Origin of the sequence: Microvirga zambiensis WSM3693, from assembly GCF_016735695.1 — a bacterium.
GTDB lineage: Bacteria > Pseudomonadota > Alphaproteobacteria > Rhizobiales > Beijerinckiaceae > Microvirga > Microvirga zambiensis.
This window is the reverse complement of record NZ_JAERQD010000007.1, coordinates 56,073-110,247: the sequence shown is the minus strand read 5'-3', so window position 1 is coordinate 110,247 and position 54,175 is coordinate 56,073. Positions and strand designations below refer to the sequence as shown.

Annotated in this window: 62 protein-coding genes, 4 tRNA genes and 1 pseudogene (2 of these 67 only partly in view); 57 read left to right on the top strand and 10 right to left on the bottom strand. The window is 63.5% G+C overall.

Translation table 11 applies throughout. The annotated features are described in order from the left end of the window. The 4 genes from JKL46_RS07980 to JKL46_RS07965 form a co-directional block, all read right to left on the bottom strand. Nucleotides 1-34 carry the start of a TrmH family RNA methyltransferase gene (locus JKL46_RS07980; protein ID WP_201831610.1) on the bottom strand. Its footprint begins 764 nt before the window's first position, so the window shows 34 of its 798 coding nt (coding positions 1-34); its start codon is at nt 32-34; the stop codon falls past the left edge of the window. Nucleotides 35-136: 102 nt separating this feature from the next. Continuing rightward, a complete protein-coding gene (locus JKL46_RS07975; RefSeq protein ID WP_201831608.1) occupies nt 137-313 on the bottom strand; it encodes a hypothetical protein in 177 nt (58 codons plus the stop codon). 218 nt (nt 314-531) lie between these two features. Further along, complete coding sequence (locus JKL46_RS07970) at nt 532-825, bottom strand: hypothetical protein (RefSeq protein WP_201831606.1); 294 nt, start codon at nt 823-825, stop codon at nt 532-534. Between the two features lie 522 nt (nt 826-1,347). After that, a tRNA-Thr gene (locus tag JKL46_RS07965) sits at nt 1,348-1,422 on the bottom strand. A gap of 139 nt (nt 1,423-1,561) precedes the next feature. On the opposite strand from JKL46_RS07965, the gene JKL46_RS07960 reads away from it, so the two are divergent. Beyond that, nucleotides 1,562-1,870: a hypothetical protein gene (locus tag JKL46_RS07960; RefSeq protein WP_201831604.1), complete on the top strand. Its 309-nt coding sequence runs from the start codon at nt 1,562-1,564 to the stop codon at nt 1,868-1,870. Nucleotides 1,871-1,949: 79 nt separating this feature from the next. On the opposite strand, the gene JKL46_RS07955 is transcribed toward JKL46_RS07960, so the two are convergent. Both JKL46_RS07955 and JKL46_RS07950 read right to left on the bottom strand, forming a co-directional pair. Continuing rightward, on the bottom strand, nt 1,950-3,668 hold the full coding sequence (locus JKL46_RS07955) for an MFS transporter (RefSeq protein WP_201831603.1): 1,719 nt from the start codon (nt 3,666-3,668) through the stop codon (nt 1,950-1,952). 235 nt (nt 3,669-3,903) lie between these two features. Continuing rightward, a complete protein-coding gene (locus JKL46_RS07950; protein WP_201831602.1) occupies nt 3,904-4,725 on the bottom strand; it encodes a TrmH family RNA methyltransferase in 822 nt (273 codons plus the stop codon). A 192-nt stretch (nt 4,726-4,917) separates the two neighbouring features. Here JKL46_RS07950 and JKL46_RS07945 point away from each other — a divergent pair. The 14 genes from JKL46_RS07945 (at nt 4,918) to rpoC (ending at nt 20,855) form a co-directional block, all read left to right on the top strand. Next, nucleotides 4,918-5,002: transfer RNA gene (locus tag JKL46_RS07945), tRNA-Tyr, on the top strand. Nucleotides 5,003-5,019: 17 nt separating this feature from the next. Then, nucleotides 5,020-5,093 (top strand) — tRNA-Gly (locus JKL46_RS07940). Nucleotides 5,094-5,325: 232 nt separating this feature from the next. Further along, nucleotides 5,326-6,516 (top strand): elongation factor Tu, encoded by a 1,191-nt coding sequence (gene tuf, locus JKL46_RS07935; RefSeq protein WP_201831601.1) that lies wholly within the window; start codon nt 5,326-5,328, stop codon nt 6,514-6,516. A 41-nt stretch (nt 6,517-6,557) separates the two neighbouring features. Next, nucleotides 6,558-6,634, top strand: a tRNA-Trp gene (locus tag JKL46_RS07930). Between the two features lie 161 nt (nt 6,635-6,795). Then, nucleotides 6,796-6,996: a preprotein translocase subunit SecE gene (gene secE / locus JKL46_RS07925; protein WP_201831600.1), complete on the top strand. Its 201-nt coding sequence runs from the start codon at nt 6,796-6,798 to the stop codon at nt 6,994-6,996. A gap of 12 nt (nt 6,997-7,008) precedes the next feature. Continuing rightward, nucleotides 7,009-7,542, top strand: a complete 534-nt coding sequence (gene nusG, locus JKL46_RS07920; protein WP_099511376.1) for a transcription termination/antitermination protein NusG — start codon at nt 7,009-7,011, stop codon at nt 7,540-7,542. A gap of 174 nt (nt 7,543-7,716) precedes the next feature. After that, nucleotides 7,717-8,145: a 50S ribosomal protein L11 gene (gene rplK, locus JKL46_RS07915; RefSeq protein ID WP_152718393.1), complete on the top strand. Its 429-nt coding sequence runs from the start codon at nt 7,717-7,719 to the stop codon at nt 8,143-8,145. Between the two features lie 10 nt (nt 8,146-8,155). Continuing rightward, nucleotides 8,156-8,857: a 50S ribosomal protein L1 gene (gene rplA / locus JKL46_RS07910; RefSeq protein ID WP_201831797.1), complete on the top strand. Its 702-nt coding sequence runs from the start codon at nt 8,156-8,158 to the stop codon at nt 8,855-8,857. A gap of 183 nt (nt 8,858-9,040) precedes the next feature. Beyond that, the gene (locus JKL46_RS07905; RefSeq protein WP_201831599.1) at nt 9,041-9,463 is read left to right on the top strand and encodes a YciI family protein; all 423 of its coding nucleotides are present in this window, start codon (nt 9,041-9,043) and stop codon (nt 9,461-9,463) included. Nucleotides 9,464-9,518: 55 nt separating this feature from the next. Then, the gene (locus tag JKL46_RS07900; protein WP_201831598.1) at nt 9,519-10,781 is read left to right on the top strand and encodes an RNA polymerase sigma factor; all 1,263 of its coding nucleotides are present in this window, start codon (nt 9,519-9,521) and stop codon (nt 10,779-10,781) included. Between the two features lie 460 nt (nt 10,782-11,241). Next, complete coding sequence (gene rplJ / locus JKL46_RS07895; protein WP_201831595.1) at nt 11,242-11,760, top strand: 50S ribosomal protein L10; 519 nt, start codon at nt 11,242-11,244, stop codon at nt 11,758-11,760. Nucleotides 11,761-11,812: 52 nt separating this feature from the next. Continuing rightward, nucleotides 11,813-12,190, top strand: coding sequence for a 50S ribosomal protein L7/L12 (rplL, locus tag JKL46_RS07890; RefSeq protein WP_099511382.1), 378 nt, complete (start codon nt 11,813-11,815; stop codon nt 12,188-12,190). A 248-nt stretch (nt 12,191-12,438) separates the two neighbouring features. After that, the gene (gene rpoB, locus JKL46_RS07885; protein ID WP_201831593.1) at nt 12,439-16,569 is read left to right on the top strand and encodes a DNA-directed RNA polymerase subunit beta; all 4,131 of its coding nucleotides are present in this window, start codon (nt 12,439-12,441) and stop codon (nt 16,567-16,569) included. A 110-nt stretch (nt 16,570-16,679) separates the two neighbouring features. Then, nucleotides 16,680-20,855 carry a DNA-directed RNA polymerase subunit beta' gene (rpoC, locus tag JKL46_RS07880; RefSeq protein WP_201831591.1) on the top strand — a complete coding sequence of 1,392 codons (4,176 nt, stop codon included), beginning with the start codon at nt 16,680-16,682 and terminating at the stop codon, nt 20,853-20,855. A gap of 51 nt (nt 20,856-20,906) precedes the next feature. Here the strand turns inward: rpoC and JKL46_RS07875 are convergent, their stop codons facing one another. After that, the gene (locus JKL46_RS07875; protein ID WP_201831589.1) at nt 20,907-22,559 is read right to left on the bottom strand and encodes a glycosyltransferase; all 1,653 of its coding nucleotides are present in this window, start codon (nt 22,557-22,559) and stop codon (nt 20,907-20,909) included. A 448-nt stretch (nt 22,560-23,007) separates the two neighbouring features. Here JKL46_RS07875 and rpsL point away from each other — a divergent pair, with 448 nt between their 5' ends. The 27 genes and pseudogenes from rpsL to JKL46_RS07740 all read left to right on the top strand — a co-directional run bounded on the left by rpsL (nt 23,008) and on the right by JKL46_RS07740 (nt 39,058). Beyond that, complete coding sequence (gene rpsL, locus JKL46_RS07870) at nt 23,008-23,379, top strand: 30S ribosomal protein S12 (protein ID WP_009764294.1); 372 nt, start codon at nt 23,008-23,010, stop codon at nt 23,377-23,379. 27 nt (nt 23,380-23,406) lie between these two features. After that, nucleotides 23,407-23,877, top strand: a complete 471-nt coding sequence (gene rpsG, locus JKL46_RS07865; protein ID WP_009764295.1) for a 30S ribosomal protein S7 — start codon at nt 23,407-23,409, stop codon at nt 23,875-23,877. Nucleotides 23,878-23,896: 19 nt separating this feature from the next. Then, entirely contained in the window at nt 23,897-25,972 is a 2,076-nt protein-coding gene (gene fusA / locus JKL46_RS07860; RefSeq protein WP_201831587.1) for an elongation factor G, read from the top strand. 44 nt (nt 25,973-26,016) lie between these two features. Continuing rightward, nucleotides 26,017-27,207, top strand: a pseudogene (gene tuf / locus JKL46_RS07855) (elongation factor Tu). 68 nt (nt 27,208-27,275) lie between these two features. Next, on the top strand, nt 27,276-27,584 hold the full coding sequence (rpsJ, locus tag JKL46_RS07850) for a 30S ribosomal protein S10 (RefSeq protein WP_009764298.1): 309 nt from the start codon (nt 27,276-27,278) through the stop codon (nt 27,582-27,584). 47 nt (nt 27,585-27,631) lie between these two features. Then, entirely contained in the window at nt 27,632-28,360 is a 729-nt protein-coding gene (rplC, locus tag JKL46_RS07845) for a 50S ribosomal protein L3 (protein ID WP_201831584.1), read from the top strand. Then, the gene (gene rplD, locus JKL46_RS07840; protein ID WP_201831582.1) at nt 28,360-28,980 is read left to right on the top strand and encodes a 50S ribosomal protein L4; all 621 of its coding nucleotides are present in this window, start codon (nt 28,360-28,362) and stop codon (nt 28,978-28,980) included. The genes rplC and rplD overlap by 1 nt, the downstream gene beginning before the upstream one ends. After that, nucleotides 28,977-29,273 (top strand): 50S ribosomal protein L23, encoded by a 297-nt coding sequence (locus JKL46_RS07835; protein WP_099511389.1) that lies wholly within the window; start codon nt 28,977-28,979, stop codon nt 29,271-29,273. Before rplD ends, JKL46_RS07835 begins: the two co-directional genes overlap by 4 nt. 20 nt (nt 29,274-29,293) lie before the next feature. Then, nucleotides 29,294-30,130: a 50S ribosomal protein L2 gene (gene rplB, locus JKL46_RS07830; protein ID WP_201831580.1), complete on the top strand. Its 837-nt coding sequence runs from the start codon at nt 29,294-29,296 to the stop codon at nt 30,128-30,130. Between the two features lie 15 nt (nt 30,131-30,145). Then, nucleotides 30,146-30,424 (top strand): 30S ribosomal protein S19, encoded by a 279-nt coding sequence (gene rpsS, locus JKL46_RS07825; RefSeq protein WP_099511391.1) that lies wholly within the window; start codon nt 30,146-30,148, stop codon nt 30,422-30,424. Nucleotide 30,425: 1 nt separating this feature from the next. Beyond that, nucleotides 30,426-30,806, top strand: a complete 381-nt coding sequence (gene rplV, locus JKL46_RS07820; protein ID WP_201831578.1) for a 50S ribosomal protein L22 — start codon at nt 30,426-30,428, stop codon at nt 30,804-30,806. Between the two features lie 11 nt (nt 30,807-30,817). Then, entirely contained in the window at nt 30,818-31,522 is a 705-nt protein-coding gene (rpsC, locus tag JKL46_RS07815) for a 30S ribosomal protein S3 (protein WP_009764305.1), read from the top strand. 24 nt (nt 31,523-31,546) lie between these two features. Next, complete coding sequence (gene rplP, locus JKL46_RS07810; protein WP_099511394.1) at nt 31,547-31,960, top strand: 50S ribosomal protein L16; 414 nt, start codon at nt 31,547-31,549, stop codon at nt 31,958-31,960. Nucleotides 31,961-31,970: 10 nt separating this feature from the next. After that, the gene (gene rpmC, locus JKL46_RS07805; protein ID WP_201831571.1) at nt 31,971-32,183 is read left to right on the top strand and encodes a 50S ribosomal protein L29; all 213 of its coding nucleotides are present in this window, start codon (nt 31,971-31,973) and stop codon (nt 32,181-32,183) included. A 12-nt stretch (nt 32,184-32,195) separates the two neighbouring features. After that, nucleotides 32,196-32,435, top strand: a complete 240-nt coding sequence (gene rpsQ / locus JKL46_RS07800; RefSeq protein WP_099511396.1) for a 30S ribosomal protein S17 — start codon at nt 32,196-32,198, stop codon at nt 32,433-32,435. A gap of 165 nt (nt 32,436-32,600) precedes the next feature. Next, nucleotides 32,601-32,969 (top strand): 50S ribosomal protein L14, encoded by a 369-nt coding sequence (gene rplN, locus JKL46_RS07795; protein WP_009764309.1) that lies wholly within the window; start codon nt 32,601-32,603, stop codon nt 32,967-32,969. After that, nucleotides 32,969-33,286, top strand: a complete 318-nt coding sequence (rplX, locus tag JKL46_RS07790) for a 50S ribosomal protein L24 (protein WP_201831570.1) — start codon at nt 32,969-32,971, stop codon at nt 33,284-33,286. The genes rplN and rplX overlap by 1 nt, the downstream gene beginning before the upstream one ends. Then, the gene (gene rplE, locus JKL46_RS07785; protein WP_201831569.1) at nt 33,279-33,845 is read left to right on the top strand and encodes a 50S ribosomal protein L5; all 567 of its coding nucleotides are present in this window, start codon (nt 33,279-33,281) and stop codon (nt 33,843-33,845) included. Before rplX ends, rplE begins: the two co-directional genes overlap by 8 nt. A gap of 39 nt (nt 33,846-33,884) precedes the next feature. After that, a complete protein-coding gene (gene rpsN, locus JKL46_RS07780; protein WP_036358373.1) occupies nt 33,885-34,190 on the top strand; it encodes a 30S ribosomal protein S14 in 306 nt (101 codons plus the stop codon). A gap of 15 nt (nt 34,191-34,205) precedes the next feature. Further along, nucleotides 34,206-34,601, top strand: coding sequence for a 30S ribosomal protein S8 (rpsH, locus tag JKL46_RS07775; protein WP_201831568.1), 396 nt, complete (start codon nt 34,206-34,208; stop codon nt 34,599-34,601). A gap of 36 nt (nt 34,602-34,637) precedes the next feature. Further along, nucleotides 34,638-35,171: a 50S ribosomal protein L6 gene (gene rplF / locus JKL46_RS07770; protein ID WP_201831567.1), complete on the top strand. Its 534-nt coding sequence runs from the start codon at nt 34,638-34,640 to the stop codon at nt 35,169-35,171. Between the two features lie 12 nt (nt 35,172-35,183). Beyond that, on the top strand, nt 35,184-35,546 hold the full coding sequence (rplR, locus tag JKL46_RS07765; protein ID WP_201831566.1) for a 50S ribosomal protein L18: 363 nt from the start codon (nt 35,184-35,186) through the stop codon (nt 35,544-35,546). Between the two features lie 63 nt (nt 35,547-35,609). Then, the gene (gene rpsE, locus JKL46_RS07760) at nt 35,610-36,179 is read left to right on the top strand and encodes a 30S ribosomal protein S5 (RefSeq protein ID WP_201831564.1); all 570 of its coding nucleotides are present in this window, start codon (nt 35,610-35,612) and stop codon (nt 36,177-36,179) included. Nucleotides 36,180-36,193: 14 nt separating this feature from the next. Beyond that, on the top strand, nt 36,194-36,403 hold the full coding sequence (gene rpmD / locus JKL46_RS07755) for a 50S ribosomal protein L30 (protein WP_201831557.1): 210 nt from the start codon (nt 36,194-36,196) through the stop codon (nt 36,401-36,403). Between the two features lie 10 nt (nt 36,404-36,413). Beyond that, nucleotides 36,414-36,887, top strand: coding sequence for a 50S ribosomal protein L15 (rplO, locus tag JKL46_RS07750; protein WP_201831555.1), 474 nt, complete (start codon nt 36,414-36,416; stop codon nt 36,885-36,887). A gap of 105 nt (nt 36,888-36,992) precedes the next feature. Further along, a complete protein-coding gene (gene secY / locus JKL46_RS07745) occupies nt 36,993-38,330 on the top strand; it encodes a preprotein translocase subunit SecY (RefSeq protein ID WP_201831553.1) in 1,338 nt (445 codons plus the stop codon). A 146-nt stretch (nt 38,331-38,476) separates the two neighbouring features. Then, nucleotides 38,477-39,058: an adenylate kinase gene (locus JKL46_RS07740; RefSeq protein WP_201831551.1), complete on the top strand. Its 582-nt coding sequence runs from the start codon at nt 38,477-38,479 to the stop codon at nt 39,056-39,058. Between the two features lie 43 nt (nt 39,059-39,101). Here JKL46_RS07740 and JKL46_RS07735 read toward each other — a convergent pair whose 3' ends face one another. Then, entirely contained in the window at nt 39,102-39,440 is a 339-nt protein-coding gene (locus JKL46_RS07735; protein ID WP_201831549.1) for a DUF6968 family protein, read from the bottom strand. A gap of 293 nt (nt 39,441-39,733) precedes the next feature. Here JKL46_RS07735 and rpsM point away from each other — a divergent pair, with 293 nt between their 5' ends. The 12 genes from rpsM (at nt 39,734) to ftsH (ending at nt 50,455) form a co-directional block, all read left to right on the top strand. After that, entirely contained in the window at nt 39,734-40,102 is a 369-nt protein-coding gene (gene rpsM / locus JKL46_RS07730; RefSeq protein WP_009764322.1) for a 30S ribosomal protein S13, read from the top strand. A 78-nt stretch (nt 40,103-40,180) separates the two neighbouring features. Continuing rightward, a complete protein-coding gene (gene rpsK, locus JKL46_RS07725) occupies nt 40,181-40,570 on the top strand; it encodes a 30S ribosomal protein S11 (protein WP_009764323.1) in 390 nt (129 codons plus the stop codon). Between the two features lie 89 nt (nt 40,571-40,659). Further along, nucleotides 40,660-41,682, top strand: coding sequence for a DNA-directed RNA polymerase subunit alpha (locus JKL46_RS07720; protein WP_425493241.1), 1,023 nt, complete (start codon nt 40,660-40,662; stop codon nt 41,680-41,682). Between the two features lie 125 nt (nt 41,683-41,807). Continuing rightward, nucleotides 41,808-42,230 (top strand): 50S ribosomal protein L17, encoded by a 423-nt coding sequence (gene rplQ / locus JKL46_RS07715; RefSeq protein WP_201831545.1) that lies wholly within the window; start codon nt 41,808-41,810, stop codon nt 42,228-42,230. A 128-nt stretch (nt 42,231-42,358) separates the two neighbouring features. Then, the gene (locus tag JKL46_RS07710; protein WP_201831543.1) at nt 42,359-43,765 is read left to right on the top strand and encodes a Do family serine endopeptidase; all 1,407 of its coding nucleotides are present in this window, start codon (nt 42,359-42,361) and stop codon (nt 43,763-43,765) included. A gap of 62 nt (nt 43,766-43,827) precedes the next feature. Further along, nucleotides 43,828-45,150, top strand: a complete 1,323-nt coding sequence (locus JKL46_RS07705; protein ID WP_201831537.1) for a replication-associated recombination protein A — start codon at nt 43,828-43,830, stop codon at nt 45,148-45,150. 4 nt (nt 45,151-45,154) lie between these two features. Next, on the top strand, nt 45,155-45,541 hold the full coding sequence (crcB, locus tag JKL46_RS07700) for a fluoride efflux transporter CrcB (protein WP_201831536.1): 387 nt from the start codon (nt 45,155-45,157) through the stop codon (nt 45,539-45,541). A gap of 43 nt (nt 45,542-45,584) precedes the next feature. Further along, on the top strand, nt 45,585-46,886 hold the full coding sequence (locus JKL46_RS07695) for an RluA family pseudouridine synthase (RefSeq protein WP_201831534.1): 1,302 nt from the start codon (nt 45,585-45,587) through the stop codon (nt 46,884-46,886). Between the two features lie 92 nt (nt 46,887-46,978). Next, complete coding sequence (locus tag JKL46_RS07690; RefSeq protein WP_201831532.1) at nt 46,979-47,440, top strand: hypothetical protein; 462 nt, start codon at nt 46,979-46,981, stop codon at nt 47,438-47,440. 123 nt (nt 47,441-47,563) lie between these two features. After that, nucleotides 47,564-48,154 (top strand): GNAT family N-acetyltransferase, encoded by a 591-nt coding sequence (locus JKL46_RS07685; protein ID WP_201831530.1) that lies wholly within the window; start codon nt 47,564-47,566, stop codon nt 48,152-48,154. A gap of 80 nt (nt 48,155-48,234) precedes the next feature. Further along, complete coding sequence (locus JKL46_RS07680; protein WP_201831528.1) at nt 48,235-48,510, top strand: GNAT family N-acetyltransferase; 276 nt, start codon at nt 48,235-48,237, stop codon at nt 48,508-48,510. Nucleotides 48,511-48,730: 220 nt separating this feature from the next. Continuing rightward, complete coding sequence (ftsH, locus tag JKL46_RS07675) at nt 48,731-50,455, top strand: ATP-dependent zinc metalloprotease FtsH (RefSeq protein WP_343074030.1); 1,725 nt, start codon at nt 48,731-48,733, stop codon at nt 50,453-50,455. Here the strand turns inward: ftsH and JKL46_RS07670 are convergent. Continuing rightward, complete coding sequence (locus JKL46_RS07670) at nt 50,452-52,002, bottom strand: sensor histidine kinase (RefSeq protein ID WP_201831523.1); 1,551 nt, start codon at nt 52,000-52,002, stop codon at nt 50,452-50,454. The two genes, ftsH and JKL46_RS07670, sit on opposite strands and share 4 nt — an antisense overlap. A gap of 169 nt (nt 52,003-52,171) precedes the next feature. Here JKL46_RS07670 and JKL46_RS36250 point away from each other — a divergent pair, with 169 nt between their 5' ends. Genes JKL46_RS36250 through JKL46_RS07660 form a run of 3 tightly spaced genes read left to right on the top strand, consistent with a single transcriptional unit; the run spans nt 52,172 to nt 53,814 of the window. Next, complete coding sequence (locus JKL46_RS36250) at nt 52,172-52,297, top strand: hypothetical protein (protein ID WP_281399850.1); 126 nt, start codon at nt 52,172-52,174, stop codon at nt 52,295-52,297. 24 nt (nt 52,298-52,321) lie between these two features. Continuing rightward, nucleotides 52,322-53,014: an HAD-IA family hydrolase gene (locus JKL46_RS07665; RefSeq protein ID WP_201831521.1), complete on the top strand. Its 693-nt coding sequence runs from the start codon at nt 52,322-52,324 to the stop codon at nt 53,012-53,014. 17 nt (nt 53,015-53,031) lie between these two features. Further along, nucleotides 53,032-53,814: an ATP12 family chaperone protein gene (locus tag JKL46_RS07660; RefSeq protein WP_246529201.1), complete on the top strand. Its 783-nt coding sequence runs from the start codon at nt 53,032-53,034 to the stop codon at nt 53,812-53,814. Between the two features lie 53 nt (nt 53,815-53,867). On the opposite strand, the gene JKL46_RS07655 is transcribed toward JKL46_RS07660, so the two are convergent. After that, nucleotides 53,868-54,175, bottom strand: the 3' portion of a protein-coding gene (locus JKL46_RS07655) for a hypothetical protein (protein WP_201831519.1). The gene runs 70 nt beyond the window's last position; the window shows 308 of its 378 coding nt (coding positions 71-378); the start codon falls outside the window, past its right edge — the gene reads right to left on this strand; it ends in the stop codon at nt 53,868-53,870.

Genomic DNA, 54,175 nt, shown 5'->3' with positions numbered 1-54,175 from the left:
GCGGATCGTCGGGATCTGAAACGGCAATTGGCATCGCTTACCTTCGATGTTCCGGTATCGGCTATCAATAGCCTGTCTAATGCCGGCGGGTAGCTTTGCCTATGCGGAGCGCGTGACGGGACGGCAATTACCGGCGTCAGGTTTTTCGCCACCACGCCATCAGGCGTGAGTGCCTTAGCCTCTCCGGCAAGGGATCCGGCTTGATCGTGGCCAACCCGGCGATTTCCCGCGAGAGTCGCTGTGTCATGATCCCTGCGACGATGGCGGAAGCCAAGGCGGCGGAGCCCATGACGTTCAGCAGCACGATGTCCATATGCGCCTCCCTGACCCCCGATTAGGAGCCTACGCTCGATCCCAGGGAAGGCGTCTTGGGCAGGTGGGCTACCCCGGCGGATGGCACCTTTGGTGGGGGAGGGAGGCTCCAAAGGGAAAAGGCGATGCCGCCAAAAGAAAAGCCTCAGCCGAAGGGATCCCCGGCTAAGGCTTAGCGCGCGTTCGAAGGAAACGAACCGGTCGATTAGACGGTCGAGATCAGCCGCCTTCGCCTGGAAACGAGGCGCGATACAGCGAGCGCAGTTCCTCTGCCGCTTCCTGCAGAGGGAGCCTCAGTTCCTGAGCACGGGATAGAATGTCCTGCTTCACGAAGTCCTTGAGATCGTCCTCGGCGCCGCTGCCTTCCAGCCGCTCCAACTCGATCGCCGTCCTCTTGTCCATGCATTCCAGGGCGTTGAGAAGGTAATGCAGCTTCGATTCGATGTCTGAACCAGGTCCCGCCGGGAAAGTATCCGCGACAAGGTCTGTCTGGGACTTGAGCTTATATTCCATGCCATTCCCCTGTTGTTAGAAACTTGCATGGCCAGCCTGGGCCGTGGGAGAGGCATGAGGGCATGATGACGTAATGTTCGCAATCCTGAAATCCGCGATTAATACTTCATGAGTATTCGCCAAGCTTAGGCCCAGCTTGGCTATTCCTCCGAGTTAAACGTAGTCTTATTGCATTATCACTTGTTAATCGGCGAGCTCCCCGGCAGTCGCTGCTAAGGTTAACCGGAGATTAGCTTTATAGGGGCAGGCTCGGGGCTGGATTTCAGAGGAGCCCGCCATGCCGCATCTCAAGACCTTCCTCGGACTCGTCATCGCCGCGAGCGTGCTTGCGCCCTTCGTGACCCTTTCGGCCTACGCGGCGACGATCATGGCAGCGGCGATCGTCGCTCCGTAGATTTCCCGGCGAGGTTCTAAAGCCGATTCGGGCAGGACGGCCGCAGCACGAAAGCAGGTCGGTCGTTAAGGGTGCCGTAGCTCCCCGAATGCATGCCGCATCGGGCGAAATCCGCACGCCGAGAGAAGTGGTGCCGGTGGAGAGGATCGAACTCCCGACCTTCGGTTTACAAAACCGCTGCACTACCGCTGTGCTACACCGGCTGACGCCACGGGTGGTCAGGTAGCAGTCCACGAAGCGGGACGCAAGTTCCGTACAAATGGAAATATTAAGTGTTCCAGCACACCGAAACCAAGCTCCGAATCTGGGATTGTCACGACAGTCCGATTAGGAGTTTGCGTGATGAAGGTCTCAGAGGCTTCCGTTAAGAAAAAGAATTCGCTGCTTGGTGGTGGCTTGAAGGTTCTTGGCGTGCTGGCGGTTGCCGCGAGTTTTGCTTTGGCTTCCGAGAGTGCATACGCCGCCCATCCCGGCCATGAGGTTGCGGCGAAGCAGGTCAAGGGACCGACCTCCGTTGTCGCGAAGGATGTGGAAACCACCTCCTCGATCGAGACGAATTCCGCCGGTGATCCCTCTTGCAGCATCGCTCGAAAGCGCCTTTTCGTGGAAGGCGAGGGTTGGATCGTTCGTCGGGTCGCAACCTGCTACTGAACAGCGGTCTGAGCAAGTCAGAAACGAAAAGCCCCGCCGTGAGGCGGGGCTTTCCTTGTTGGATTTGAACCCGGAAGGCTTAGCGCTTCGCGCCGACGCCTTCGAAGGTCAGGATATCGCGGTCCTTGGTCTCCGGCACGAAGAGGAGGCCGACCACGAAGGTCACCAGGGCGATCACGATCGGGTACCAAAGGCCGTAATAGATGTCGCCGGTGGCCGCCACCATCGCAAAGGCGGTGGGAGGCAGAAGGCCGCCGAACCAGCCGTTGGCGATGTGGTAGGGCAGGGACATCGCGGTGTAGCGGATACGGGTGGGGAAGAACTCCACCAGAGCCGCCGCGATCGGGCCGTAGACCATCGTCACGTAGATCACGAAGATCGTCAGGATGCCGATGGCCTTAAGCGCCTGGGCGTTGCCGAGGGCGTCGAAGAAGCCGCCGACTTTCAGGATGCTCGGATCGCCCGCCTTCGGATAGCCCGCTTCCGCCGCAGCGTTCGTGAACGCCGTGATGTTGGCCGGGATGGCGTCGGCAATCGGAACTTCCTTGCCGTTGAAGGTCACCTTCGGGGCGGTGCCGGCGGGGGCCGGGACGAACTCGTACTTGACCGCCGAGCGGGCGAGAGCCACGCGGGCAACGTCGCACTTCGCCGTGAAGGTGCGGATGCCGACCGGGTCGAACACCGAGCCGCACGCGGCGGGATCGGCCACGACCTGAACCTTGCCGGTCTCGAGCGCCTGGGCCAGTTTCGGGCTCACCACGCCCGTGAGAGCGCCGAAGAGCGGGAAGTAGGTGATCGCCGCGATCAGGCAGCCGCCGAGAATCACCGGCTTGCGGCCGATCTTGTCGGACAGGGCGCCGAAGAAGACGAAGCCGCCGGTGCCGATGATCAGGGACCAGGCGATCAGGACGTTCGAGGTGAGCAGGTCGACCTTCAGGATGCTCTGGAGGAAGAACAGGGCATAGAACTGGCCCGTGTACCACACCACGGCCTGGCCGATCGCAAGACCGATCAGGGCGATGAGCACCATCTTCAGGTTGCTCCACTGGCCGAATGCTTCCTTCAGCGGAGCCTTCGACTGCGTGCCTTCTTCCTTCATCTTCTTGAAGGCGGGCGATTCCTGCATCTGGAGACGAATCCAGACCGAGATGCCGAGCAGCACCACCGAGAGCAGGAACGGAATGCGCCAGCCGGCGATCGGCCAGCCTTCGCCGGTCTGGAAGCCCTGTTCGCCCATCCAGGTGCGAAGCACGAGGATGACGACGAGGGAGAGCAGCAGGCCGACAGTCGCCGTGATCTGGATGAAGCTGGTATAGAACCCTCGACGGCCCACAGGCGCGTGCTCGGCCACGTAAACCGCAGCGCCGCCGTATTCGCCGCCGAGCGCGAGGCCCTGGAGCATGCGAAGGGCGATCAGGACGACGGGTGCGACCCAGCCGATCTGATTGTAGCTGGGCAGCAGGCCGACCAGGAAGGTCGAGAAGCCCATGATCAGAATCGTGACCAGGAAGGTGTATTTCCGGCCGACGAGATCGCCGATGCGGCCGAAGAAGATGGCGCCGAAGGGGCGCACCAGGAAGCCGGCTGCGAAGGCCAGGAGCGCGAAGACGTTACGGGTCGTCACGTCGAACGCAGAGAAGAACTGCGCGCCGATGATCGTGGCCAGAGAGCCGTAGAGATAGAAATCGTACCATTCGAAGACGGTACCGAGCGAAGAGGCCAGAATGACCTTCTTCTCCTCCCGCGTCATCGGCCGCGCTGCGGCAGCCGAATGCGGCGTAGTTGCTGCTGTTGCCATAGAGTTCCCTTCCATTCATGCCCGGTGATCCGGGTTCTGAGCCCGAGAGCCGGCATGACCGGCTTTGGGCTGAGGCATCGTGACTGCGCAGAGCAGTCAAGAATTCCATCGAACGGGAGGCTAACTCCGGCCTTTCTTTCCACAATTCACAATTGGTATTTGCGACTTCAGTCTAAGAAGGGGTAGAAAGGCGATAAAAGATCAGCAAAAACAATGGTTTGAAGCTATACTTGAATTACTTGGCGGCGGTCCTGGCCGCGCCCTTAACCACAGCATAAAGACTGATGGCGGCGGCGTTGGAAACGTTCAGGCTCTTGATGGCTCCGGGCATGTCCAGCCGACCGATCACGTCGCAGCATTCGCGGGTCCTCTGACGCAGGCCCTTGCCCTCCGAACCAAGCACCAAGACGACCGGGAGAGTAATCGGCACCTCGTCCAGATTCGCTTCGCCGGTGGAGTCGAGGCCGATTCGCTGGAAGCCCCTGTCGCCCAGAGCCGTGAGCGTGTCGCCGAGGTTGCGCACGATCATGAAAGGCACGTGTTCGAGACCGCCGGAGGCGGACTTTGCCAGGACGCCGGTCGCCGCCGGGCTGTGCCGGGCTGTCGTGATGATGGCCTCCACGTCGAAGGCCGCAGCCGTGCGGACGATGGCGCCCACGTTATGCGGATCCGTGATCTGGTCGAGGGCCAGGACGATGCGCGTGCCGCTCAGGGTTTCGACGGAGGGCGAACGAAGGGGATCGGCCTCGGCATAGAGCCCCTGGTGCACTGCATCGGGTTCGAGAAGGCGGTTGATCTCGTCCGGGCGGACGATCTCAGGTTCGATAGGCAGGGAACCCAGCTCTTCGCTCAGCCGCCGGGCGGAGTTCTCAGTCGCCAGGATTCTGCGGATCGTTCTTTTTCCGTTGCGTAAGGCTTCGACGACCGGGTGCCAGCCGTACAGGATCGTGGTGTCGATCTCGAAGTTCGGGCGCCGGGCGTGAGGATCGCGGCGGCCGGATTTCCCGTGCGGACGCTGGAATTTCGGCTTGCGGGGCGGGAAGGGGCGATCGCTCATATTGTCTGGATCCCGGTTGGAAACGAAAGGGGCCATAGCACAGTGCGGGCCCGTTCACGACCTATCGTTTTCGTGACGCTTTGAGGTTGACACCGCTGATCCACCTCACCATAAGAGCGCCACGGAACGCCGGCCCCACGGCGGGCGCTCCGCAGAACGGCCTCGGCGTTTTGCGTTCGGGTTGGGTTCTAAGGGGGAATGTCCCGAGCGGCAAAGGGGGCGGACTGTAAATCCGCTGGCTATGCCTTCGTAGGTTCGAGTCCTACTTCCCCCACCACCCAATCAGATGGGCATGCGGGTGTAGCTCAATGGTAGAGCAGCAGCCTTCCAAGCTGAATACGAGGGTTCGATTCCCTTCACCCGCTCCACTATCTGCGATGCTTCCAGCTTAGCTTGTAATTTCGGCTCTGAATCCTTTTATACAGGCCGAAACGATCCGGTGATGAGGTGTTCGTCGAACCGGTTCCCGGCAGGGCTGGGGGACAGGTTGTGGCGTATTCCGTTCTGCAATGTCGAAATTGGCTCTTGCACAAAGAGCCTAACCGCAATATCGGACGCCCCTGGGTTTTTTGTTCCTGGCCTCTGTGAAGGTAGAGATCGATGGCGAAGGAAAAGTTTGAGCGGAATAAGCCGCACTGCAACATTGGGACGATTGGTCACGTGGACCATGGCAAGACGTCTCTGACGGCGGCGATCACGAAGGTTCTGGCGGAGTCTGGCGGGGCGACGTTCACGGCGTACGACCAGATCGACAAGGCGCCGGAAGAGAAGGCGCGCGGCATCACGATCTCGACGGCGCACGTCGAGTACGAGACGACGAACCGCCACTACGCGCACGTCGACTGCCCCGGGCACGCCGATTATGTGAAGAACATGATCACGGGTGCGGCGCAGATGGACGGCGCGATCCTGGTGGTGTCGTCGGCCGACGGCCCGATGCCGCAGACGCGCGAGCACATCCTTCTGGCGCGCCAGGTCGGCGTTCCGGCGCTGGTGGTGTTCATGAACAAGGTCGACATGGTCGACGACGCCGAGCTGCTCGACCTGGTCGAGCTCGAGGTGCGCGAGCTTCTGTCGAAGTACGATTTCCCCGGCGACGACATTCCGATCGTGAAGGGCTCGGCCCTGTGCGCGCTGGAAGACCGTTCGCCGGAGATCGGCCGCGAGCGCGTGCTCGAGCTGATGGCCGAGGTCGACCGCTACATCCCGCAGCCGGAGCGTCCGGTTGACCAGCCGTTCCTGATGCCGATCGAGGACGTGTTCTCGATCTCGGGCCGCGGCACGGTGGTGACGGGTCGCGTCGAGCGCGGCATCGTGAAGGTCGGCGAGGAAGTGGAGATCGTGGGTCTTCGCGACACGCAGAAGACGACGGTGACGGGCGTCGAGATGTTCCGCAAGCTGCTCGACCAGGGCCAGGCGGGCGACAACGTGGGCGTTCTGCTGCGCGGCACGAAGCGCGAGGACGTGGAGCGCGGCCAGGTGCTGTGCAAGCCGGGCTCGATCAAGCCGCACACGAAGTTCAAGGCCGAGGCGTACATCCTGACGAAGGAAGAGGGCGGCCGTCATACGCCGTTCTTCGGCAACTACCGTCCGCAGTTCTACTTCCGCACGACGGACGTGACTGGCGTGGTGAAGCTGCCCGAGGGCACCGAGATGGTGATGCCGGGCGACAACATCACGATGGAAGTCGAGCTGATCGCGCCGATCGCCATGGAGGAGAAGCTGCGCTTCGCCATCCGTGAAGGCGGCCGCACCGTCGGCGCCGGCGTCGTCGCCGCGGTCATCGACTGATCGATCCAGGTGGCGGTTTTCCGCCACCTGTTGACCGCCGGAGGAGTGTAGCTCAATCGGCTAGAGCACCGGTCTCCAAAACCGGGGGTTGGGGGTTCGAGTCCCTCCACTCCTGCCAGCGGTCGACAAAGCGGGCGTTTTGCGTTAGAGAGCGCCCCGCAGATGGTTTATCAGGTGGCGCGAGGCTTGAAAAAGAAGCCTCGCGCCCCTTCAATTTGGGCTCAAGCGTGCCCTAGAGGACGTTCGTAGCCGCTGTCGCGGTGGCGCGGGCGCAGGAAAATGGCGAAGACGAACCCGTTCGATTTCATACAGCAGGTCCGCTCGGAAGCCGCGAAGGTGACTTGGCCGACGCGCAAGGAGACCATGATCACGACCGCCATGGTGTTCGTGATGGTCGTGGTGGCGAGCCTCTTCTTCCTGGTCGTTGACCAAGTCATCGGCTGGGGCGTCCGTTCGGTCTTCCTCGGGCTTGGCGGTTAAGGGGCGGATGCAATGACGAAGCGTTGGTACATCGTCCACGCCTACTCGAATTTCGAGAACAAGGTCGCCCAGTCGATCAAGGACCAGGCGGCGCAGCGCGGCCTCGAGGACAAGTTCGACGAGGTCATGGTGCCGACCGAGAAGGTCGTCGAGGTGCGCCGCGGCCGCAAGGTCGATACCGAGCGCAAGTTCTTCCCGGGCTACGTCCTGGTGAAGTGCGACCTGACCGACGAGGTTTACCACCTCATCAAGAATACGCCGAAGGTGACGGGCTTCCTCGGCGCCGACAAGTCCAAGCCGGTTCCGATCCCGGATCGTGAGGCCGAGCGGATCAAGGGGCAGGTGGCCGAGGGTGTCGATCACCCCAAGCCCTCCGTCAGCTTCGAGGTCGGCGAGCAGGTCCGCGTTTCCGACGGTCCCTTCGCCTCGTTCAACGGCGTCGTCGAGGAAGTCGACCACGCCCGGGCCCGCCTCAAGGTGGCGGTCTCCATCTTCGGCCGCGCCACGCCGGTCGAACTCGAATACGCTCAGGTCGAGAAGGTCTGATCGTTCAGGGAAGTGGCACCTGAATGGTGACGCTTTCCAGGTTCTCCGGAAGGAGAGCCTTCATCCGCGGGAGGTCTGCCCGGTCGCCAGCCGGGACCATCGGGCCGCACCGCGATCTGCAACTGCCATGCCGCTCGGTTGGCGCCGGGCGTATGGTCCATTGGGAGCAGTCCTATGGCAAAGAAAATCTCGGGCTACGTTAAGCTTCAAGTGCCCGCAGGCGCAGCCAACCCGTCGCCGCCGATCGGTCCGGCGCTCGGTCAGCGCGGCCTGAACATCATGGAATTCTGCAAGGCCTTCAACGCGAAGACCTCGCAGATGGAGAAGGGCACCCCGATCCCGGTGATCATCACCGCGTATCAGGATCGTTCCTTCACCTTCGAGATGAAGCAGCCCCCGGTCTCGTACTGGCTCAAGAAGGCCGCGAAGATCGACAAGGGTTCGCAGACCCCCGGCAAGGGCGGCAATGTCGGCCGCGTGACCCGCGACCAGATTCGCGAGATCGCCGAGAAGAAGATGGTCGATCTCAACTGCGATACCGTTGAATCCGCCATGGCCATGATCGAGGGCTCCGCGCGCTCGATGGGCATGGAAGTGGCGTAAGGAGGGCATGATGGCTGTTAAAGAAGGTAAGCGCATCCGCTCCGCCCGCGAGGGCATCGAGATCACCAAGCTCTACCCGATCCAGGACGCGGTGAAGCTGATCAAGGAACGCGCCAAGGCGAAGTTCGACGAGACCATCGAAGTCTCGATGAACCTCGGCGTCGATCCCCGTCACGCCGACCAGATGGTCCGCGGCGTCTGCAACCTGCCGAACGGCTCCGGCCGTACGGTGCGCGTTGCCGTGTTCGCCCGCGGCGCCAAGGCCGATGAGGCCAAGGCGGCCGGTGCCGACATCGTCGGCGCCGAGGAGCTCTTCGAGACCGTCAACGGCGGCACGATCGATTTCGACCGCTGCATCGCCACCCCGGACATGATGCCGCTCGTCGGCCGTCTCGGTAAGGTTCTCGGCCCCCGCGGCCTGATGCCGAACCCGAAGGTCGGAACCGTCACCATGGACGTGAAGGGCGCCGTCGAGGCGGCCAAGGGCGGCGCGGTCGAGTTCCGCGTCGAGAAGGCCGGCATCGTCCACGCCGGCATCGGCAAGGCCTCCTTCGACGAGGGCAAGCTGGTGGAGAACATCAAGGCGTTCGCCGATGCGGTCGCCAAGGCGAAGCCCACGGGCGCCAAGGGCACCTACATCCAGCGTGTCGCGATCTCGTCGACGATGGGCCCGGGCGTGAAGGTCGATCCCTCATCGGTGATCGGCGGCTGATCAAGCCCGTTACCGCAAAATTTGGGAAAGCCCGGCCTCAGTGCCGGGCTTTTTCTTTTCCGAGTCCCATTCCGTCCCATCTTGATGCAAAAAAGTTTCGGCCGGATGTCGATCCGGCCAATGCCCGTTCGTCGTAGGGACAGGAGAGCCCCTCCGGCCTCCAAGGATAAGGGAGATGAGACGATGCGTGTGATGGTGTTCGTGAAGGCGACCGAGGACAGCGAAGCGGGAGTCATGCCCACGACCGAGCTTTTCGAGGCGATGGGCCGGTTCAATGAAGAGCTCATCAAGGCCGGAGTTCTTCTCTCCGGCGACGGGCTCAAGCCCTCGTCGCAGGGCAAGCGGGTCGCCTTCGACGGCCCGAGCCGCACCGTCATCGACGGGCCCTTTGCCGAGACGCGCGAGCTCGTCGCCGGCTACTGGGTCTGGGAGGTCAAGGACATCGCCGAGGCGGTCGAGTGGGTGAAGCGCTGCCCGAACCCGATGTTCGGTCCGAGCGAGATCGAGATCCGACCGTTCTACGAGATGGCCGATTTCGGCGACGTGGTGACCCCGGAAATCGCCGAACAGTTCGACCGGCTGCGTGAAAAGACACCCGCTCGGTGAAGCTCGGCCGCTGCCCCGGCGGTGCTCGGTATCCGGCCTGCCTGTCCCGAGAGCCATGACTGCGACTGACACCCATCGAACGATCGAGGCGATCTTCCGGATCGAGCGGGCCAGGCTCATCGCGCGCCTGGTCCGGATGGTGCGCGACGTCGGTCTGGCCGAAGAGCTGGCGCAGGACGCCTTCCTCACGGCCTTGTCCGAATGGCCGAGAACCGGAGTTCCGGCGAATCCCGGCGCCTGGCTGACCGCCACGGCCAAGCGCCGGGCCATCGACCTCCTGCGGCGCGACCGTATGCTCGCCCGCAAGCACGCCGAGATCGGCCGTGATCTCTCCGAGGAGGACGATGCCGGCATCGCGGCGATCGAGGCTGCCATGGACGACGATGTCGGCGACGAACTGCTCGGCCTGATCTTCACCGCCTGCCACCCCATCCTGTCCCCCGACGCGCGGGTGGCCCTGACCCTGCGCCTGATCGGCGGGCTGACGACGGACGAGATCGCCCGCGCCTATCTCACGAGCGAGGCGACCATCGCTCAGCGCATCGTCCGGGCCAAGAAAACCCTCGGCAAGGCCGGCCTGTCCTTCGAGGTGCCGCGCGGGCGGGAGCGGCAGGAGCGCCTCTCCTCGGTGCTGGAGGCGGTCTACCTCATCTTCAACGAGGGCTATGCGGCGACCTCCGGCGCGAATCTGACCCGTCCGGCGCTGTGTGCCGAAGCCCAGCGCCTGGGCCGTATCCTCGCCGGTCTCGCCCCCGACGAGCCGGAGGTCTTCGGCCTCCTCTCCCTCATGGAGATCCAGGCATCCCGCTTGGCAGCCCGCATCGGCCCGGACGGCATGCCGATCCCCCTGACCGAGCAGAACCGGGCCCGGTGGGACCGGCTCCTGATCCGCCGCGGCCTATCCGCCCTGGAGCGGGCCGAGGCCCTCGGCGGCGCCGATGGGCCCTATGCCCTGCAGGCCGCGCTCGCCGCCTGCCACGCCAGGGCGAACCGGGTGGAGGCCACCGATTGGCGCCGGATCGCCGGGCTTTACGATGCCCTGCGCAGGGTCATGCCCTCGCCGGTGGTCGATCTCAACCGGGCCGTGGCCCACTGCATGGCGTTCGGCCCGGATGCCGGCCTTGCACTCCTTGAAGAACTGGAGCGCAATGACGATCTAAGGAACTACGCTCTCCTGCCCGCAGCGCGGGGTGATTTCCTCCTGCGGGCCGGGTGTTCTGCTGAAGCCAAGCTTCAGTTCGAGCGGGCCGCGGCGCTCAGCCGCAATGAGCAGGAGAGGGCGTTTCTGCTCGGGCGAGCAAAGGCGTGCTCCGTTTGAAATGACACTTTGTTGCGTAAATAACCGGATCTAAGCCGGCAAATGCCTCTTGGCAAATGCTTCAGAAAGGCTTAATAGAACGCGTTGAGTTTCCAACATATGCCGAGGCTCCGTTTTTGCGCGGGCTTCTGGCTGCAAATCCGTCCCGGAGACGGGGCGGTGACAAGCCGGCGAGCCAAAGGGCAACCTTTGGCGCGTTCCGGCTATGTCCTGTCCGAGACTGCAGGTGCTGGCTAGCCAGTTTAATTCGAAAGGGCCTGCATAGACGGGGAAGCCGAGTTTAACACCTGTTCAACGCAGGTGAAAAGGATCGGTTCGAACCATCTCACCCGGTGCGCCGCCAGGCGTCATTTGGGGGACAGGGCTTGCGAGAGCGTCGTTCAGGATGCTCCGGATGCAAGTCCGGGCCTTGAGCGGCAAATGCAACCGGCGGATATATCCGCCAACCGGAGAGAGCCCAGTGGAAAGAGCAGCAAAGCGCGAGCTCGTCTCGACTCTCAACGACGTGTTTAACACCACGAGCGTTGTCGTCGTCGCCCACTATGCTGGTCTCACGGTCGCCGACATGCAGAAGCTGCGTTCGCAGATGAAGCAGGCCGGCGCCACCGTGAAGGTCGCAAAAAACAGCCTCGCCAAAATCGCTCTCGAAGGCAAGGACGTCGCGTCCATCTCGGGCCTTATGAAAGGTCCGACCCTGATCGCTTATTCGAGCGATCCGGTCGCGGCTCCCAAGGTCGCCGTTGATTTCGCCAAGGGTAACGACAAGCTCGTGATCCTCGGCGGCGCAATGGGAACGACCGCCCTGAACGTGGACGGAGTGAAGGCGCTTGCCACCCTTCCGTCCCTCGACGAACTGCGCGGCAAGCTGGTCGGCCTCATCCAGGCCCCGGCTACCAAGATCGCTCAGCTCAGCACTGCGCCGGCGGCGAAGCTCGCCCGCGTATTCGGGGCCTATGCCAAGACAGGCGAAGCGGCGTGAGGCCGTAACCTCAACCATCAAACCGTTCGAACTGAACTTAAGGAACTAAGAAATGGCTGATCTTGCCAAGCTCGTTGACGATCTTTCGTCGCTGACCGTTCTCGAGGCCGCCGAGCTCTCGAAGATGCTCGAAGAGAAGTGGGGCGTTTCCGCCGCTGCGGCTGTTGCCGTCGCTGCTGCTCCCGGTGCTGGTGGCGCTGCCGCCGCTGTTGAAGAGCAGACCGAGTTCACGGTCGTCCTGGCTGGCGCCGGCGACAAGAAGATCGAGGTCATCAAGGAAGTCCGTGCCATCACGGGCCTGGGCCTGAAGGAAGCTAAGGACCTCGTCGAGGGCGCGCCGAAGCCTGTCAAGGAAGGCGTCTCCAAGGACGAAGCCGAGAAGATCAAGGCGACCCTCGAGAAGGTCGGCGCCAAGGTCGAGCTTAAGTAATTTTGCGGCCCTCAAGGGCTGCAGGGTTACCCCCGAGAAATCGGGGCTCAAACAACACGCGGTCCCAGGCGTTTTTGCCTGGGGCCGTTGTGTCGTCAAAGAGGTCAAGCTTCTTGGCGGCACTTCAGAGGGTCCGAAAACGGACCTGAATTCTTGCGGTTAGCGGGCGGATTGAGCCGCCGGGCGGCTAATCGAGGAGCCTGTCCTTCGGGGTTCTCGATTAGCCGTGTATGAGGAACGAGGTCCAGATGGCCAACACACTGATCGGCCGGAAGCGCATTCGCAAGTTCTTCGGAAAAATCAAGGAAGTGGCGGAGATGCCGAACCTCATCGAGGTTCAGAAGGCATCCTACGACCAGTTCCTGATGGTCGAAGAGCCAAAGGGTGGCCGGCCGGAAGAGGGCTTGCAAGCCGTCTTCAAATCGGTTTTTCCGATTTCGGACTTTTCGAATACTGCCCTGCTCGAATTCGTGAAGTACACGTTCGAGCCGCCGAAATACGACGTGGACGAGTGCCGCCAGCGCGGCATGACCTTTGCTGCGCCGCTTAAGGTGACGCTGCGCCTGATCGTGTTCGATGTGGACCCGGATACCGGCGCCCGCTCGGTCAAGGACATCAAGGAGCAGGACGTCTACATGGGCGACATGCCGCTCATGACGGACAACGGCACCTTCATCGTGAACGGCACCGAGCGCGTGATCGTCTCGCAGATGCACCGCTCGCCGGGCGTGTTCTTCGACCACGACAAGGGCAAGACGCACTCGTCGGGCAAGCTGCTGTTCGCCGCCCGCATCATCCCGTATCGCGGTTCCTGGCTCGACATCGAGTTCGACGCCAAGGACATCGTCTATGCGCGTATCGACCGTAAGCGCAAGCTGCCGGTCACGTCGCTGCTCTATGCCCTGGGCCTGGACGGCGAGGAGATGCTCGACACCTTCTACAACCACATCAGCTACACCCGGGACGGCGACGCCTGGTCCGTGCCGTTCGATGCCGAGCGCATGAAGGGCTTCAAGGCCTCCGCCGACCTGATCGACGCCAAGAGCGGCGAGGTCGTGCTAGAGGCCGGCAAGAAGCTGACCGCGCGCACCGCCCGCCAGCTTGCCGAGAAGGGCCTCAAGAACCTTCGCGCGACGGACGAGGACCTCTACGGCCAGTACATCGCGGAAGACCTCGTGAATCCCAAGACCGGCGAGATCTATGCCGAGGCGGGCGACGAGATCACCGAGAAGCTGCTGAAGGGCCTGGAAGACGCCGGCTTCACCGCGATCCCGGTGCTGGACATCGACCACGTCACGGTCGGCCCCTACATCCGCAACACGCTCGCCGTCGACAAGGCTTCCTCCCGTGAGGACGCGCTGTTCGACATCTACCGCGTCATGCGTCCGGGCGAGCCGCCGATCCTCGAGACGGCGGAAGCGATGTTCAACTCGCTGTTCTTCGATGCCGAGCGCTACGACCTCTCGGCCGTCGGCCGCGTGAAGATGAACATGCGCCTCGACCTCGATGCCGAGGACACCGTGCGTACGCTTCGCCGTGAGGACATCCTCGCGGTGACGAAGGCGCTCGTGGACCTGCGCGACGGCAAGGGCGAGATCGACGACATCGACCATCTCGGCAACCGCCGCGTGCGTTCGGTCGGCGAGCTCATGGAGAACCAGTACCGTCTCGGTCTGCTCCGCATGGAGCGCGCGATCAAGGAGCGCATGTCGTCGGTCGATATCGACACCGTCATGCCGCAGGACCTGATCAACGCGAAGCCTGCCGCTGCCGCCGTGCGCGAGTTCTTCGGCTCGTCGCAGCTGTCGCAGTTCATGGATCAGACCAACCCGCTCTCCGAGGTCACGCACAAGCGTCGTCTCTCGGCGCTTGGCCCTGGAGGTCTGACCCGCGAGCGCGCCGGCTTCGAGGTGCGCGACGTGCACCCGACGCATTACGGCCGCATCTGCCCGATCGAGACGCCGGAAGGCCCGAATATCGGTCTGATCAACTCGCTGGCCACCTTCGCCCGCGTCAACAAGTACGGCTTCATCGAGACGCCGTTCCGCCGCGTGCGCGACAGCCGCGTGACGGACGAGGTGATCTACCTCTCCGCCATGGAAGAGGCGAAGTACAACATCGCCCAGGCCAACTCGCCGCTGGACACGAAGGGCACCCTGACGGAAGAGCTCGTGATCTGCCGCCGCGCCGGTGAAAACATCGTCGTGGCTCCCGATCGCGTCGACCTGATGGAAGTGTCGCCGAAGCAGCTCGTGTCGGTCGCTGCCGCGCTCATCCCGTTCCTCGAGAACGACGACGCGAACCGCGCTCTCATGGGCTCGAACATGCAGCGCCAGGCCGTGCCTCTGGTCCAGGCGGACGCTCCGTTCGTCGGCACCGGCATGGAAGCGGTCGTTGCCCGTGATTCGGGCGCTGCGATCGCGGCCCGCCGCACCGGCGTCGTCGACCAGGTGGACGCGACCCGTATCGTTATCCGCGCGACGGAGAACACGGATCCGACCCGCCCCGGCGTCGACATCTACCGCCTGCAGAAGTTCCAGCGCTCCAACCAGTCGACCTGCATCACGCAGAAGCCGCTGGTCCGCGCCGGCGACATCGTGCGCAAGGGCGACATCATCGCCGACGGTCCGTCGACGGAATACGGTGAGCTCGCGCTCGGCCGGAACGTGCTCGTCGCGTTCATGCCGTGGAACGGCTACAACTTCGAAGACTCGATCCTGCTCTCCGAGCGGATCGTGAAGGAAGACGTCTTCACCTCGATCCATATCGAGGAGTTCGAGGTGATGGCCCGCGATACGAAGCTGGGTCCTGAGGAAATCACGCGCGACATTCCGAACGTTTCGGAAGAGGCGCTGAAGAACCTCGACGAAGCCGGCATCGTCTACATCGGCGCCGAGGTCCATGCGGGCGATATTCTCGTCGGCAAAATCACGCCGAAGGGCGAGAGCCCGATGACGCCGGAAGAGAAGCTTCTGCGCGCCATCTTCGGCGAGAAGGCCTCCGACGTCCGCGACACCTCGCTGCGCGTGCCCCCGGGCGTGACCGGCACCATCGTCGAAGTCCGTGTCTTCAACCGTCACGGCGTCGACAAGGACGAGCGCGCCCAGGCCATCGAGCGCGAGGAGATCGAGCGTCTCGCGAAGGACCGGGACGACGAGCAGGCGATCCTCGACCGCAACACCTATGCGCGTCTGGCCGAGATCCTCTCCGGCAAGAGCGCCGTTGCGGGCCCGAAGGGCTACAAGAAGGACACCAAGGTCACCCGCGAGCTCCTCAACGAGTATCCGCGGTCGCAATGGTGGCAGTTCGCGGTCGAAGACGATGCTCTGATGACCGAGATCGAGGCCATGCAGAAGCAGTACGACGAGTCGAAGAAGCGCCTCGAGCAGCGCTTCCTCGACAAGGTCGAGAAGCTGCAGCGCGGCGACGAGCTTCCTCCCGGCGTCATGAAGATGGTCAAGGTCTTCGTGGCCGTGAAGCGCAAGATCCAGCCGGGCGACAAGATGGCCGGCCGTCACGGCAACAAGGGTGTCGTGTCGCGCATCGTGCCGATCGAGGACATGCCGTTCCTCGAGGACGGCACCCATGCCGATATCGTGCTCAACCCGCTCGGCGTGCCGAGCCGCATGAATGTCGGTCAGATCCTCGAGACGCATCTGGGTTGGGCTGCTGCCGGTCTCGGCAAGCAGGTCGCCCAGGCGGTCGATGCCTACATGAAGTCGGGCCAGTCGAAGGCGCTGCGCGAGCAGCTCGTCTCGATCTACGGCAATCTGCCGGAGATCGAGCAGGCTTCCGACGAAGAGCTCGCCGAGCTCGGCAACAAGCTGCGTCGCGGCGTTCCGTTCGCAACCCCCGTCTTCGACGGCGCCAAGGAAGCCGACATCGAGGCCATGCTCGAAAAGGCTGGCCTGAACCCCTCGGGGCAGGTCACGCTCTATGACGGCAAGACCGGCGAGGCGTTCGACCGCAAGGTGACTGTGGGCTACATCTACATGCTGAAGCTCCACCACCTCGTGGACGACAAGATCCACGCCCGCTCCATCGGCCCCTACAGCCTCGTCACCCAGCAGCCGCTGGGCGGCAAGGCCCAGTTCGGCGGCCAGCGCTTCGGCGAAATGGAGGTCTGGGCTCTGGAGGCTTACGGCGCCGCCTACACCCTGCAGGAAATGCTCACCGTCAAGTCGGACGACGTGGCCGGCCGTACGAAGGTCTACGAGGCCATCGTTCGCGGCGACGACACCTTCGAGTCGGGCATTCCGGAGAGCTTCAACGTTCTCGTGAAGGAAATGCGCTCGCTCGGCCTGAACGTGGAGCTGACCAATTCCAAGAAGGCGGCCAACGAGCAGGGGCAGCTGCCCCCGTCCGAGGCCGCGGAGTAAGCGCGACGGCGCTTCATACCTGACGTTCGGCCGCGGCTTAAGGAGCCGCGGCCCCATGCAATTGCCGGTGAGGGTGCTTACCTAAGCGTCCTCCAGCCCAGGAGACGGCGATGAATCAAGAGGTCATGAATCTCTTCAACCAGACGGCCCAGCCGCAGAGCTTCGATCAGATCAAGATCTCGATCGCGAGCCCTGAGAAGATTCTGTCCTGGTCCTACGGCGAGATCAAGAAGCCGGAGACCATCAACTACCGTACGTTCAAGCCCGAGCGCGACGGCTTGTTCTGCGCGCGCATCTTCGGTCCCATCAAGGACTACGAGTGCCTGTGCGGCAAGTACAAGCGCATGAAGTACAAGGGCGTCATCTGCGAGAAGTGCGGCGTCGAGGTGACGCTGGCCCGCGTCCGTCGCGACCGCATGGGCCACATCGAGCTCGCCGCGCCCGTCGCTCACATCTGGTTCCTGAAGTCCCTGCCGAGCCGCATCGGTCTGCTGCTCGACATGACCCTGAAGGATCTGGAGCGCATCCTCTATTTCGAATCCTACATCGTCGTCGATGCGGGCCTGACGCCCCTCAAGGACCGTCAGCTCCTCACCGAGGAGGAGTACATCCGCGCTCAGGACGAGTACGGTGAAGACTCCTTCACGGCCATGATCGGCGCGGAAGCGATCCGCCGGATCCTGCAGGAGCTCGATCTCGAGAAGACCGCGCAGGACATCCGCGAGGAGATCGCGGTCACCACGTCCGAGCTGAAGCCCAAGAAGCTCATGAAGCGCCTCAAGATCATCGAGGCCTTCGTCCAGTCGGGCAACAAGCCCGAGTGGATGATCATGACCGTCGTGCCGGTGATCCCGCCGGACCTTCGTCCGCTCGTCCCGCTCGACGGCGGCCGCTTCGCGACGTCCGACCTGAACGATCTCTACCGCCGCGTCATCAACCGCAACAACCGCCTGAAGCGGCTCATGGAGCTGCGCGCTCCGGACATCATCGTCCGGAACGAGAAGCGCATGCTGCAGGAGGCGGTCGACGCCCTGTTCGACAACGGCCGCCGCGGCCGCGTCATCACGGGTGCCAACAAGCGTCCGCTGAAGTCGCTCGCCGACATGCTGAAGGGCAAGCAGGGCCGCTTCCGTCAGAACCTTCTCGGCAAGCGCGTCGACTATTCGGGCCGTTCGGTCATCGTGGTCGGTCCGGAGCTCAAGCTGCACCAGTGCGGCCTGCCGAAGAAGATGGCGCTCGAGCTGTTCAAGCCGTTCATCTACGCCAAGCTCGACGCGCGCGGTCTCTCCGCCACCGTCAAGCAGGCGAAGAAGCTCGTCGAGAAGGAAAAGCCGGAAGTCTGGGATATCCTGGACGAGGTCATCCGCGAGCATCCGGTTCTCCTGAACCGCGCTCCGACGCTGCACCGCCTCGGCATCCAGGCCTTCGAGCCCACCCTGATCGAGGGCAAGGCGATCCAGCTGCACCCGCTCGTCTGCGCCGCGTTCAACGCGGACTTCGACGGCGACCAGATGGCCGTTCACGTGCCGCTCTCGCTCGAGGCGCAGCTCGAAGCCCGCGTGCTGATGATGTCGACCAACAACATCCTGCACCCGGCCAACGGTCAGCCGATCATCGTGCCGTCGCAGGACATCGTTCTCGGCCTGTACTATCTCTCCATCGTCTCCGACGGTCAGCCCGGCCAGGGCAAGGCCTTCGCCGACATGGGCGAGATCGAGCATGCCCTGAACGAGAAGGTCATCACGCTCCACACCAAGATCCGCTACCGCTGGGAAGGCCTCGACGAGGACGGCAAGCCGGTCTCGAAGATCGTCGACACCACGGCCGGCCGCGTGATGCTCTCGCGTCTCCTGCCGAAGCACCCGATGCTTCCCTTCGAAGTCGTGAACAAGCTCATGACCAAGAAGGAGATCTCCAACATGATCGATGCCGTCTACCGGCATTGCGGTCAGAAGGAGTCGGTGATCTTCTGCGATCGCATCATGGGCCTCGGCTTCTACAATGCGTTCCGTGCCGGCATCTCGTTCGGCAAGGACGACATGGTGATCCCGGAGAACAAGTGGGAGATCGTCGAGGAGACCCGCGCGCTCGCGAAGGACTACGAGCAGCAGTACCAGGACGGCCTCATCACCCAGGGCGAGAAGTACAACAAGGTTGTCGACGCCTGGGCGAAATGCTCCGACCGCCTCGCGGCCGAGATGATGAACCGCATCTCCACGGTTCAGAAGGACGATCAGGGCCGCGACAAGCCGGTCAACTCGATCTACATGATGTCCCACTCGGGCGCTCGTGGTTCGCCGGCCCAGATGAAGCAGCTCGCGGCTATGCGCGGCCTCATGGCGAAGCCCTCGGGCGAGATCATCGAGACGCCGATCATCTCGAACTTCAAGGAAGGCCTCGACGTTCTCGAGTACTTCAACTCGACCCACGGCGCCCGTAAGGGCCTGGCCGATACCGCGCTCAAGACGGCGAACTCGGGCTACCTGACCCGCCGTCTCGTCGACGTGGCGCAGGACGCGGTCATCCGTGAGCCGGATTGCGGCACCGAGAAGGGCATCAAGATGCGCGCCATCATCGATGCCGGCCAGGTGGTCGCATCGCTGGCCTCGCGCATCCTCGGCCGCTCGACGGCCGAAGATCTGGTCGCTCAGGACGGCACGGTCATCGTTCCGATGGGCACGATGATCGAGGAGCAGCATCTCGAGGCCATCGGCGCTGCCGGTATCCAGGAGGTGAAGATCCGCTCCGTGCTCGTCTGCGAGTCGAAGAACGGCGTCTGCGCCACCTGCTACGGCCGCGACCTGGCCCGGGGCACCCCGGTCAACCACGGCGAGGCTGTCGGCGTCATCGCGGCGCAGTCCATCGGCGAGCCGGGCACGCAGCTCACCATGCGTACCTTCCACATCGGCGGCGCCGCTCAGATCGCGGATTCGTCCTTCATCGAGTCGAGCTTCGAAGGCAAGATCGGCTTCCGCAACAAGAACATTGCGCGCAACTCCGACGGCGACCTCGTCGTCATGGGCCGCAACGTGGCGGTTGTGATCATCGGCAACGACGGCACCGAGCGGGCGGTTCACCGCCTGCAATACGGTTCCCGTCTGAAGGTGGACGAGGGCGACACGATCAAGCGCGGTCAGCGTATCGCCGAGTGGGATCCCTATTCCCGTCCGATCCTCACGGAGATCGACGGAACGGTGGGATATGAGGATCTCGTCGACGGTGGATCGATGATCGAGTCGATGGACGAGTCGACCGGCATCGCCAAGCGCGTGGTCATCGACTGGCGCGGGTCTCCGCGTACGGCGGACTTACGTCCGGCGGTGGTCATCCAGGGCTCCGGCGGCAAGGTCGCCAAGGTCGCCCGCGGCGGTGATGCCCGTTACCTGCTGCCCGTGGATGCAATCCTCGCGTCCGATCCGGGCTCGAAGGTCAAGGCCGGCGATATCCTCGCCCGCGTCTCGACCGAGAGCGCCAAGACCCGCGACATCACGGGCGGTCTGCCGCGCGTGGCGGAGCTGTTCGAGGCCCGTCGTCCGAAGGACGCGGCCATCATCGCGGAGAAGTCCGGCACGATCCAGTTCGGCCGCGACTACAAGAGCAAGCGTCGCCTGACGCTGAACCCGCACGATGGTTCGGAGCCGGTGGAGTACCTGATCCCGAAGGGCAAGCACATCCACCTGCAGGACGGCGACGTGGTCGAGGTCGGCGACTTCATCGTCGACGGCAACCCGGCACCGCACGACATCCTTGCGATCAAGGGCGTCGAGGAGCTGGCAGCCTACCTCGTGAACGAGATCCAGGAGGTCTACCGCCTCCAGGGCGTGCTCATCAACGACAAGCACATCGAGGTGATCGTTCGCCAGATGCTGCAGAAGGTCGAGATCACCGAGGGCGGCGATTCCGAGCTGCTCTCCGGCGAGCAGGTGGATCGTCTCGAGTTCGAGGAGATCAACGAGCGTCTCGTGGCCGAGAAGAAGAAGCCCGCCGAAGGCGTGCCGGTTCTGCTCGGTATCACCAAGGCCTCGCTGCAGACCCGCTCCTTCATCTCGGCGGCGTCCTTCCAGGAGACCACCCGCGTCCTCACCGAGGCGGCGGTCAACGGCAAGGTCGATACGCTCGAGGGCCTGAAGGAGAATGTGATCGTCGGCAGCCTGATCCCTGCCGGTACCGGTGCTCTGACGTCTCAGATCAAGGCCGTGGCGACCCATCGCGACGAGCTGATCCTGCAGCAGAAGCGCTCCGAGTCCCAGGCTCAGGTCAGCGAGCTGCCGCCCGCAGCCGAATAAGCTGTAGGGCATTGCAAGAAGCAAAAAAGGCCGCCTCCGGGCGGCCTTTTTTCATGCCGGCCTGAGGATTTTGACGAGGCCGAGCTTGGCCAGAAGCATCAGGCCATGGATGAGAGCCGCGGGCGGTAGGACTTGGTTCACGGTGAGAATATCCCTGGCACTCGCGCCTTTAGCGCCGACCCCCTTCCACAGATTGAGCAGGAGCTCGACCGAAAGATCGGGTGTCGCACTCACAAGTGCGATCTTCAGGGCGAGCCGCTCCAAGACCTCCGTTTCGCCCAAACCGGCTGCCGGCTCGATTCTATGATGAGCCGAGAAGCTCGCGGTCGGAAAACCGGCAAAAAGTTCGAACGGATCGGGGCGGGCAGGCCAGAAGGCAGCTTTTTCGGGAGAGGAGAGGGTGGTCGTCTCACCTTTCGTCCTCATGAGGGCGAGTTCGGCCCAAAGCTCCTCGTACGCCTTGACGATAACCTTCCAGTCGAACAGCTCCCTCGCTCGGGCGGCACCGCTGGCACCCATGCGCCTGCGGAGCTCGGGATCCCCCGCCAGACGTTCGAACGCGACAGCAGTGGCATCGACATCGACGACGACGGCCGTCGAGGCCTGACCGATATAGGAATCGTAAGAATCCACCTCGAGGGAATGTCGGATCGCCATGCGCTGTCCGACCCCGGACGGGGGGATCATGGTGGGAACGGCAAAGCCGTCGATGCCGTCTCGGACCGTGTCCTTGTAGCCGTCCCAATGGGTCACCACCACCGGCAGCCCGGCGGCCATGGCCTCGATCGGGGTCAGGCCAAAGGTTTCCTGGATATTGTCGGAGAGGGAGCAGAACACATCGGCCGCAGCCCATGCCTTGGTTCGCACCTCCGGCTCGCGCCCGTCCAGGACGATGGACCGGACGGAAGGGCAGAGCTTGGCACGGGCATCGGCGAAGGCCTGGACGATCTGGTCGTTGGCGGCCCAGCCGCATTCGATCAGAACCACCCGGTGCCGGGCGGCGAGCCGTTCGAGCGCGAGATACATGGGAGCCGGATTGGCTTTGGCGTGAAAGGATAGCCTGCCCAGAAACAGGACCGCGAAGTCGCCCTGAGAGATTCCGAGCGCGCCGCGCGCCGTGTCCCGATAACCTGGCTTCTGGGCCTGCGACTCACAATCCACTCCCAAGGGAATCACGGGCAGCTGCGGCCTGACGAAGCGGCTCGCCCCAAGCCGCCGAGTGAGATATTCCTCCTGGCGCGAGAACAGGGTCTCGATCACTTCGCGGGATGCCCTGGAGGTGCAGATGATCGCGTCCCAGGGCTGAACCGGAGCCGTCAGCAGGTCGCTGAGACCGTCCATCGCCCGGGCGGAGGAGAGAGTGTGATTCACACCGCACAGGCTCCAGGCGCGGGAGCCGTGAAGCTCGCGCTGCCAGGCCTGAACCGCATTGATGGGGCTCGGTGTGAAAAGACAACCTATCCTCTTCAACCCTCCCGCTTTCGCCGCGACGATATAGTCCAGTGGCCTATCCTGTTGCAAATCCTTGACAAATCGGCGGAATTCCTCGCCGATCTTCGCGTTCTTCACATATCCCGTAAGGGCAGAACCGGAGGCATGGCGGGCGAAGGCGGAGAGGAAGCCGTAACCGGCAAAATGGCGCCCCATTGGTTTCCCATGGGTCACCTGATAGGCTTCTGTCTCGAAGTGGATAGCTGCGGTCACGGAATATGGCCCTGATGTCCTGTTATTCCATAACCATGCTTGGGGCCTTAGGGAACCCGTGCGAGGCCGGGAGCGGCAGAGGTTTTGCCGATCCGGCCGGGGCAGTCCGGGATCCTTACCGAAAAGTGTTGACTTTCGGCGACTCGGACGATAGAGAGACCGGACTTTCCGGCTGGCCGTAGGTTTTCGCGAGTTGAAGCGCCTAGCTTCGACCGATGCTGCCTAAACGCTGCCGAACTCAACCTTGACTGACAAATGTCAGATTTAGGGCACGACCGCGGTAATAATCGTGGTCCTCTGCAATCGCACCGCGCCAGGGGCTTACCCAAGTCAATGGCGTGGCTTCGTTTTGTGCAACCCAAAAGGTCCGCAGAAGCGAGGCGCAGCGTTCAACCGTTGAAGACACTCAAAGGCCACCGGGTCGGTGGCTGGTGAAAGAGGGCACAGGATGCCAACGATCTCTCAGCTGATCCGCAAGCCGCGGACGGCGCAAAAGAGCCGGAATAAGGTTCCCGCGCTTGAGGCCTGCCCGCAGAAGCGTGGCGTGTGCACGCGTGTTTATACGACGACCCCGAAGAAGCCGAACTCGGCTCTCCGTAAGGTCGCCAAGGTTCGTCTGACGAACGGGTTCGAAGTCATCGGGTACATCCCGGGCGAAGGCCACAACCTTCAGGAGCACTCCGTGGTCATGATCCGCGGCGGCCGCGTGAAGGATCTTCCGGGTGTCCGTTATCACATCCTCCGCGGTGTCCTCGACACCCAGGGCGTGAAGAATCGTAAGCAGCGTCGTTCGAAGTACGGCGCGAAGCGGCCGAAGTAAGCCGTCAACTGTCATTGAGGTCAGCTCATGTCCCGCCGCCACAGCGCCGAAAAGCGTGAGATCATCCCGGATCCGAAGTTCGGGGATATCGTCGTCACCAAGTTCATGAACTCCATCATGTACGACGGCAAGAAGTCCGCTGCCGAGAGCATCGTCTACGGTGCGTTCGACAGCATCGAGAGCCGCGCCAAGGCGAACCCGCTCGAGGTCTTCAAGCAGGCCCTCGACAACGTCGCTCCCGCGATCGAAGTGCGTTCCCGTCGCGTCGGCGGTGCCACGTACCAGGTCCCGGTAGAGGTTCGCACGGAGCGCCGTCAGGCTCTCGCGATCCGCTGGATCATCCAGGCCGCCCGCGGCCGCAACGACAAGACCATGGTCGAGCGCCTCTCCGCCGAGCTGCTCGATGCATCGAACAACCGCGGCAATGCCGTCAAGAAGCGCGAAGACACCCACCGTATGGCGGAAGCCAACCGTGCGTTCTCGCATTACCGCTGGTAAAGGCCTGAGGAGCTGAGCGATGCCCCGCACGCACGCGATTGAGGACTACCGGAATTTCGGCATCATGGCCCACATCGATGCCGGCAAGACCACCACGACCGAGCGCATCCTTTACTACACCGGCAAGTCCCACAAGATCGGTGAAGTGCACGAGGGTGCCGCCACCATGGACTGGATGGAGCAGGAGCAGGAGCGTGGCATCACGATCACGTCCGCTGCCACCACCTGCTTCTGGAACGACAAGCGCCTGAACATCATCGACACTCCCGGCCACGTCGACTTCACCATCGAAGTCGAGCGTTCGCTGCGCGTGCTCGACGGCGCCGTCTGCGTTCTCGACGGCAACCAGGGCGTCGAGCCCCAGACCGAGACCGTGTGGCGCCAGGCCGACAAGTACGACGTTCCGCGTATCGTGTTCGTCAACAAGATGGACAAGACCGGCGCCGACTTCTTCAAGTGCGTCGCGGACATCATCGACCGCGTCGCCGGCAAGCCCGTCTGCCTTCAGCTGCCGATCGGCGCTGAGAGCAACTTCCAGGGCGTGATCGACCTCATCAAGATGAAGGCGATCGTCTGGAACGGCGAGGCTCTGGGCGCTTCCTTCAGCGAGGAAGAGATCCCGACCGACCTGAAGGATCAGGCTGTCGAGTATCGCGGCAAGCTCATCGAGGCTGCGGTTGAGATGGACGACGATGCCATGGTGGCCTACCTGGACGGCCAGGAGCCGGACGAGGAGACCCTGCGTCGCCTGGTTCGTACCGCCGTCCAGCGTCGCGCGTTCCATCCGGTTCTCTGCGGCTCGGCCTTCAAGAACAAGGGCGTTCAGCCGCTCCTCGACGCCGTCGTCGCCTTCCTGCCGTCCCCGGTTGACCGTGGCGCCGTCGAAGGCATCGACTTCAAGACCGAGGAGCCGACCGTTCGCAAGCCGACCGACGACGACGCGTTCTCCATGCTCGCCTTCAAGATCATGGACGATCCCTTCGTCGGCACGATCACCTTCTGCCGCGTTTACTCGGGCAAGGTCGAGGCCGGTTCCTCGATCCTGAACTCGACCCGCGACAAGAAGGAGCGCGTCGGCCGCATGCTTCTCATGCATGCGAACAACCGCGAGGACATCAAGGAAGCCTATGCGGGCGACATCGTCGCTCTCGCCGGCCTCAAGGACGTCCGCACCGGCGACACGCTCTGCGACCCGATCAAGGCCGTGATCCTCGAGAAGATGGAGTTCCCCGAGCCCGTCATCGAGATCGCGATCGAGCCGAAGTCGAAGGCCGACCAGGAAAAGCTGGGTCTGGCTCTGTCGAAGCTGGCTGCCGAGGATCCGTCCTTCCGCGTCTCCACCGACCAGGAGTCGGGCCAGACGATCCTGAAGGGCATGGGCGAGCTTCACCTCGACATCAAGGTCGACATTCTCCGTCGTACCTACAAGGTCGATGCGAATATCGGCGCTCCGCAGGTCGCCTACCGTGAGACGATCACGAAGAAGGCCGAAGTCGACTACACCCACAAGAAGCAGACCGGCGGCACGGGCCAGTTCGCCCGCGTGAAGATCGTCGTTCAGCCGAACGAGCAGGGTGGCGGATTCGCGTTCGATTCGAAGATCGTCGGTGGTGCGGTTCCGAAGGAATACATCCCGGGCGTTGAAAAGGGCCTGCAGTCGGTCGTGGGCGCTGGCGTCGTCGCCGGCTTCCCGGTGGTCGATGTCAAGGTCGAGCTCATCGACGGTGCCTTCCACGAAGTCGACTCGTCGGCTCTCGCCTTCGAAATCGCTTCGCGCGCCGCTCTCCGTGAGGCCCTTCAGAAGGGCGGATCGGTTCTGCTCGAGCCGGTGATGAAGGTCGAAGTCGTGACCCCCGAGGACTACACGGGTTCGGTCATCGGCGACCTGAACTCCCGTCGTGGCCAGATCCAGGGTCAGGACATGCGCGGCAATGCCGTGGTCATCAATGCGATGGTCCCGCTCGCCAACATGTTCGGCTACGTGAACACCCTGCGCTCCATGAGCCAGGGCCGGGCCAACTACACGATGCAGTTCGACCACTACGAGCAGGTGCCGTCGAACGTGGCTGCCGAGGTTCAGGCGAAATACGCCTGAACCCACTAAGCGAATATTGAACGATCAAAGGAACGGGTGCCACGATGGCGAAGGAAAAGTTTGAGCGGAATAAGCCGCACTGCAACATTGGGACGATTGGTCACGTGGACCATGGCAAGACGTCTCTGACGGCGGCGATCACGAAGGTTCTGGCGGAGTCTGGCGGGGCGACGTTCACGGCGTACGACCAGATCGACAAGGCGCCGGAAGAGAAGGCGCGCGGCATCACGATCTCGACGGCGCACGTCGAGTACGAGACGACGAACCGCCACTACGCGCACGTCGACTGCCCCGGGCACGCCGATTATGTGAAGAACATGATCACGGGTGCGGCGCAGATGGACGGCGCGATCCTGGTGGTGTCGTCGGCCGACGGCCCGATGCCGCAGACGCGCGAGCACATCCTTCTGGCGCGCCAGGTCGGCGTTCCGGCGCTGGTGGTGTTCATGAACAAGGTCGACATGGTCGACGACGCCGAGCTGCTCGACCTGGTCGAGCTCGAGGTGCGCGAGCTTCTGTCGAAGTACGATTTCCCCGGCGACGACATTCCGATCGTGAAGGGCTCGGCCCTGTGCGCGCTGGAAGACCGTTCGCCGGAGATCGGCCGCGAGCGCGTGCTCGAGCTGATGGCCGAGGTCGACCGCTACATCCCGCAGCCGGAGCGTCCGGTTGACCAGCCGTTCCTGATGCCGATCGAGGACGTGTTCTCGATCTCGGGCCGCGGCACGGTGGTGACGGGTCGCGTCGAGCGCGGCATCGTGAAGGTCGGCGAGGAAGTGTAGATCTTGGGTCTTCGCGACACACAGAAGACGACGGTGACGGGCGTCGAGATGTTCCGCAAGCTGCTCGACCAGGGCCAGGCGGGCGACAACGTGGGCGTTCTGCTGCGCGGCACGAAGCGCGAGGACGTGGAGCGCGGCCAGGTGCTGTGCAAGCCGGGCTCGATCAAGCCGCACACGAAGTTCAAGGCCGAGGCGTACATCCTGACGAAGGAAGAGGGCGGCCGTCATACGCCGTTCTTCGGCAACTACCGTCCGCAGTTCTACTTCCGCACGACGGACGTGACTGGCGTGGTGAAGCTGCCCGAGGGCACCGAGATGGTGATGCCGGGCGACAACATCACGATGGAAGTCGAGCTGATCGCGCCGATCGCCATGGAGGAGAAGCTGCGCTTCGCCATCCGTGAAGGCGGCCGCACCGTCGGCGCCGGCGTCGTCGCCGCAGTCATCGATTAATTCTGAGAGGATCTTTGGATGGCGGCCGGGTTTCGGTCCGGCCGCTTCCATCGTTGAATGGATAAGCCATGAACGGTCAAAACATTCGTATTCGCCTTAAGGCGTTCGATCACAGGATCCTCGACGCTTCGACACGGGAAATCGTGTCGACCGCGAAGCGGACCGGCGCTCAGGTTCGCGGGCCCATCCCGCTGCCGACGCGCATCGAGCGCTTTACGGTGCTTCGCTCGCCGCACATCGACAAGAAGTCGCGCGAGCAGTTCGAGATGCGCACTCACAAGCGTGTTCTCGATATCGTGGACCCCACCCCGCAGACGGTTGACGCTCTGATGAAGCTCGATCTCGCTGCTGGTGTGGACGTGGAAATCAAGCTCTGAGCCTTTGGGCTTGGAGCTGTCGGTAGACACGCCGAGAGGATACGCACATGCGCTCAGGCGTCATTGCACAGAAAGTCGGGATGACCCGCATCTTCACGGATGCCGGTGAACATGTCCCTGTCACGGTTCTGAAGGTCGACAGCTGCCAGGTTGTCGCCCACCGGACCAAGGAAAAGAACGGCTACACCGCGCTGCAGGTCGGCGTCGGCAAGGCCAAGGTGAAGAACGTTTCGAAAGCCGAGCGCGGAAGTTTCGCCGTCGCTCAGGTCGAGCCGAAGCGCAAGCTCGCGGAGTTCCGCGTCTCCGAGGATAATTTCATCCCGGTCGGCGCCGAGATCACCGCTGATCACTTCATTGCCGGTCAGTTCGTGGATGTCACGGGCATCACGACCGGTAAGGGCTTCGCCGGCGGCATGAAGCGCTGGAACTTCGGCGGACTGCGCGCCACGCACGGCGTGTCGGTCTCCCACCGCTCGATCGGTTCGACCGGCGGCCGCCAGGATCCGGGCAAGACGTTCAAGAACAAGAAGATGCCGGGTCACCTGGGTGTCGAGCGCGTGACGACGCAGAACCTGCGCGTCGTGTCGACCGACGTCGAGCGCGGTCTGATCCTCGTCGAAGGCGCCGTTCCCGGCGTTGCAGGCGGCTGGATCTTCGTCCGCGACGCGGTGAAGCGCAAGCTGCCGAAGGAAGTGCCGGTTCCCGGCTCGTTCCGCACCGGCAACGAGGCTGCGCCCGCCGCTCAGGCTGAGCAGGCCCAAGAGGAGAATGCGTGATGAAACTTGATGTCACCACGCTCGAAGGCGCCAAGGCCGGTTCGGTCGATCTGAACGAGGCCATCTTCGGCCTCGAGCCGCGCGCCGATCTGCTTGCCCGTTGCGTCCGCTGGCAGCTCGCGAAGCGTCAGGCCGGCACGCACGCCGTCAAGAATCGTTCGGACATCGACCGGACGACGAAGAAGGTCTACAAGCAGAAGGGCACCGGCAGCGCCCGTCACGGCGCCGCGAGCGCTCCCCAGTTCCGGGGTGGCGGTCGTGCCTTCGGCCCGCAGGTCCGCAGCCATGCTCACGACCTGCCCAAGAAGGTTCGCGCTCTCGCCCTGAAGCACGCGCTCTCGTCCAAGGCGAAGGATGCCTCGCTCGTCGTGATCGACGACGTGACGCTGTCCGAGCCCAAGACGAAGGCTCTCGTCGAGCGCTTCGGCAAGCTCGGCCTCGGCAACGCCCTGATCATCGGCGGCGCCGAGATCGAGACGAACTTCCAGCGGGCTGCTCGCAACATCCCGAACATCGACGTCCTGCCGGTGCAGGGCATCAACGTCTATGACATCCTGCGTCGCGAGAAGCTCGTTCTCACGAAGTCGGCTGTCGATGCGCTGGAGGCGCGCTTCAAATGAGCCTGGACCCGCGCCATTACGATGTGATCGTAAGCCCGGTCATCACCGAGAAGGCCACGGCCCTGTCCGAACAGAACAAGGTCGTCTTCAAGGTTCGACTGGATGCGACGAAGCCGCAGATCAAGGAAGCGGTTGAGAAGCTGTTCGATGTCAAGGTGAAGAGCGTCAACACGCTCGTCACCAAGGGCAAAGTGAAGATGTTCCGCGGCACCCGCGGCCAGCGGTCGGACGTGAAGAAGGCGGTTGTAACCCTCGCAGAGGGCCAGACCATCGACGTCACGACGGGCCTCTGATCGGTTGAGAGAGTGATCCGATGGCTTTGAAAACATTCAAACCAATCACCCCCGGCCTGCGCCAGCTGGTGATCGTCGACCGCAGCGAGCTCTACAAGGGCAAGCCGGTCAAGAAGCTGACGGAGGGCAAGAGCTCCTCCGGCGGCCGTAACAACCTGGGTCGCGTGACCGTCCGCTTCCGTGGCGGCGGGCACAAGCGCACCCTCCGTCTGGTCGACTTCAAGCGTCGCTCCCGCCTGGGCGATGTGGCGACCGTGGAGCGGATCGAGTACGATCCGAACCGCACCGCCTTCATCGCGCTCATCGGCTACGCCGACGGCGAGCAGGCCTACATCCTGGCTCCGCAGCGTCTGGCTGTCGGCGATCAGGTGTCGGCCGGCGAGCAGGTCGACATTAAGCCGGGCAACGCGATGCCGATCGGCAACATGCCGGTGGGAACGATCATCCACAATGTCGAGCTGAAGATCGGCAAGGGCGGCGCTCTCGCCCGCTCCGCCGGCACCTACGCTCAGATCGTGGGTCGTGACCAGGGCTACGTGACGGTCCGCCTGAACTCCGGCGAGCAGCGCATGGTCCATGGCCTGTGCTTCGCCAGCGTCGGTGCGGTGTCGAACCCGGACCACATGAACACCTCGGTGGGCAAGGCCGGTCGTAACCGCTGGCTCGGCAAGCGTCCGCATAACCGCGGCGTCGCCATGAACCCGATCGACCACCCGCACGGTGGTGGTGAGGGCCGCACCTCCGGTGGTCGTCACCCGGTTTCCCCGTGGGGCGTTCCGACCAAAGGCAAGAAAACCCGTTCGAACAAGCGGACCGACAAGTTCATCGTGTCGAGCCGTCACGCTCGGAAGAAGTAAGGATAGAGGCACGTCATGGCACGTTCGCTTTGGAAGGGTCCGTTCGTCGACGGCTACCTCCTCAAGAAGGCCGAGGCTGCCCGTGGTTCGGGCCGCAACGAGGTCATCAAGATCTGGAGCCGCCGCTCCACGATCCTCCCGCAGTTTGTGGGCCTCACGTTTGGGGTCTACAACGGTCAGAAGCACATTCCCGTCAACGTGAGCGAGGAAATGGTGGGTCACAAGTTCGGCGAGTTCTCGCCGACCCGCACCTTCCACGGCCACGCGGCGGACAAGAAGGCGAAGAGGAAGTAAGATGGGTAAGGCCGCGACTCCTCGCGCACTGAGCGACACCGAGGCTCAAGCCGTCGCTCGCATGCTGCGCGTCAGCCCCCAGAAGCTCAATCTTGTTGCGGCCCTTATCCGCGGCAAGAAGGTTTCTTCGGCTCTCGCCGATCTCGAGTTCTCCCGCAAGCGCATCGCTCGCGACGTGAAGAAGTGCCTCGAGAGCGCCATTGCCAACGCCGAGAACAACCACAACCTCGATGTGGACGATCTCGTCGTCAGCCAGGCTTATGTCGGCAAGGCGCTCGTCATGAAGCGCTTCCACGCCCGGGCTCGTGGCCGGGGTGCTCGTATCATGAAGCCCTTCTCGAACCTCACGATCGTGGTTCGGGAAGTTGCCGAACAGGCATAAAGGAGAACCAGATGGGTCAGAAAATCAACCCGATCGGTCTTCGGCTCGGCATCAACCGGACCTGGGACTCGCGCTGGTTCGCCGGCAAAGGCGAGTATGCCAAGCTGATGCATGAGGACATGGCGATCCGCGAAGCTCTCATGAAGCAGCTCAAGCAGGCCGCCGTTTCGAAGATCGTCATCGAGCGTCCGCACAAGAAGTGCCGTGTCACCATCCACTCGGGTCGTCCGGGCGTTGTGATCGGCAAGAAGGGTGCCGACATCGAGAAGCTGCGCAAGCTCGTCTCGAAGATGACGGACGCGGATGTGGCGATCAACATCGTCGAAGTCCGCAAGCCGGAAGTCGATGCGACGCTGGTGGCCGATTCGATCGCCCAGCAGCTCGAGCGCCGCGTTGCGTTCCGCCGCGCCATGAAGCGCGCCGTTCAGTCGGCGATGCGTCTGGGCGCCGAGGGCATCCGTATCAACTGCTCGGGCCGTCTGGGTGGCGCTGAAATCGCCCGCCTGGAATGGTACCGCGAGGGCCGCGTTCCGCTGCACACCCTGCGTGCGGATGTGGATTACGGTACGTCCACGGCCTTCACGACCTATGGCACCTGCGGCATCAAGGTCTGGATCTTCAAGGGCGAAATCCTTGAGCACGACCCGATGGCACAGGACAAGCGGATGAATGACGAAGGAGGCCGCTCCGGTGGCCGCCGCGAGCAAGCGGCGTAACCGAGGGGTCAGGAGACGTTTGCCATGTTGCAACCGAAGAAAACCAAGTTCCGTAAGCAGTTCAAGGGCCGTATCTCCGGCACCGCGAAGGGCGGCACGGACCTCAACTTCGGCCAGTTCGGCCTGAAGGCGATGGAACCCGAGCGTGTCAACGCTCGCCAGATCGAAGCGGCCCGCCGCGCCATCACCCGCGCCATGAAGCGCGCGGGCCGGGTGTGGATCCGCATCTTCCCGGACGTGCCGGTGTCGTCGAAGCCGACCGAAGTGCGTATGGGTAAGGGCAAGGGCGCTCCCGAATTCTGGGCGGCCAAGGTGAAGCCGGGCCGTATCATGTTCGAGATCGACGGCGTGGCGGAGGATATCGCCCGCGAGGCCCTGCGCCTCGGCGCGGCGAAGCTTCCGATCAAGACGCGCTTCATTCAGCGCATTGCCGAGTAAGGAGGGGATCATGAAGTCTAAGCAGAGAGCCTCCGACCTCAACGCGATGTCGAAGGACCAGCTGTCGGACGAGTTGCTGAACCTGAAGAAGGAGCAGTTCAACCTCCGCTTTCAGCGCGCGACCGGCCAGCTCGAGAACACCGGGCGCGTTCGCGAGGTCCGTCGGGACATCGCCCGCGTCAAGACGCTGCAGCGCAACAAGACCGCTGCGGCTAAGGCTTAAGAGGAAATCGAGATGCCGAAGCGCGTTTTGCAGGGCGTCGTTGTCAGCGATAAGCAGGACAAGACGGTCGTCGTGAAGGTGGAGCGCCGTTTCACGCACCCGGTCATGAAGAAGACCGTGCGTAAGACGAAGAACTACCACGCTCACGACGAGAACAACACAGCCAAGGTGGGCGACACGGTCTTCATTGAAGAGACCAAGCCGCTCTCCAAACTCAAGACCTGGGTGCTCGTCGACCAAGCGAAGGCCTGAAAAGGCCGCCGTAAGGGCTTGTCTAACGGGGGCGGTTCGTGTATACGGCCGCCTCTCTCGACATTTGAAGGGCAGGGGACATGAGATCCCCGTCAGGCGTAGTCCGGGGGGCAATAGTGCCTTTTGCCCGGAAACCTGTCTGAAACAAAGGAAAGGATCAAAGCCATGATCCAGATGCAGACGAATCTTGACGTCGCCGATAATTCCGGCGCCCGTCGCGTGATGTGCATCAAGGTTCTCGGCGGTTCGAAGCGTAAGTACGCTTCGGTGGGCGACATCATCGTCGTATCCGTGAAAGAGGCTATTCCGCGCGGCCGCGTGAAGAAGGGCGACGTCATGAAGGCGGTCGTCGTGCGCACCGCGAAGGACATCCGTCGCGCTGACGGCTCGGTCATCCGTTTCGACCGTAATGCCGCCGTTCTGATCAACAATCAGAAAGAGCCGGTCGGCACCCGTATCTTCGGCCCCGTTCCGCGTGAACTGCGTGCCAAGAACCACATGAAAATCATTTCGCTTGCGCCGGAGGTGCTCTAATGGCCGCGAAGATCAAGAAGGGCGATAAGGTCGTCGTCCTGACCGGTCGCGACAAGGGCAAGACCGGTGAAGTCGTGCAGATGCTCCCCAAGGAAGAGCGCGCGCTCGTGCGTGGCGTGAACCTCGTGAAGCGTCACACGCGCCAGTCGGCAAACTCTGAGGGCGGCATCATCTCGAAAGAGGCGTCGATCCACCTGTCGAACCTGGCCTATGCGGACCCGAAGGACGGCAAGCCGACCCGGGTTGGTTTCAAAACTCTCGAAGACGGCCGCAAGGTCCGTTTCGCCAAGCGTTCGGGGGACCTGATCGATGGCTAAGGCCCAGGTGGACGGCTACACGCCGCGGCTGAAGAAGCACTACGAGGAAGTGGTGCGTCCGAAGCTCATTGAAGAATTCGGCTACAAGAACCCCATGGAAGTGCCGACGATCGAGAAGATCGTCCTCAACATGGGCGTTGGCGAGTCGACCGCGGACTCGAAGAAAGCTACGGTCGCCGCCGGCGATCTCGCGCTCATCGCCGGCCAGAAGCCGGTGATCACGCGGGCCCGCAAGGCTATCTCGCAGTTCAAGGTTCGCGAGGGCATGCCGATCGGCGCCAAGGTTACGCTGCGCAAGGCTCGCATGTACGAGTTCCTTGACCGTCTCGTGACCGTTGCGCTTCCCCGCGTCCGCGACTTCCGGGGCCTGAACCCGAAGTCGTTCGACGGCCGCGGCAACTACGCAATGGGTATCAAGGAGCACCTGGTGTTCCCTGAGATCAACTATGACCGGGTCGAGCAGGTCTGGGGCATGGACGTCATCATCACCACCACGGCGAAGACTGACGACGAAGCCCGCGCCCTGCTGCGTCACTTCAACTTCCCGTTCCGGCAGTGAGGATAACCGTCCTCAAACGCGGACACTGGAGATAAAAGCATGGCTAAGAAAAGCGCTATTGAGAAGAACAAGCATCGTCGTGAGCTGGTGAAGAAGTTCGCCGGCCGCCGCGAGCGCCTCCTGGCGGTCGCCAACGACGAGTCGAAGTCCATGGAGGAGCGCTTCGAGGCGCGCCTCAAGCTGGCTGAGCTGCCGCGCAACGCGAGCAAGACCCGCATCCGCAACCGTTGCGAGATCACGGGCCGTCCGCGTGCGTATTACCGCAAGCTCGGCATGTCGCGTATCGCTCTGCGCGAGCTCGGCAACAAGGGCCTGATCCCGGGCCTCGTGAAATCCAGCTGGTAAGGGGGAGAGCATCATATGATCAACGATCCGTTGGGCGATATGCTCACCCGTATCCGTAACGCGCAGATGCGCCGTCGCGGGTCCGTTTCCACCCCCGGCTCGAAGCTTCGCGCTCGCGTTCTCGAGGTCCTGAAGTCCGAAGGCTATATCCGCGACTTCTCGCAGACCGAGTTCGGCAACGGCCGCACCGAGTTCTCGATCGAGCTCAAGTACTATGACGGCCAGCCGGTGATCCGCTCCATCGAGCGCGTCTCCAAGCCGGGCCGCCGCGTGTACGCTTCCGTCGACACCATGCCGCGCGTGGCCGATGGCCTGGGCATCACCATTCTCTCGACGCCCCAGGGCGTGATGGCCGATCACGAGGCCCGGGAGAAGAACGTGGGCGGCGAAGTGCTCTGCAAGGTCTTCTAAGCCTTAGCACCCGCACAGAACCACGGAGATTCGAAAATGTCCCGAGTAGGCAAGAAGCCCGTTACGGTTCCGTCCGGAGTGACGGCTACCGTTGACGGTCAGATGGTGAAGGTTAAGGGTTCGAAGGGCGAGCTTTCGTTCGTCGTTCCCGAAGAAGTGTCGGTTGCTCTTGAGAACGGCGCCGTGTCGGTCAATCCGCGCGACGAGTCCAAGACGGCCCGGTCGAAGTGGGGCATGTCCCGCGCTCAGGTGGCGAACCTGGTCGAGGGCGTGTCCAAGGGCTTCGAGAAGCGCCTCGAGATCAACGGCGTCGGCTACAAGGCCGCCGTCGCTGGCAAGGTGCTGAAGCTGTCGCTGGGCTACAGCCACGATATCGACTACGCGATCCCGGCCGGTGTCACGATTACGACGCCGAAGCCGACCGAGGTGGTCGTTGCCGGCATCGACAAGCAGGTCGTCGGTCAGACCGCCGCCGAGATCCGCGAATATCGCGGTCCGGAGCCCTATAAGGGCAAGGGCGTGAAGTACTCCGACGAGTTCATCTTCCGCAAGGAAGGCAAGAAGAAGTAAGGACGACGTATCATGGCTGAGAAGAAAGGCGCTGAAGATCGCCGCAAGGCTCGTGTGCGCCGTGCGATCAAGAAGGCAGCGAATGGCCGTCCGCGTTTGTCGGTCTTCCGTTCGTCCAAGCAAATCTATGCCCAGGTCATCGATGACGTGCGCGGCCACACGGTCGCCTCGGCTTCGACGATCGAGGCTGACCTCAAGGGCAAGCTCAAGACCGGCGCCACGATGGATGCGGCGAAGGAAGTGGGCAAGCTCGTTGCAGAGCGCGCGGTTGCTGCCGGCGTGAAGCAGGTCATCTTCGACCGCTCGGGCTACCTCTATCATGGCCGCGTCAAGGCTCTGGCCGACGCTGCCCGTGAAAGCGGTCTGGATTTCTAACGGCGGGTATAATCCGAAAACCCTTAGCGAGCGGGCCCGCCGCCCGCGCAAGTGAGAGGTCTCATGGCTAGAGAACCTAGAGAACGTGCTGATCGCGAAGAGCGCGACAGCGAATTCGTGGACCGCCTGGTCCACATCAACCGCGTCGCCAAGGTGGTGAAGGGCGGCCGTCGCTTCGGCTTTGCTGCTCTCGTCGTCGTCGGCGACCAGAAGGGCCGCGTCGGCTTCGGCCACGGCAAGGCCCGTGAAGTGCCGGAAGCGATCCGTAAGGCTACGGATGCTGCCAAGCGCTCCATGATCCGCGTCGCCCTTCGCGAAGGCCGTACGCTCCATCACGACGTCAACGGCCGCCACGGCGCCGGCAAGGTCGTGCTGCGTGCCGCTCCTCAGGGTACCGGCATCATCGCCGGCGGCCCGATGCGCGCCGTCTTCGAAGTGGTGGGCATGCAGGACGTGGTCGCCAAGTCGCTCGGCTCGTCGAACCCGTACAACCTCGTCCGCGCGACCTTCGATGCGCTCAAGAACGAGGACAGCCCGCGTTCGGTCGCCGCTCGCCGTGGCCTGAAGGTCTCGACGCTGCAGGCTCGCCGCCGCGATGCGGATGCCGGCGAAGCCGCTGGCGCTGAAGCGTAAGGGAGGCTTTGACAATGGCAAAGAAGCCCGCTGCTTCAGAGAAGAGCACCGTCACCGTTGAGCAGATCGGTTCGCCGATCCGCCGCGAAGCCAAGCAGCGCCAGACGCTGGTCGGCCTCAAGCTCAACAAGCTTCACCGTACTTCGACCTTGGAAGACACGCCTGCAGTTCGCGGCATGATCGAAAAGGTCAAGCACCTCGTGCGCGTTGTCGACGGGCAGTGAGGAGAGCGTCATGAAACTCAACGAAATTCGTGACAACGAAGGTTCCACCAAGAACCGCATGCGCGTCGGCCGTGGTATCGGCTCCGGCAAGGGCAAGACCGGTGGTCGCGGCGTGAAGGGACAGAAGTCCCGTACCGGCGTGGCGATCAAGGGCTTCGAAGGCGGTCAGATGCCTCTGCACCGTCGTCTGCCGAAGCGCGGCTTCAACAAGCCGAACGCGATCGAGCTGAACGAGGTCAATGTCGGCCGCATCCAGCAGGCCATCGAGGCCGGCAAGCTCGACACGGGCGCTGCCGTCACCGTCGAGACGCTAGTGGCTGCGGGCGTGGTCTCCAAGCCGCGCGACGGCGTGAAGATCCTCGGCGTCGGCGAGCTCAAGACGAAGCTTTCCTTCCAGGTCCACGGCGCCTCCAAGTCGGCCGTCGAGGCGATCGAGAAGGCTGGTGGCTCGGTCACCCTGCTGGGTGCCGTTGCGCAGGCGTGAGCCAGCGCCCACATTGACTAGGATCCAGGCGGCGGCCCGCGTCTGATCGCGTGGCCGCCGTTTGCGTGATGACCATCACGGTTCAGGTATTTCGGGGACACCACTATGGCCTCAGCAGCCGAGCAACTTGCGGCAAACATCAATTTCGGCGCCATCGCGAAGGCCGATGAGCTGAAAAAGCGCATCTGGTTCACCTTGGGCGCGCTCATCGTCTACCGTCTCGGCACCTACATCCCGCTTCCCGGCATCGATCCGGAAGCTCTCAGGCAGAGCTTCCAGAACGCCAGCGGCGGCGTGCTCGGCCTCTTCAACATGTTCTCGGGCGGCGCCGTGGAGCGCATGGCCATCTTCGCCCTGAACATCATGCCGTATATTTCGGCCTCGATCATCATTCAGCTCCTCACCTCCGTCCTGCCCTCTCTCGAGGCGCTCAAGAAGGAAGGGGAGGCGGGCCGCAAGATCCTGAACCAGTACACCCGCTATCTCACGGTTCTCCTGGCCGTGTTCCAGTCTTGGGGCATCGCGGTCGGATTGCAGAGCTCCGGCACGATCGTGCAGGCGCCAGGTCCGTTCTTCCTCATCTCGACCGTGATCACGCTCACCGGTGGCACCATGTTCCTGATGTGGCTGGGCGAGCAGATCACCTCCCGCGGCATCGGCAACGGCACCTCCCTGATCATTTTCGCGGGTATCGTGGCGAACCTGCCGAACGCCATCGCCGGAACTCTCGAACTCGGCCGCCAGGGCGCGATCTCCACCGGCCTGATTCTCGGCGTCATCGTCATGGCCGTGGCCATCATCTATTTCGTCGTGTTCATGGAGCGCGCCCAGCGCCGTCTGCTCATCAATTATCCGAAACGCCAGGTCGGCAACCGGATGTATGAGGGGCAAACCTCGTTCTTGCCGCTCAAGCTGAACACCTCGGGCGTGATTCCGCCGATCTTCGCCTCGTCGCTCCTGCTGCTGCCGGCCACCATCGCCAGCTTCCAGACGAACACGGACGGTACCGGCATCATCTCCATGCTGACGGCCTATCTCGGTCACGGGCGTCCCGCCTACATGTTCATGTATGCGGCGCTGATCGTGTTCTTCGCCTTCTTCTACACGGCGATCGTCTTCAACCCGACGGAGACTGCCGACAACCTGAAAAAGCAGGGCGGCTTCATCCCGGGCATCCGTCCCGGCGAGCGCACGGCCGATTTCATCGATCAGGTTCTGACCCGCATCACGGTGCTGGGCGCCGCCTATCTGGTGATCATCTGCCTGATTCCCGAGCTACTGGTGTCTTACGCGGCTTTGCCATTCTACTTTGGCGGCACTTCGCTTCTGATCGTGGTGTCTGTTACCATGGACACCGTCGCGCAGGTGCACGGCCATCTCCTGGCTCACCAGTATGAGGGTCTCGTCAAGAAGGCGAAGCTCAAAGGCGCGCGCAGACGCTGAAGCATTTTCAGGCGAAGTGGATCCGGTTCGCCGTTAGAAAATGCGATAAGTTAAAAAAGAGAGTTGGTCCCTGCAAAGGGACCGGCTCTAGACTGAAAGATCTCGCCTGAAGGCGGGCATTTCTCGACGAAGTGAGGGGGACGTCGATGAGGATCATCCTGCTGGGGCCGCCGGGAGCCGGAAAAGGCACTCAGGCCGTGCGTCTGGTCGAGCGGCTGGGAATTCCCCAGCTTTCCACCGGCGACATGCTCCGCGCAGCTGTGGCGGCCGGTACGCCGGTCGGCCTCAAGGCCAAAGCTGTCATGGACCGGGGCGACCTGGTGTCCGACGACATCGTCGTCGGGATCATCGCCGACCGGATCGAGGAGCAGGATGCCAAGGGCGGCTTCATCCTCGACGGGTTTCCCCGCACCGTGGCCCAGGCCGAGGCTTTCGACAGGATGCTCGCCGACAAGGGCCTGAAGCTCGACGCCGTCATCGAATTCAAGGTGAACGAGGGCGAGCTGGTCGAGCGGATCGTCAAACGTGCCAAGGACACCGAGGCCCGCGGCGAACCGGTCCGCAAGGATGACAATCCGGACGTGTTCAAGACCCGGCTCGAGGCCTACCGGAATCAGACGGCTCCGCTTTCGGCCTATTACGACAGCAAGGGCGCGCTGAAGACCGCCGATGGCATGAGGCCGATCGACGAGGTGACCGAGGCGATTCGGGGGATCCTGGGGCGGTAAGAGATATGGGAGGCGCCGATCACCTCGGCAGCCTTCGCGATATTCAGCCTTCGAAACGCTTGTCTTCTCCCACGAGAAGATCCCTCGCATTTTTGGGAACAGGGAAGCCATAGCCGCTTCCCGGCCTCTCGAAATATAGCCGACCCGTCTCGTGATAGTCGCTGAAATACAGATCCGTCCCGATGCCTTGAAGCGCCAGAAAAAGGGCTTGTGCGGAGTCGACTCCGTAGATCGCACGGGATTCCGTGTCATCGGGCCAGCCTATGGTGTATCGGCAGCTCCAGTCCTTGTCGTTCTTTTCTGGAGCGAACAAAGATATCGGGACCGAGATCGTGGTGCCACCCTCGGTTAGGTACTTCAGCTCTCGTGTGGCAATAAGCATGGGTCACCCAGTGTTTTGGCTGTAGACCCAAGATGCTCATCATTGCACGGGCCTCAGCTTGAGTTTAGCAGATGCTTTGCCCTGGGGTGATAATGTTGCGTCCTTAAAGGGGTTGACGTATCGCCAAAACACGGGTATGTGCGTCCTCTTGCAAAGTAGGCACTCGGCTCGGACGGCTTCGGAAGAAGTCACTCGGGTCGTTTTGTTTTGCATAAGCCCGCGCAGGGGCCGGCCTCCACCGGACGCGCGATAACCAAAACCCGAAGCATTTGCTTCTGACATGGAGACGGACGATGGCCCGTATAGCAGGCGTCAACATCCCGACCGCAAAGCGCGTTGTGATCGCGCTTCAGTATATCCACGGCATTGGGCCCAAGAAGGCCCAGGAGATCATCGAGAAGGTCAACATCCCGGCCGAGCGCCGCGTGAATCAGCTGACCGACGCCGAGGTTCTGGCCATCCGCGAGACGATCGACCGCGACTACATCGTCGAAGGCGATCTGCGCCGCGAAGTGTCCATGAACATCAAGCGCCTGATGGATCTCGCCGCCTACCGTGGCCTGCGCCACCGCCGCAGCCTGCCGACCCGCGGCCAGCGCACCCATACCAACGCCCGCACCCGCAAGGGCAAGGCGAAGCCGATCGCCGGCAAGAAGAAATAAGTTTTATCGGCCACCCCTGGCGGGTGGCCCTTTCTCCCGAGCGCCTGGAACGACGGGCGCGCTTGAAGGATCTTTGGAATGGCTAAAGAAGCAACCCGCGTCCGCCGCCGCGAACGCAAGAACATCGTTTCCGGCGTGGCGCATGTGAACGCCTCGTTCAACAACACCATGATCACCATCACCGACGCCCAGGGCAACACGATCTCCTGGTCCTCGGCTGGCGCCATGGGCTTCAAGGGTTCGCGTAAGTCGACCCCTTATGCGGCGCAGATCGCCGCTGAAGATGCGGCCCGCAAGGCTGCCGAGCACGGCATGCGCACCCTCGAGGTCGAGGTGTCCGGTCCCGGCTCCGGCCGCGAGTCCGCTCTGCGCGCCCTTCAGTCGGCCGGCTTCACCGTCACCTCGATCCGTGACGTGACGCCGATCCCGCACAACGGCTGCCGCCCGCGCAAGCGTCGCCGCGTCTAAGGTTATCCTGCGCGTGGGACATGAGCCCGCGCGCGTTCCGGTTTAAAGGGCCGGCCAAAAGCCGCCCTTCAAGCCGTACCTCATGAGGTGTGGTTGTGATCCAAAAGAACTGGCAAGAGCTGATTAAGCCGAACAAGCTCGAGGTCTCTCCCGGCGACGATCCGAAGCGCATCGCGACGGTTGTTGCGGAGCCGCTCGAGCGTGGCTTCGGCACGACGCTCGGCAACTCTCTGCGCCGGGTCCTGCTGTCGTCGCTCCAGGGCGCCGCTGTCACGGCGATCCATATCGATGGCGTGCTGCACGAGTTCTCCTCCATCCCGGGCGTCCGCGAGGACGTGACGGATATCGTCCTCAACGTGAAGACGATCGCCATCAAGATGCAGGGCGAGGGCGCGAAGCGCATGACGCTCCGCAAGACCGGCCCCGGCCTCGTCACCGCCGGCGACATCAACACGGTCGGCGACGTGCAGATCCTGAACCCCGAGCTCGTGCTCTGCACCCTCGACGAGGGCGCCGAGATCCGCATGGAGTTCACGGTCGACACCGGCAAGGGCTACGTCCCGGCCGAGCGCAACCGCACCGAGGACGCCCCGATCGGCCTCATCCCGGTCGACTCGCTCTACAGCCCGGTGAAGAAGGTCTCCTATCGCATCGAGAACACCCGCGAGGGCCAGATTCTCGACTACGACAAGCTGATCATGACGGTCGAGACCAACGGCGCCGTGACCCCCGAGGATGCCGTGGCCTATGCCGCCCGCATCCTGCAGGACCAGCTCCAGGTCTTCGTCAACTTCGAAGAGCCGCGCAAGGAAGAGGCTGCCGCTACCGCGCCGCAGCTGCCCTTCAACCCGGCGCTCCTCAAGAAGGTGGACGAGCTCGAGCTGTCGGTCCGTTCGGCGAACTGCCTGAAGAACGACAACATCGTCTATATCGGCGACCTCATCCAGAAGTCCGAGGCGGAAATGCTCCGCACCCCGAACTTCGGCCGCAAGTCGCTCAACGAGATCAAGGAAGTTCTCGCCGGCATGGGCCTGCACCTCGGCATGGACGTGCCGGGCTGGCCGCCGGAGAACATCGAAGACCTCGCGAAGCGCTTCGAAGAGCATTACTGAGATTGTCCGAGGCCGCTTCTCATTGCTGAAGAGCGGCTTCGGTCCAGCCCCGCCGGAAACCGGCGGAAATCAAGAGAGACGGTCCGTCCCTTGGCACGGCGGCCGGAAGATTTAGGAGAAAGCCAATGCGTCACGGATTCCGTGGTCGTCGCTTCAACCGCACGACCGAACACCGCAAGGCCATGTTCGCCAATATGGCGGCGGCCCTGATCAAGCACGAGCAGATCGTCACCACGCTCCCGAAGGCCAAGGACCTGCGTCCGGTTGTCGAGAAGCTGATCACGCTCGGCAAGCGCGGCGACCTGCATGCCCGCCGCCTCGCCATGTCGAAGCTGCGCGACGAGACCATGGTCAAGAAGCTCTTCGACGTGCTGGGCAAGCGCTACCAGGACCGCAATGGCGGCTACACCCGCGTCCTGAAGGCCGGCTTCCGCTATGGCGACAACGCGCCGATGGCCGTGATCGAGTTCGTCGACCGCGACGTCGATGCGCGCGGCCAGGATTCGGGCCCGACCATGAAGGAAGAGATCGTCGAGGCCGCCGAGTAATTTCTTAGGTCATCGGATTTCATGAAGGGCGGTCCTCGGGCCGCCCTTTTCGTTTTAGGCGGCCGGAACTTGGTGTTTCGCTTTCCGCGTTCTATCCATACGGCTCTCGAAGACAGGATTCGACAGGTATGCGCTTCTTCCACCCCGCGATCGGATTTCTCGCCGCCATGCTGGCCTTCGGCCCGGCCGGCGCCCAGACGCCCGCCCAGCGCGTCGTTCCCGAGAGCAAGGCTCAGGTCCAGCTCTCCTTCGCGCCCGTGGTGCGCCAGACCGCAGGATCTGTCGTCAACGTCTATGCCAAGCGGAATGACCGCCGGCAGAACGCGGCCATCGAGGACTACTTTCGCCGCTTCTTCGGTGACAACGCACCGGGCGTGCCGCGCGGGCGGTCGCAGAGCTCCCTCGGTTCGGGCGTGATCGTCGATCCGTTGGGTCTCGTGATCACGAACAACCACGTGATCGAGAACATGAACGAGGTGAAGGTGGCGCTCGCCGACCGGCGGGAATTCGAGGCAGAGATCCTGCTGCGCGACTCCCGTACGGATATCGCCGTGCTGAAGCTGAAGGACGCCACGAACCTGCAGGCGATCGAACTCGGCGACTCGGAGGCGCTTCAGGTCGGCGATCTCGTGCTCGCCATCGGCAATCCCTTCGGCGTCGGCCAGACCGTGACCCAGGGCATCGTTTCCGCGCTGGCCCGAACCCAGGTCGGGATTTCCGACTACCAGTTCTTCATCCAAACGGATGCGGCCATCAATCCGGGCAATTCGGGTGGTGCGCTCATCGACATGAACGGCCGCGTGGTCGGCATCAACACTGCAATCTATTCCCGCTCCGGCGGCAGCATCGGCATCGGCTTCGCCGTGCCCTCCAGCATGGTCCGGGTGGTGCTGAACTCGGCTCGGGGCGGCTCCAAGAACGTAGTCCGGCCCTGGCTCGGCGCACGCCTCCAGCCCGTGGACGGCGACATAGCCAACGGACTCGGGCTGGAGCGTCCGACCGGCGTCCTCGTGACCGCGATCTACGACAAGGGACCTGCCGCCGAAGCCGGTCTCAAGCGTGGCGATGCGATCCTGATGGTCGACGGACAGCCCGTCGATAACCCGGATTCCTTCGGCTACCGCTTCACTCTGAAGGGGACGCAAGGGCAGGTTCCGCTGACGATCCTGCGGGGCGGCAAGCAGAATACGATCCAAGTCAAGCTCATGCCGCCGCCGGAAAATCCGGCCCGGGATCCGGTGCGCGGCCGCGCTCGGACGCCGTTTGCCGGGGCGACCCTCGTCAACATGTCGCCGGCCGTCGCCGACGAGCTGCAGATCGAGATCGCGGATGACGGCGTGGTGGTTGCGGATATCGAAGACCGCAGCGTCGCCGGCAGTGTCGGCTTCGAGAAGGGTGACCAGGTCGTCGCCGTCAACGGCGAGCGGCTGGCTTCCACCAAAGACGCCGAACGCGCGCTCAACCGGACCGGCGGCTACTGGGAGGTGACCGTCAGCCGGGGCGGGCGCGTCTTCACGACTGTCCTCGGGCGATAGGCGGGACGGAGGCGGGGAGATCGGGTATTGATGTCGGCCCGTCCCCGAGTCCTTGAACCATCATGAGCGACCTGTTCTCATCCGCCGGCCTCGACCAGAACGCGCCCCGTCCGCTGGCGGACAGGATGCGCCCGCAGCATCTCTCCGAGGTCGTCGGTCAGGACCATCTGGTCGGCCCGGACGGGATCCTGACCCGCCTCATCGCCTCGAAGACCTTGGGCTCCCTGATCTTCTGGGGGCCACCCGGCACCGGCAAGACAACGGTGGCGCGGTTGCTCGCCCATGAGACGGATCTTCATTTCGAGCAGATCTCGGCGATCTTCTCCGGCGTGGCGGACCTGAAGAAGGTTTTTGAGGCCGCCCGCCACCGCCGCTCCATCGGCAAGGGCACGCTCCTCTTCGTAGACGAGATCCACCGCTTCAACCGTGCCCAGCTCGATGCTTTCCTGCCCGTGATGGAAGACGGCACCATCACGCTGGTCGGCGCCACCACCGAGAACCCGTCCTTCGAGCTGAACGCGGCGCTTCTCTCCCGCGCCCGCGTGCTCCTGTTCAAGTCGCTCGACGAAGACGCCATCGCGAGGATCCTGGTCCGGGCGGAGGAGATCTCGGGTAAAAGCCTGCCCCTCGACGAGGAGGCGAGAGCCTCCCTCGTGCGGATGGCGGACGGCGACGGCCGGGCCGTGCTGACGCTCGCCGAAGAGGTCTGGCGTTCAGCCAAGCCCGGCGAGATCTTCGATGCCGAGCAGCTGCAGGAGATCATCCAGCGCCGGGCGCCGATCTACGACAAGGGACAGGAAGGGCATTACAACCTCATCTCCGCCCTGCATAAGACCGTTCGCGGATCGGATCCCGATGCGGCGCTCTATTATCTGGCCCGCATGTTGGACGCCGGCGAGGACCGGCTCTTCATCGCCCGCCGGCTGGTGCGGATGGCGGTCGAGGATATCGGGCTCGCAGATCCCCAGGCCCTCGTGATCGCCAATGCGGCCAAGGACGCCTTCGACTTCCTCGGCTCGCCCGAAGGCGAGCTGGCCCTCGCCCAGGCCGCCGTCTATCTCGCCACTGCGCCGAAATCGAACGCGGTCTACACCGCCTACAAGGCCGCTACGCGGGTTGCCAAGGAGCACGGCTCCCTGATGCCGCCGAAGACGATCCTGAATGCGCCGACAAAGCTCATGAAACAGATCGGTTACGGCGAGAGCTACGCTTACGATCACGACGAGCCCGACGCCTTTTCAGGCCAGGATTACTGGCCGGAAAAGCTGGGACGGCAGGAATTCTACGAGCCCGTGGACCGCGGCTTCGAGCGCGAGATCCGGAAGCGGCTCGACTGGTGGGAGAGGCTGCGCCGCGACCGGCGGTCCGAGGACGAGCAGGGCTGACGCGATGAAATCTTATCTCCTCGTCTTCCTCGGTGCCGGGATCGGCGGCGCGCTCCGGCATAGCGTCAATGTCAGTTGCGCGCGCTATTGCGGAACGGCGTTTCCGTGGGGCACGCTCACGGTGAACGTCGTCGGCTCCTTCATCATGGGCGTCCTTGCCGGATGGCTTGCCTTCAAGGCGGGCGAGGGATGGAGCCAGCCGCTGCGGCTTTTCCTGACGACCGGAATCCTCGGTGGGTTCACCACCTTCTCGGCCTTCTCCCTCGACGCGGTACTGATCTGGGAGAGAGGGCAGGTGGGTATCGCCGCGACTTACGTGGTTGCCTCGGTCGTTCTCTCCATTGCCGGGCTGGTCGCCGGCCTCGGCATGATCAGGGCGATCAGCGCCTAAACCTCGATTGCCGCCCGCGCGGCGCTCTGATACCCACATTCGCATGAGAAAAAGCGGTTCAGGACAGAATGGTGCCCGCGGCGGGCGCTCGGGTGCCCGGCAGGGGTTTCGCTCGCGCGAGGACAAGCCGGCACGCAAGGGGACGTCGACAAAGTCCTCGTCGGCCAAGTCTTCGTCGACCAGGACTCCCTCGGCTAAGCAGGATGGGTTGAAGTCGGCTGCCAAGGCACGACCAGCCACTACCCTGCGCGACAAGGCGCCGGCGCGGCCGCGCCAAGCTAAGTCTGCGGCGGAGGCTCCCCCGCGCCCGACGCGCGCCCAGGCCAAGGCCGAGGCTCAGGAGGTTCTGGCAACCGGCGTGCAGACCCTCGTTGTCGAGCCGGACGAGGCCGACATGCGCGTCGATCGCTTCCTCGTCGCCCGCTTTCCGCAGCTGGCCTTCACCCATATCCAGCGCATCGTCCGCAAAGGCGAGCTGCGCATCGACGGCAAGCGCGCCCAGCCGAACGACCGGCTCGTGGCAGGCCAGAAGGTTCGCATCCCGCCCCTGAAGCTCGACCAGCCGCGTCCGGTCTCGCGCAGCGCCGCCAAGGACCAGGACGACCGCGATTTCCTGAAGTCGATCACGCTCTACGAGGACAAGGACGTCCTCATCATCAACAAGCCCATGGGGCTTGCAGTGCAAGGCGGCTCTGGCACCAAGCGGCACGTGGACGGCTTGCTCGAGGCGCTGACGGCAGACGACGGGCAGAAGCCGCGTCTCGTGCATCGTCTCGACAAGGACACGGCCGGCTGCCTCGTCATCGCCAAGACGCGCTTCGCCGCCTCGACCATGGCGAAGTCGTTCCGCGCGCGCACCACGCGCAAGATCTACTGGGCGCTGGTTGCCGGCGTGCCGCGCGTGCGGCAGGGCAGGGTATCGACCTATCTCGCCAAGGAAGGCGACGAGGGCGATTCCCGCATGCGCGTCGCCCGCCACGGCGACGAGGGCGCAAGCCACGCGCTGACCTATTACGCGGTGGTCGACACGGCGGCCCAAAAGCTCGCCTGGCTGTCGCTGAAGCCTGTGACCGGCCGCACCCATCAGCTGCGTGCCCATGCTGCGCATATCGGCCATCCCATCGTCGGCGATCCGAAATATTTCGACATCGAGAACTGGGAGCTGCCGGGGGGCATCCAGAACAAGCTGCATCTGCTCGCACGCCGCATCGTCATCGCCCATCCGCGCACCGGCAAGCCCATCGACGTCACCGCGCCGCTGCCGCCGCACATGCAGCAGAGCTTCAACCTGCTCGGGCTCGATACGAGCCGCTACGATCCCATCGTCGAGGCGCCGGAAGACTAGTTTCGGCTACCTCCATCGCCCAATCTTCCTGTCGCACTTTCGCCGCGCATCACGCGCAGCATCGTGGTGCTCACAGAGCAAGGAGGAGATCGATGGAACACAAGCATCTTGATCAGCTCCGCAGTGTCGCCGACGTTCAGCCGAGACCTCTGTCCCGCGAGGAACGCCTCCAGCGCTGGATCGACCTGCTCGAAGCCGATCCGAAGCGCCGCCTGAATTCCCTCGGGGAGATCGAATACAAGCCCCCGGCCGAAAGGGCTCTGGTCCGCGAAGACAATTCCCCGCTGACCGTTGCCTATGACGATCCGATCCTGCGTGCGGACGGCTTGGCGAGCGACCGGCTCGGCGATGCCATGCGCTACTTCGCGCTGTCCGATGGCCAGGCGCATTACGCGCTCTGCTCGTGCCTGAGCGGCCGGACGATGGATGCCGGCACCTGCGCACAACGATTGCGGAACGCCACGGGCAACGTCGCCTGGGAATCGGCGGTGGGAGCCTGGACGCTCGCGGTCCTGGCGGTCAGCCTGCCCGGCCTCGTCTATCTTCTGAGCTGAGGGTCAGGCCTATCGCGGATATCCACATCAGGAGGCTCAAGGCCTCCTGAGGGCAGTCCATGGCCGTTGCGGATAGAGCGAGAATAGGGGACAAAGCGGCAGATCGGAAAAGGCACTCCCATCATGCTGCACATCGAGCCCGTGACCCTCTCGACGGACCTTCTGACGTTGAGGCCCTTGAGCCTCGCCGAGGTCCCGGCGCTCGCGAAGGCGGCGAGCGATGGCGAGCTTTGGGTGAAAAAGACGACCACCGTGCCCCGGCCGGAAGGTTTCGAAGCCTATGTCGAGTCGGCCCTCAAGCTCCAGGCGGCCGGTCTCGCGCTTCCCTTCGCAACTGTGGTGAATGAGGGCAACCAAGTCGTCGGCTCGACCCGGTTCATGAACATCGATGCCGCCAATCACCGGGTCGAGATCGGGACCACCTGGATCGCCAGGTCCTGGCAGCGGACCTTCGTCAACACCCACGCCAAGTTCCTCATGCTGCGGCATGCCTTCGAGACGCTGGGCTGCATTTCCGTCGAGATCCGGACCCATGCCGGCAACGACCAGTCCCGTGCCGCCATCGAGCGCCTCGGCGCCAAGCTCGACGGCATCCTGCGGCATCATATGATCATGCCCGACGGGCATATCCGCGACACGGCGACCTACAGCATCGTCCGTGACGAGTGGCCTGCGGTGAAGGCGGGGTTGGAGCGGCGGATGGCTGCTCTTTAGCTGAGCGAAGCTTGACTATGGCGGAACGCAGGTTGCGACACCACGTTGGTCTTCGACAGGTTCCGTCAGCGAGTTGAGGCATGAACGATACCGTCCGCGACAACGCCGCCCATCGTCGGTTCGAGCTGGAGAGAAACGGGCATATCGCCTTCGCCAATTACGAGAGGCGCGGATCCGATCTCGTGATCCGGCATGTGGAGGCGGCGATCCCGCTGCGCGGCACCGGGGCTGCCGGCGAATTGATGAAGGGCGTTGCGGAGATCGCGCGCTCCGAGGGTCTCAAGATCACGCCGCTCTGCGGCTATGCATGGGCCTGGATCAAGCGCCACAAAGAATATCGCGATCTGCTCAACTAGAGCGCTTTTCGGCGAGGTGGATCCGGTTCGCCTTCAAAAGCGCGGCAACTCTAGGCATCCGCACCTATCCATTCGGTGGGTGTGCCCATTCGCCGTACTGCGGACTGCGTCAAAATAGACTAAACAGCGGCTCCTCCAAAAAACTCCGAACCGCGCTATGGGGGCGCCGCCTGTGACCAACGTTCTCGAAAAAGCAAGAAGGCACCTGACCAAGAAAAGCGTGGCAATTTCGTCCGCGATCCTCGCCTTGCTCGTCGCAGCAGCCGTGTTCATGGGGCCTCGCCTGCTGGCCGAGCCCGTCAGCGAGATTTCCTATTCGGACTTCACGCGCGAGCTTTCCGACAAGAAGGTCCAGAAGGTCCTGATCGAAAGCGGCGGCCTTTCCGTCTCGATGGGCGACAGGGAAGTCTTCGTCCGGATGCCGAACGGGCTGGTGAGCGCCGATTACATCGAGCGGATCACTGCCGCTGGTGCCGAGGTGGACTTCAAGAAGCCCGGCTTCGACGCCGCTCATATTGCCGGGATCCTGGGGCCGCTGATCCTGGTGGTCGCCGTGTTGGCGATGCTGGCCATCCAGACCGATTTCAAGCCGGGCGCCCGCTGGCCGCGCGTGGTGCGCAGCATCCCGAACCGCTTCGACGATGTCGCCGGTCAGGAGGAGGCCAAGGGAGAATTGCAGGAGGTGATCGCCTTCCTCAAGGATGCCGACGCCTTCACGCGGGTCGGCGCCCGCATTCCGCGCGGACTGCTGATGGTCGGGCCGCCCGGAACCGGCAAGACCCTGATCGCCAAGGCGCTCGCCGGCGAGGCCGGTGTCTCGTTCATGGCGGTCTCGGGCAGCGACTTCTCCGCACCCCTGATCGGCATCGCCAAGGGCCGTGTCTCGAAGCTCTTCGAGCAGGCCCGGAAGAAGGCTCCCTGCCTGATCTTCATCGACGAGATCGATGCCATCGGCCGCAAGCGCGGCGGCGGAGGCTCGGCGGCCGATCGCGAATTCGAGGCGACGCTGAACCAGCTTCTGGTCGAGATGGACGGCTTCAACACCACCGCCGGCGTGATCGTCATCGGCGCCACGAACCGCGTCGATGTGCTGGACCCCGCTCTTCTGCGTCCCGGCCGCTTCGACCGTCAGGTCCATATCGGTCTCCCCGATATCAGCGGCCGCGAGGCGATCCTCAACGTACATGCCCGCAACGTGAAGCTGGCCGAAGGCGTCAGCCTTGCCTCCATCGCCAAGGGAACGCCGGGGTTCTCCGGCGCCGATCTGGGCAACCTCCTCAATGAAGCTGCGATCTTCGCGGCGCGCGAGGGCGTCGGGGAGGTCGGCCGCGATCATCTGGAGGCGGCCCGCAACAAGATCATCATGGGTCTCGAGCGGCGTTCGCTCGTCATCTCTGACGACGAGCGTCGGCTGGTCGCCGTCCATGAGGCGGGTCATGCCCTCTGCGCCTGCCTCCTGCCGGCTTCCGACAAGGTGCACAGCGCCACCATCATCCCGCACGGCCAGGCGCTCGGCCTCGTCATGCGGCTGCCGGAGCACGACCGGTTCTGCATCCCGGTGGAAAAGCTCGAGGCCGATCTGATCGTCGCCATGGGCGGCCGTGCCGCCGAGGAGGTCGTGTTCGGGCCTAAGAAAGTGACGACGGGGGCCGCGAGCGACATCGCCCACGCCACCAACATCGTCACCAAGATGGTGACCGAGTGGGGCATGAGCCCGGCCATCGGCATGGTCCGGGTCGCGCATTCGGGCGACAGCCTGCCGCGCGAGGTCGAGCAGGAGATACGCCGCATCATCGACGAGATGTACGCGGCCGCGAAGGCCTGCATCGAGGACAACCGCGACGCGCTCGACGCTCTGACCGAGGCGCTTCTCGATCACGAGACCATCGAGGGCGACGAGGTTCGAGACATCGTCGCGCGGCAGCAGGACAGGCTTGCCGCTTAAGGCCCGGCTCGCTGGTCAGACGCCACCCCGTCTCCCCTCGGATTCATCCGAGGGGAGACGGGGGCATCGATCGTGCAGACCACCCCGCCGGGTGCGAAAAGGATGGAGACGACGCCGTCGAGCTCCTGAGCGAGGCTGCGCTCGATCAGCCGTGTGCCGAAACCTCTCCGGCTCGGCTCCACCACGGGCGGGCCGGCCTTCTCCTCCCAGACCATTCGCAGCCGCGTGCTGCCGGCTTGCGGCGTCACCGACCAGGTGATTGCGACGCGACCGGGTTCGTTGCGCAGAGCACCGTATTTGACCGCGTTCGTCCCGAGCTCCTGCAGTGCCATGGCGATGGCCAGGGCGACACGCGGCGGCAGACGTATCTCGGGGCCCCCGACATCGAAGCGCTCGCCGCCATCGCTCTGAAACGGTGCGATGGCTTCCTGAATGACCTCGTGCAGGAAAGCTCCGCCCCAGTTCTCCCGGGTCAGCACGTCATGCGCCCGCGAGAGCGCGAACAGCCGCCCCTCCATCGCTTCGCGAGCCTCGACCGTGGACCCCGCGTTGCGCAGGCTTTGGGAAGCAATGGATTGCACAGTCGCCAGCGTATTCTTCACACGGTGGTTGAGCTCGTTGATGAGGAGCTGCTGGTGCTCCTCCGCCTTCTTCATCTCCGTGATGTCGAGCGCGACACCGAGGGTTCGGGCGGGAATTCCGTCCGTGATGTCCTGGAGTTCGGCGCGAAGCAGGAGCCAATGGATGGACCCGTCGCGCCAGAGGATCCGCAGTTCGGATTCGATGTGGCTCTCGCCGCGGGCAAGGGCCTCCATGACAACGGCGCGGATGCGCTCCCGCTCGCCCGGATAATAGCGCGCCCGGATTTCGTCCATGGACGGAGCCGCATCCGGTGGAAGTCCCAGCAGCCGGTTCAGCTCCGGCGACACCGTCACCCGCTCGGTCGCGGTCTCCACCTCCCAGACGGCCATGCGCCCGGCGTCGATGGCAAGGCGCAGCCGGGTTTCGCTCTTGGCAAGAGCAGCCTGAGACAGCTTGGATTCGGAAAGATCCGCAGCAAGCACGTAGAAGCCGATGACGGTCCCATCTTCGCTGCGATCCGGAATGTAGTCGGATTTCACATACCGCATGCCCGACCGGAACGGGGCCCACCATTCATGACCTGTCCTCTCGCCCGAGAGAGCAGCTTCGATATAGGGCCTCGTCCGTTCATAGGCCGGGATGCCGACAGCCTCCCACAGGGTACGTCCGTACAGGCTTTCCGGACTCTGCCCGATCCAGGTCTCGTAGGCGCGGTTGTTGAACCGGTAGCGCTGATCCGCGTCCACATAGGCGACGAGGGCGGGCAGATGATCCGCGATCTGCCGGAGCTTCTCCTCGCCTACGCGGCGCGGCCACTCGTTGTCGTTGGAGCCTTCTATCGCCGGGTCTGAGGGCAGGGCTGAAACGCCGTCGCCGGCTCGCTCCCGGAGCCGAAAGTTTTCCCGCTCCAATTCGGCTATCCTGTGCAGCAGGACATCCGGATCCAAGGGCTCAGTCGTTCTCATCTATTGTTCTGGCCCATCCTATACGGCAGTAAGATCCTATCCGCAGCATCCGTTGCGAAGATAGACCCATGCCCCGAAAAAACCGCGAGGGGCGGGCGGTTTCCGGTCGCAGGTTCTGGCCGATGACGGGAAACTTGCCTATGGTGCGCGCAACAAGGGGGCTTCCATCATGCAACGCATCACTCGTGTCGCCGTCGTCGTCTGTCTGGGCCTTCTGGCCACGGCCTGCGACAAGTGCGGCAACTGGAGCATGAACGCTCCGCAATTCTGCCACGCCGACAAACCGAAGAGCTAACAGCCGCCTAACCGGGAAAGATCCTTGAAGCTCGTTCTTTTCGATGTCGACGGAACGCTCGTCGACAGCCAGAACATCATCGTCGCGGCCCAGCAGGCGACCTTCGCCGCCCATGGACTGGAGCCCCCAAGCCGCGAGCGGGCGCTGTCCATCGTCGGACTGTCGCTCGCCGAGGCCTTTACGGCTCTGGCGGGGCCGAAAGCGCCGATTGCCGATCTGGTCGCCACCTACAGAGAGGTGTCCGCCGTCTTGCGGCGGGACCCGGCTCATGCCGAGCCGCTGTTTCCTGGTGCGGGCGAATGCATCGCGGCGCTGCGGGATCGGCGTGAGGTGGCGCTCGGCATCGCCACCGGCAACTCGCAACGGGGCGTGGCGCGCATTCTCGACAGCTTCGGATGGCATGGCGTCTTCGCGTCGATCCAGACTGCCGACGATGCGCCGTCCAAGCCGCATCCCGGCATGATCCTCCAGGCGATGCGGGCAACCGGAGTCGCTCCGCATGAGACGGTGATGATCGGCGATTCGAGTTTCGACATGGCTATGGCCCGCGCCGCTGGGGTCATGTCCGTCGGCGTGTCCTGGGGCTTCCAGCCGGTAGGCGCGCTTAACGAGGCGGGAGCAGGCGCCATCGTCCATTCCTACGCGGAACTCGCGACCGTCCTGGACGATTTCCTCGACCGGTCCATTCAGATTTTGCCCTCGCAGATCCCGGCCTGAAACCCTATTTTCCGACCATGACAGATCCACGCGACTGGTTCCCATCCGAAGAAGAACCCAATCCGATGCGGGCCGCCCAGGCCGGCATGAAGCCAACCCTGCCGAAGCGCTTCTATAAGGATGCGGGCGTAAAGGAGCGGGACGGCAAGTTCTTCCTCGCCCTGGATGGACGAACGGCGAAGACCCCGAGCAAGCAGGACCTGGCGGTGCCTTCGCGAGGTCTTGCCGAGGCGCTGGCCGAGGAATGGCGGGGGCAGGGCGGCGAGATCGATCCCTCGACCATGCCGGTAACCCGCATCGTCAATTCCGCCATCGACGGCGTTGCGCCGCGGCAGGCCGAGGTGGTCGACGATCTCGTCCGCTATGCCGGATCCGATCTGGTTTATTATCGGGCCGCCGAGCCCGAGCGCCTCGCGCACTCCCAGGATGCTGCCTGGAGCCCCGTGCTCGACTGGGCGAAAGAGGTGCATGGCGCCCGCTTTTCCCTGGGCGAGGGGGTGATGCATGTGACGCAGCCCGAGGAGTCCGTTGCGGCCATTCGCCGGGCCATCGAGCAGATCGAATCACCCTTTGCCCTTGCCGCCCTCCACGTGATGACCACCCTGTCCGGTTCTGTGCTGATCTCGCTCGCCCATGCCGCGCAGCAGATGGATGCCGACGCGGCCTGGGCCGCCGCCCATGTGGACGAGCTCTATCAGGAGAGCGTCTGGGGCGAGGATTACGAGGCCATGGAGCGCCGCCGCCGTCGTGAGGCCGAGTTCAAAGCCGCCGCCCGGGTTTTTCGCTTGGCCACCGAATAAAAAAGCCGCCGACCCGGGAGGAGCGACGGCCTTGAATGCTGTCGGTTGGGATCTTAGGCGCGCTGGAAATTGATTCCGCACTTCTTCTGGACGGACGCACCCTCGATGGCCTGCATCTGCCCCTTGAGACGGGCGAGTTCGGCGGTCTGGGCATTGTTGCCGCTGACGAAGAAGGCGGCCGGCCAGAAGATGACGACGGCGGCCGTCGTCGCGACCGCATCTTTCGTAGCCTGCGAATCCTGTGCGCCCGAGGCCACGGCGGCAGCCGCGCTGACGCGCTGCGCCTCGGCGCTCAGCTCACGGCAGCTATAGCTGCCATACATCGTCGGCGACACATAGGATGCGGCGACGTCCTCCGAGC

Excerpts from the sequence above, each read along its gene's own strand:
- JKL46_RS07975 (WP_201831608.1), bottom strand. The coding sequence starts at position 313 with ATGGACATCGTGCTGCTGAACGTCATGGGCTCCGCCGCCTTGGCTTCC.
- JKL46_RS07970 (WP_201831606.1), bottom strand. The coding sequence starts at position 825 with ATGGAATATAAGCTCAAGTCCCAGACAGACCTTGTCGCGGATACTTTC.
- JKL46_RS07960 (WP_201831604.1), top strand. The coding sequence starts at position 1,562 with ATGAAGGTCTCAGAGGCTTCCGTTAAGAAAAAGAATTCGCTGCTTGGT.
- JKL46_RS07955 (WP_201831603.1), bottom strand. The coding sequence starts at position 3,668 with ATGGCAACAGCAGCAACTACGCCGCATTCGGCTGCCGCAGCGCGGCCG.
- JKL46_RS07950 (WP_201831602.1), bottom strand. The coding sequence starts at position 4,725 with ATGAGCGATCGCCCCTTCCCGCCCCGCAAGCCGAAATTCCAGCGTCCG.
- tuf (WP_201831601.1), top strand. The coding sequence starts at position 5,326 with ATGGCGAAGGAAAAGTTTGAGCGGAATAAGCCGCACTGCAACATTGGG.
- secE (WP_201831600.1), top strand. The coding sequence starts at position 6,796 with ATGGCGAAGACGAACCCGTTCGATTTCATACAGCAGGTCCGCTCGGAA.
- nusG (WP_099511376.1), top strand. The coding sequence starts at position 7,009 with ATGACGAAGCGTTGGTACATCGTCCACGCCTACTCGAATTTCGAGAAC.
- rplK (WP_152718393.1), top strand. The coding sequence starts at position 7,717 with ATGGCAAAGAAAATCTCGGGCTACGTTAAGCTTCAAGTGCCCGCAGGC.
- rplA (WP_201831797.1), top strand. The coding sequence starts at position 8,156 with ATGGCTGTTAAAGAAGGTAAGCGCATCCGCTCCGCCCGCGAGGGCATC.
- JKL46_RS07905 (WP_201831599.1), top strand. The coding sequence starts at position 9,041 with ATGCGTGTGATGGTGTTCGTGAAGGCGACCGAGGACAGCGAAGCGGGA.
- JKL46_RS07900 (WP_201831598.1), top strand. The coding sequence starts at position 9,519 with ATGACTGCGACTGACACCCATCGAACGATCGAGGCGATCTTCCGGATC.
- rplL (WP_099511382.1), top strand. The coding sequence starts at position 11,813 with ATGGCTGATCTTGCCAAGCTCGTTGACGATCTTTCGTCGCTGACCGTT.
- rpoB (WP_201831593.1), top strand. The coding sequence starts at position 12,439 with ATGGCCAACACACTGATCGGCCGGAAGCGCATTCGCAAGTTCTTCGGA.
- rpoC (WP_201831591.1), top strand. The coding sequence starts at position 16,680 with ATGAATCAAGAGGTCATGAATCTCTTCAACCAGACGGCCCAGCCGCAG.
- rpsL (WP_009764294.1), top strand. The coding sequence starts at position 23,008 with ATGCCAACGATCTCTCAGCTGATCCGCAAGCCGCGGACGGCGCAAAAG.
- rpsG (WP_009764295.1), top strand. The coding sequence starts at position 23,407 with ATGTCCCGCCGCCACAGCGCCGAAAAGCGTGAGATCATCCCGGATCCG.
- fusA (WP_201831587.1), top strand. The coding sequence starts at position 23,897 with ATGCCCCGCACGCACGCGATTGAGGACTACCGGAATTTCGGCATCATG.
- rpsJ (WP_009764298.1), top strand. The coding sequence starts at position 27,276 with ATGAACGGTCAAAACATTCGTATTCGCCTTAAGGCGTTCGATCACAGG.
- rplC (WP_201831584.1), top strand. The coding sequence starts at position 27,632 with ATGCGCTCAGGCGTCATTGCACAGAAAGTCGGGATGACCCGCATCTTC.
- rplD (WP_201831582.1), top strand. The coding sequence starts at position 28,360 with ATGAAACTTGATGTCACCACGCTCGAAGGCGCCAAGGCCGGTTCGGTC.
- JKL46_RS07835 (WP_099511389.1), top strand. The coding sequence starts at position 28,977 with ATGAGCCTGGACCCGCGCCATTACGATGTGATCGTAAGCCCGGTCATC.
- rplB (WP_201831580.1), top strand. The coding sequence starts at position 29,294 with ATGGCTTTGAAAACATTCAAACCAATCACCCCCGGCCTGCGCCAGCTG.
- rpsS (WP_099511391.1), top strand. The coding sequence starts at position 30,146 with ATGGCACGTTCGCTTTGGAAGGGTCCGTTCGTCGACGGCTACCTCCTC.
- rplV (WP_201831578.1), top strand. The coding sequence starts at position 30,426 with ATGGGTAAGGCCGCGACTCCTCGCGCACTGAGCGACACCGAGGCTCAA.
- rpsC (WP_009764305.1), top strand. The coding sequence starts at position 30,818 with ATGGGTCAGAAAATCAACCCGATCGGTCTTCGGCTCGGCATCAACCGG.
- rplP (WP_099511394.1), top strand. The coding sequence starts at position 31,547 with ATGTTGCAACCGAAGAAAACCAAGTTCCGTAAGCAGTTCAAGGGCCGT.
- rpmC (WP_201831571.1), top strand. The coding sequence starts at position 31,971 with ATGAAGTCTAAGCAGAGAGCCTCCGACCTCAACGCGATGTCGAAGGAC.
- rpsQ (WP_099511396.1), top strand. The coding sequence starts at position 32,196 with ATGCCGAAGCGCGTTTTGCAGGGCGTCGTTGTCAGCGATAAGCAGGAC.
- rplN (WP_009764309.1), top strand. The coding sequence starts at position 32,601 with ATGATCCAGATGCAGACGAATCTTGACGTCGCCGATAATTCCGGCGCC.
- rplX (WP_201831570.1), top strand. The coding sequence starts at position 32,969 with ATGGCCGCGAAGATCAAGAAGGGCGATAAGGTCGTCGTCCTGACCGGT.
- rplE (WP_201831569.1), top strand. The coding sequence starts at position 33,279 with ATGGCTAAGGCCCAGGTGGACGGCTACACGCCGCGGCTGAAGAAGCAC.
- rpsN (WP_036358373.1), top strand. The coding sequence starts at position 33,885 with ATGGCTAAGAAAAGCGCTATTGAGAAGAACAAGCATCGTCGTGAGCTG.
- rpsH (WP_201831568.1), top strand. The coding sequence starts at position 34,206 with ATGATCAACGATCCGTTGGGCGATATGCTCACCCGTATCCGTAACGCG.
- rplF (WP_201831567.1), top strand. The coding sequence starts at position 34,638 with ATGTCCCGAGTAGGCAAGAAGCCCGTTACGGTTCCGTCCGGAGTGACG.
- rplR (WP_201831566.1), top strand. The coding sequence starts at position 35,184 with ATGGCTGAGAAGAAAGGCGCTGAAGATCGCCGCAAGGCTCGTGTGCGC.
- rpsE (WP_201831564.1), top strand. The coding sequence starts at position 35,610 with ATGGCTAGAGAACCTAGAGAACGTGCTGATCGCGAAGAGCGCGACAGC.
- rpmD (WP_201831557.1), top strand. The coding sequence starts at position 36,194 with ATGGCAAAGAAGCCCGCTGCTTCAGAGAAGAGCACCGTCACCGTTGAG.
- rplO (WP_201831555.1), top strand. The coding sequence starts at position 36,414 with ATGAAACTCAACGAAATTCGTGACAACGAAGGTTCCACCAAGAACCGC.
- secY (WP_201831553.1), top strand. The coding sequence starts at position 36,993 with ATGGCCTCAGCAGCCGAGCAACTTGCGGCAAACATCAATTTCGGCGCC.
- JKL46_RS07740 (WP_201831551.1), top strand. The coding sequence starts at position 38,477 with ATGAGGATCATCCTGCTGGGGCCGCCGGGAGCCGGAAAAGGCACTCAG.
- JKL46_RS07735 (WP_201831549.1), bottom strand. The coding sequence starts at position 39,440 with ATGCTTATTGCCACACGAGAGCTGAAGTACCTAACCGAGGGTGGCACC.
- rpsM (WP_009764322.1), top strand. The coding sequence starts at position 39,734 with ATGGCCCGTATAGCAGGCGTCAACATCCCGACCGCAAAGCGCGTTGTG.
- rpsK (WP_009764323.1), top strand. The coding sequence starts at position 40,181 with ATGGCTAAAGAAGCAACCCGCGTCCGCCGCCGCGAACGCAAGAACATC.
- rplQ (WP_201831545.1), top strand. The coding sequence starts at position 41,808 with ATGCGTCACGGATTCCGTGGTCGTCGCTTCAACCGCACGACCGAACAC.
- JKL46_RS07710 (WP_201831543.1), top strand. The coding sequence starts at position 42,359 with ATGCGCTTCTTCCACCCCGCGATCGGATTTCTCGCCGCCATGCTGGCC.
- JKL46_RS07705 (WP_201831537.1), top strand. The coding sequence starts at position 43,828 with ATGAGCGACCTGTTCTCATCCGCCGGCCTCGACCAGAACGCGCCCCGT.
- crcB (WP_201831536.1), top strand. The coding sequence starts at position 45,155 with ATGAAATCTTATCTCCTCGTCTTCCTCGGTGCCGGGATCGGCGGCGCG.
- JKL46_RS07695 (WP_201831534.1), top strand. The coding sequence starts at position 45,585 with ATGAGAAAAAGCGGTTCAGGACAGAATGGTGCCCGCGGCGGGCGCTCG.
- JKL46_RS07690 (WP_201831532.1), top strand. The coding sequence starts at position 46,979 with ATGGAACACAAGCATCTTGATCAGCTCCGCAGTGTCGCCGACGTTCAG.
- JKL46_RS07685 (WP_201831530.1), top strand. The coding sequence starts at position 47,564 with ATGCTGCACATCGAGCCCGTGACCCTCTCGACGGACCTTCTGACGTTG.
- JKL46_RS07680 (WP_201831528.1), top strand. The coding sequence starts at position 48,235 with ATGAACGATACCGTCCGCGACAACGCCGCCCATCGTCGGTTCGAGCTG.
- JKL46_RS07670 (WP_201831523.1), bottom strand. The coding sequence starts at position 52,002 with ATGAGAACGACTGAGCCCTTGGATCCGGATGTCCTGCTGCACAGGATA.
- JKL46_RS36250 (WP_281399850.1), top strand. The coding sequence starts at position 52,172 with ATGCAACGCATCACTCGTGTCGCCGTCGTCGTCTGTCTGGGCCTTCTG.
- JKL46_RS07660 (WP_246529201.1), top strand. The coding sequence starts at position 53,032 with ATGACAGATCCACGCGACTGGTTCCCATCCGAAGAAGAACCCAATCCG.